The following is a 53,226-nucleotide window of genomic DNA, read 5'->3' as shown; positions in this document are numbered from 1 at the left end:
CATCAAGTGGTTCGACGTCGCCAAGGGATACGGCTTCATCGTCCCCGACAACGGAATGCCCGACGTTCTGCTGCACGCCACCTGCCTGCGCCGGGACGGGTTCCAGGTCGCCTATGAGGGCGCGCGGGTGGTGTGCGAGGCCCAGCGCCGCCAGCGCGGCTACCAGGCCTTCCGCATCCTGTCGATGGACACGTCCGCGGCCCCGCACCCCTCGCAGCTGCCGCCCGCCCGGACCCATGTCAGCGTCACCCCGACCAGCGGGCTGGAGCCCGTGGTGGTGAAATGGTTCAACCGCCTGCGCGGCTTCGGCTTCGTCTCCCGTGGCGACGGCACGCCGGACATCTTCGTCCATATGGAGACGCTGCGGCGCTACGGCATCACCGAACTCAAGCCCGGCGAAACCGTGATGGTGCGGTTCGGCGACGGCCCGAAGGGGCTGATGGCCGCCGAGGTGCGGCTCCTGGCCGTCAACGCACAGGCCCCGTCCTCGCACTGACCCTGGGACGGCTCGCGGCGCAGCCGGACAGCGCAGGCGCGCGGCCCGCGCGGACAGCTCGAACGGATTGACCGACAGCGACGGAGCGGGGCAGTGTCCCGCGTCGTCCAGAGGTCCCTCCATGCCGGTTTCGTATCTCCCCCGCATCCTGTCCGTCGCCGCGCTCTTCTGCCTCGCCTTCTGCGCCCTGGCGCCGCGGCCTGCGCAGGCCGAGCCCGCGCTCGAAAAGCTGGTGATCCTCACCAAGCAGGGCCCCCGCACCTTCGAAGTCGAGGTCATGCGCACCGACGAGGAGCGCGCGAAAGGCCTGATGTTTCGCCGCTACCTGCCGGTGGACCGTGGAATGCTGTTCGACTTCAAGGAGACGCAGCCCGTGATGATGTGGATGAAGGACACATTCATCCCGCTCGACATGGTGTTCATCCGCAAGGACGGCGTGATCGCGCGCATCGCGGCCGACACCGAACCGCACTCGACCCGGACCATCTCGTCCGGCGAACCGGTCTTCGGCGTGCTGGAGATCAACGCCGGCGTCGCCGCAAAGCTGGGCCTCCAGCCGGGCGACAAGGTGCAGCACGCCCTCTTCGGCGCGAAGCCCTGAACATCGGGCAAGTCTCTGAAAATTCATGAAAAAGGCCCCGCGGGAGCTGAACGCCGCGGGGCCTTGTCGCTCGAAATCGGAGGGGGGCAATCCCGATTTGCGAGATGAGAACGCTCGGGCGCGCCATCCGTTCCCGGCCTCCCGCACGTCGCCGCCCGCATGGATCCGTCCACAATCTGACTCAGGTTGATTCAACCTTCGATTGAAAATTCCTGTGAATAGCCGAACATTCCGTTACTGCCCTCATAATCACGAAGTAAACTGAAGTATTCTCTCGTTGATTTAGGTCGTTCGTTGGCTGATCATTCCTACCTGTGCTTGGTAGGAACGCGCAAATGTTCAGGCGAATTTTACGCGTACTTGGTGAAAATGCGTCACGGTGGGCAGCAGGCGATGACGCGGCGATAGCGCCCCTGTTCGCCGTGGCGTTGTTGCCTTTGCTGGTGTCCATCGGGGCCATGGTGGACCTTCAGGCCAAGGCCGTGTCGCAGACGCAGCTGGACGGCCTGGCCGACTCCTCGGCGCTGGCCGCGGCGGGCTACACGGCCGGCGCGGCCGCCGACGCCGAGCAGGTCGGCGTCAACGTCTTCCGGTCGGGCCTGAGCACGCTCAAGCGCGTCACCCTGAACGACCTCTCCGTCAAGGTGACCGATTCCGGCCTGTCGCGCACCGCGGTGGTGACCTATTCGGGCAAGTCGGCGACGTCGCTGCCCCAGATCGTGGGCGTGAAGAGCCTGCCCGTCGGCGGCTCGGCCACGGCCACTCTCGGCCGGGCGCCCTATATCGATTTCTACCTCCTGCTGGACAACACGCCCTCCATGGGGGTGGGCGCCACCACCGCCGACATCGCCACCATGGTGAACAACACCTCCGACAAGTGCGCCTTCGCCTGCCACGACCTGTCGAACTCCAAGAGCTACTACGACCTGGCCAAGAAGCTGGGCGTGACGATGCGCATCGACGTGCTGCGCATGGCCACCCAGCAGCTTATGGACACGATGAGGACCACCGCCACGGTGATCAACCAGTTCCGGGTCGGCATCTACACCTTCGGCGCCTCGGCCACGGCCGCCGGCCTGACCTCGGTGGCGCCGCTCAGCAGCGACATCGCGGCGGTCAAGACCGCGGCCGGCGCGATCGACCTGATGACTGTGCCCAACAACAGCTACAACAACGACATGGACACCAACTTCACCGGCGTCCTGACCTCCCTCAACGCCGCGGTGCCCAGCCCCGGCGACGGCACGTCCGAGACGTCCCGGCAGAAGGTCGTCTTCTTCGTGTCGGACGGCGTCGCCGACGAGAACAACACGACCTCGTGCTCGCGCCCCCTGACCGGCACGCGCTGCCAGTCGCCGATCAACCTGTCGCTGTGCTCCGCGCTCAAGAACCGGGGCGTCAAGGTGGCGGTGCTCTACACCACCTACCTGCCGCTGCCGACCAACAGCTGGTACAACACCTGGATCGCGCCCTTCGCGAGTTCGATCAGCCAGAAGATGGCGAGCTGCGCCTCGCCCGGGCTGTTCTTCGAGGTCAGCCCGTCCCAGGGCGTGTCGGAGGCCATGACGGCCCTGTTCCGGCAGTCCATCAACTCCGTGCGGCTGACCAACTGAGGCCCGCCCTCGCGGGCGCCCGCGAATGCCCCTTGCGGGCGCGGGGCGAAAACCGTAGACGGGGCGACGTGGTCGCACCATCGGGGTATAGCGCAGCCAGGTAGCGCGGAAGTTTTGGGTACTTCAGGTCGCAGGTTCGAATCCTGCTGCCCCGACCACGCGAGCCTCCCGTCGTCCCGAGACCACGTCGACAGTCGAGCCTTCCAGCAGCGAGCGCACCATGGCCGCCAGGATCTACCGCCCCGCCAAGAACGCCATGCAGTCCGGCACTGCGAAATATACGCGCTGGCTCCTGGAGTTCGAGCGCGAGGCGAAGGACATCGATCCGCTGATGGGCTGGACCAGCTCGGGCGATACGCGCCAGCAGGTGAAGCTGTGGTTCGACACCAAGGAAGAGGCGGTCGCCTACGCCGAGCGCAACGGCATCGCCGCCACCGTCGAGGAGCCGAACGAGCCGAAGCGGCGCCAGATCGCCTATTCGGACAATTTCCGCTTCAATCGCGTCGGCCAGTGGACCCACTGACCCGCCCGCGCTCCGGCACGGCCCCGTAGCTCAGATGGATAGAGCAAGGACCTTCTAAGTCCGAGGTCGCAGGTTCGAATCCTGCCGGGGTCGCCATTCCTCAGCGCTGCCGATCTCGCATCGCCGCCGGCGCTGGCGCGCTCCGGAAGCGTTCGCATGCGCCGTCACGCCAGGCGATCCGAAGACGGTGCGCGCGCCCGGCTGCGTCAAGCTCAGTCCAGTCGTGCAGTCCTGATGGATTAGAGCTCAGATGAGGGGCTCCAGATTGGCTAAAGGTAATGTGTTCGCGGCCATGTTGGAGCGCATGATCGTCCTCTCGCCAAACAGGGGACACCATCATGCGTAGCGACGCCGCCGCATCGACTTCCCTCTTCGCGCCAGCTGCCGTCGAAGCTCCCGTCGCGACCGGGTTCTTCCCCATCCTGCTCTTCACCACGGCGGGGCTGGCCTTGAGCGTGCTTCTGCTCTTCAGCGGCCTGCTCGCGGTTCCGCTCGAAAGCTGGTGACGCCAGGCGCGGCGCGCCCGCAGGGCGGCGCCCTCGCCGGATGGAACGGAGCGGGTCAGACGCCGCGCGTGGCCATGCGGTCCACCTCCAGGCAGAGGGCCACGGCGCGCCGCGCCTCGGCCAGGGTGATCGTGGCCGGCGCGCCCCGAAAGGCCGCGAAGGCGCGGCCGAGATGCTCCTGGAGTTCGTAGACCTCGCCGGAGAGCGGGATGGCGATCCGTTCCGGCGGATCGGCTCCCCGCCGGACGGCCAGCTCGTATTGCGCCTGCGTCGCCCGGTCCTCCCGGCCCGTCCACCATGTCCGGACCGCGCCGTCCGTGCAGGCGACCTCCAGCAGCGTGTGGTGTTCGAAGCCGGCCAGGCATTGGGTGACGACGGCCGTGGCGCCGTCCGGCCATTCCAGCCAGGCGGTGACGACGTCGGCCGTCGCCCCTCGTCCCTGGGCCGTCGCGGCGGCCACGCGCGGCTCGCCGCTCTCCTGGCCGTACCAGGCGAGGAGGTCCAGGAAATGCACCAGCTCCTCGAGGGACCAGGATCCCACGCGGTCGCCCTCCATGCGCCACCCGCCGGAGCCCGGCCGGAAACCGCGCCTGAAGAGCGAGAAATGCTGGTGGCGGACCCGGCCGAGCGCGCCGGACGCGATGAGGCCGCGCACCGCGCCCCATTGGTGCGAGACGCGCAGCTCGTGGTTGACGACCACCATGCGGTCGGCGCGCCGCGCGGCGTCGATCACGGCGTCGCATTCGGCGAGCGTGAGGCCCAGCGGCTTCTCCAGCACCACATGCGCGCCCGCCTCCAGCGCCGCGACCGAGAAGGCGGCGTGAAGGTCGTTCGGCACCGCCACGATGACGGCGTCGAAGCCGCCCGCCGCCAGCATCGCCTCGTAGGACGCGTGGCGCGGGACATGGGGGATCTCCGCCTTGGCGGCCGCCGCGGAGGACTCGCCATGGCAGAACACCGCCACGAGCGCCGCCTCCGGCAGGGCCGCGAGCGCGCGGGCGTGCATGCGGCCCCATGCGCCGAACCCGGCCAGCGCCACGCGGATCGGCTCAGCCATGGGCCCGCCCCACGGCGCGCCCGGTCTTCACGTCGAACAGGTGGGCGCGGTCCATGTTCAGCCGCAGCATGAGGTCGTCGCCGGGGCTCGGCCTGATCTCCGGCCGGACGCGGACCGTCATCGGATGCCCGGCCGCCTGCGTGAAGACGAGCGTGTCCGCCCCGAGCGGCTCGACGACCTCGACGACCGAGGCGATGTCGAAGCGGCCCGGCTCGGCGTCCCCGAGGGCGACCTGGACGTCCTCCGGCCGAACCCCGAGCATGAGGTCGTCGCGGTCCGCGCCGGGGACGGGGTAGGGGAGCACGGGCCCTCCGTCGCGGAGCATGACGCCGCCCTGGCGCCGATGCGCCGGAATGAGGTTCATCGTGGGAGCGCCGATGAAGCTCGCCACGAAGAGGCTCGCCGGGGCGTGGTAGACCTCGTCCGGCGTCCCGATCTGCTCGATATGGCCGGCGTTCATGACCACGACCCTGTCGGCCAGCGTCATCGCCTCGATCTGGTCGTGCGTGACATAGACCGTCGTGACGCCCAGCCGCTGGTGCAGCTTCTTCATCTCCAGGCGCATGCTCCCGCGCAGCTTGGCGTCGAGGTTCGACAGCGGCTCGTCGAACAGGAAGACGCGCGGCTTGCGCACGATGGCGCGTCCCATGGCCACGCGCTGCCTCTGGCCGCCGGAGAGCTGCCGCGGCCGGCGCTGCAGATAGGGGGTGAGGCCCAGCACCTCCGCGGCCTCGCGGACGCGCCGGTCGATCTCCTTGCGCGGGACGTCGCGGTAGCGCAGCGAGAAGGCCATGTTCTCGAACACGGTCATGTGCGGATAGAGGGCGTAGTCCTGGAAGACCATGGCGATGTCGCGGTCGCGCGGCTCGACCTCGTTCACGACCCTGCCGTCGATGCGGATCTCGCCGTCGGAGATGTCCTCGAGCCCGGCCAACATCCTGAGCGTGGTGGACTTGCCGCAGCCCGACGGCCCGACAAGCACGATGAACTCGCCCTCGGCGATCGACAGGTCGATGGCGTGGACCACCTCCAGCGCGCCGTAGCGCTTGACGAGCTTGACGAAGTCGACGGTCGCCATGGCGGCCCCTCAGTTCTGCGCCGCCGTTCGGACGCGGGCCGCGGCGGCCTGGAAACGGGCCGCCGCGGCGTCGGCGTTCCGGAACAGGAGCGCGCAGTCATTCGCCACCGAGACGAAGTCGAAGCCGCTCTGGATGTGGCGTTCCGAGATCTCGTCGTTGGGCGCCAGGACGCCGACATACGCGCCGGCCGCCCGGCAGCGCGCGAGGCCCGCCTCGATCGCCTGGGTCACCTCCGGGCGCCCGGCCTGCCCGGGATAGCCCATGCTGGCGGCGAGGTCGCCGGGGCCGAAGAAGACGGCGTCGACGCCGTCGACCGCCGCGATCTCCTCGCACCGCTCCAGGGCCGCTGCGGTCTCGATCTGGACGATGAGGAACAGTTCGTCGTTGGCGCGGGTCACATAGTCCTGGAAGCGGGCGTAGCGGCTCGCCCGGTGCATGGCGGCGACGCCGCGCGAGCCCTGCGGCGGGTAGCGCATGGCGTCCACCGCCGCGCGCGCCTCGTCGGCGGATTGCACATAGGGCAGCATGATCGTCGCGAAGCCGGCGTCCAGGTGCTGCTTGATCAGGATCCGGTCGTTCCAGGCGAGCCGCAGGATCGGGATCGTGGGCGTCGCCGCGATGGCCCTGGCGTGCGCCATGGCGTCGTGCAGCGAAACCGGCGCGTGCTCGCCATCGATCAGCAGCCAGTCGAAGCCGGACCAGCCGAGCGCCTCCGTGGCGTTGACCGAGTTCAGCATCGACCACACGCCGAGCAGGGGGCGGCGCGCCTGGAGGGCGGCCCGGAAGGCGTTGGCGGGCAGCGTGTGCGCGGGCGTCTGGGACACGGGGCGTCCTCCTGTCAGGTGGTGCCGCGAACGGCCAGTTCGAAACCGAGGTCGTGACTGCCGCCGACCGCCTCCGCGCCGGCGATGCGCGCGCGCAGCAGTTCGGCGATCTTGGCCCCGATCTGCTGGCGCGGCGGCCGCACGGTCGTCAGCGGCGGCTCGCAGGCCGAGGCGAAATCGAGGTCGCCGAAGCCGCAAAGCTTGATGCGCTGCGGCGTGGTGAGCCCGCGCCGTTGCGCTTCGAAGAGGCCTCCCAGCGCCAGCGCGTCGTTCGTGAAGAAGACGGCGTCGACCTCGGGAGCGCCGTCGAGCAGCCGCCCGAACGCGGCCGCCCCGGCGCTGGCGCTGGCCGGGCCGTCGATCCGGGCCTCGGCCGGCGGGGCGAACCCGGCCTGGACGGCCGCCTCGACGAAACCGGTCCGGCGATCCGCGGCGCGGTAGTCGAGGTCCATCATGGCGCCGACGAAGCCGAGCCGCCGCGCGCCGCGCTCGGCGAAGTGGCGCACCACGGCGGCCCCGATCGCGCTCTGCGAGAAGCCGATGATCTCGTCGATCGGATGGTCGGACAGCTCCCACATCTCGAAGACCGGGAGCGCCGAATCCAGCAGCGCCTTGACGGTGCGCTTCGTGTGGCGGCGTCCGGTCAGCACGATCGCGGCCGGGGACCAGGCCAGGAAGGAGAGGACGAGCTGCTCCTCCGTCTCGGGCGAGTAGCGGCTGTTGCCGATCATCAGCTGCAGGCCGCTCCCCCGCAGGCCCTCCTCGAGCGCGTCCACGGTGGCGGCGAAGAAGGAGTTGATCATCGAGGGGATGATCACCGCCACGGTGGCGCTGCGGGCGCTCGCCAGCGCCCCCGCCATGAGGTTGGGACGGTAGGAGAGCCTCTCGATGGCCTCGGCGATGCGCGCGCGCACGCTGGCCGACACCATCTGGGGCTGGCGCAGGGCCCTGGAGACCGTCGCCGGCGAGACGTCGGCGAGGCGCGCCACGTCGCTCATGCGCGAGCGGGACGGCGCCGCCCGCCGCGGCGACGGCTCCTGGCCGGTCATGGGGCGGCCTCGGCGCGGCGGCGCATCAATAGATCTCCGGCTCGGGCGTGCGGGCGCCGGATTCGAGGATGTCGAAGTCGCAGCCCTGGTTCGCCTGCGTCACGTGGTTCTGGAAGATGGCGCCGTAGCCCCGGGCGAAATGCGCCGGCGGGGCGGTCCATGCGGCGCGCCGGCGCGCCAACTCGGCGTCGTCGACCAGCATGTCGAGCCGGCGCGCCGGCACGTCCAGGACGACCTCGTCCCCCGTCCGAAGCAGGCAGAGCGGGCCTCCGACATGCGACTCGGGGGCGATGTGCAGCACGCAGGTCCCGTAATGGGTGCCGCTCATCCGCGCGTCCGACATGCGCACCATGTCGCGCACGCCGGCCGCCAGCAGCTTGCGGGGGATCGGCAGGGCTCCCCATTCGGGCATGCCGGGCGCCCCGACGGGCCCGGCGCCGCGCAGCACCAGCACGCTGTCCGCGTCGACGTCGAGGTCGGGATCGTCGATCCTGGCCGTCAGTTCCGCATGCCCGTCGAACACCACCGCCCGGCCGCGATGCGTGAGCAGGCCCGGCGTGGCGGCGGACGGCTTGATCACCGCCCCGTCCGGGGCGAGGTTGCCGCGCAGCACCGCCAGGCCCGGCTGGTCCGTCACCGGCCGGTCGATGGAGCGGATGACGTCGTCGTCGTCGACCCGCGCCCGGGCGAGGGCGTCGCCGACGGTTCCGCCCGAGACCGTGCGGGCGTGAAGGTCCAGCCGGTCGGCGATGCGGGTCATCAGGCCCAGGAGGCCGCCGGCGAAGTAGAAGTCCTCCATCAGGTTCGCGCCGGCGGGGAAGAGGTTCGCCAGCACCGGCGTCCGGCGGGCCGCGTCGTCGAACGCGTCGAGGTCGATCGAGAGCCCGGCGCGGCGGGCCAGGGCCACCATGTGGATGACGGCGTTGGTGGAGCCGCCCAGGGCGGCGTTGACGTGAAGCGCGTTGCGCAGGGAGCCCTGGCTCAGCACGCTGGACGGCTTCAGGTCCTCCCAGACCATCTCGACGATCCGCTCGCCGCAGGCCGACGCCATGCGGGCGTGGGCCGAATCCATGGCCGGGATGCTGGAGGCGCCCGGCAGCGTCAGGCCCAGGGCGTCGACCAGCGACGTCATCGTCGTCGCCGTCCCCATGGTGTTGCAGGTCCCGGGAGACCGCGTCGAAACGCCCTCGAACTCGGTCATGTCCCCTTCGCCGAGCGCGCCGGCGCGGTAGTCGTCCCAGTATTTGCGGGTATGGGTGCCGGCGCCGACGGTCTGCCCGCGCCAGCGGCCGTTCAGCATGGGGCCGGCCGGGCAGAAGATCGCCGGAACGTCCACGCTGACGGCGCCCATCAGCAGGCCCGGCGTGGTCTTGTCGCAGCCGCCCAGCAGGACGGCGCCGTCGATCGGGTTCTGGCGCAGGAGCTCCTCGGCCTCCATGGCCAGGAAGTTGCGGTAGAGCATGGTGGTCGGCTTGACCATGACCTCGCCCAGCGACATCGCCGGCAATTCGATCGGGCATCCGCCGGCCCGCACCACGCCCCGCTTCACCGCCTCGGCGCGCTCGCGCAGATGAGCGTGGCAGGGGCTCATCTCGCTCCAGGTGTTGACCACGGCGATGACGGGGCGGCCCACGAACTCGCTGGGCCGCCAGCCGGCCTGCTGCATGCGCTGGCGATGCGCGAAGGCCCGCATCGTGGTGTCGGCGAACCAGCGTGCGCTGCGCAGATCCGACGCGTGGCGGCGAGGCAAGGCCCGGCTCCCCTGTGTGCTCAGGGGCAGATGACAGCGCTTTCATGCGCCTGTCAACGCGGTCCGCCCGGCGCGCTGCGGGCCGATCGGGACCCGTCCGGAGACGCTTGACCGACCTTTTGCAACCGCTATCATCCCGCCCCAGAGCTGCTGACGAGCCTCAACAGGCCGTTCGCTCCCGCAGGCCGCGCGTCGCACCCGGGGTCTCCGGCGAAGCATGCTCAGGGAGGATTGGATGGACCGCAGGACCGTTCTCAAGGCCGGCCTCGTCGCCGCCGGCGCACTGGCGTCCCCCGCCTATCTGCGGGCCCAGTCCAACAAGAAGCTCAGCATCCTGACCTGGAACATCTCCGACCAGGAGGCGCTGTTCCGGGAGGAGTTCGCCGACTTCCAGAAGGCGAATCCGGGCGTCGAGATCGAGTGGCTGGACAAGAAGGGCCCCGAGCTTCCCGCCTTCTACCAGACCCAGCTGGTCGCCGGCACCGCGCCGGACGTGGTCGACCTGCAGGGCGCCATCTGGGTGGAGTGGGCCGCCAACGGCGCGCTGCTCGACCTGACGCCCTACATGCAGGACGCCGCCAAGCTCTACAACAAGGACTACCTGTCCAGCTTCTCCTACGAGAACAAGACCTACGTCGTTCCGTTCTACATCGCCAAAACGCTCCTGTTCTACAACAAGACGATGTTCAAGGAGGCCGGTCTCAAGGAGCCGCCCAAGAGCTTCGACGAACTCATGAGCTCGGCGCAGGCCATGGCCAAGGGCGAGAAGACCGGGTTCATCACGCTGAATTTCGACTGGCTGTATTGGCCGCTGATGAAGATGAACGGGGTCGAGCTGCTCACCCCGGACCTCAAGAAGCCGGCCTTCAACACCCCTCAGACCGTCGCGACGCTCGAGAAGCTGGCCAAGGCGACGGAGAGCGGCGCCATCAACAAGATCGCCTGGACGGGCCGCTGGGTGGAGCCGAACGGCGCCTTCGCGTCCGGCAATGTCGGCATGCTGCACGCCCACTCGGCGTCCTACTTCTTCGTCAAGGGGCAGGGGCCCTGGGTCAACGCCGACACGCTGGGCGCCGTGCAGGCGCCGGGGAACTGGTCGACGCCGACCAATCACGGCCTCGCCGTGTCGAAGAGCTCGAAGAACCCGGACCTGGCCTTCGCGCTGGTCAAGCACATGACGGGCAACAAGTGGGCGACGGAGTTCTCGACCCGCCGCCGCATCCTGACCGGAAACGTCGAGGCGGACCGCATCGGGCTGGAGAAGGTGAAGGCGAGCGATCCCCTGGCCTTCGAGGTCCTGCAGACGCAGCTGGAGCACACCGACCGGATGACCGGAAACTGGCCCCTGCCGAACGACGCGCAGATCAAGGACGCGTTCTGGCCGGAGATCCAGAACGCGGTGCTCGGCCGCAAGGACGCCAAGACGGCCCTGGCCGACGCGGAGCGCGCCGTGACGCGCGTGCTGCGCCGCTCGTGATCCCGGGGGCTTAGGCCGGCCACATCAGACGGAGGGACGCGTTTGGCGACGGTCGCGACCGAGAGGCTGGCGCGTCGGCGGTCGACCTGGTTCGCCAAGCGCAAGACCCGCCAGGCCGCGCTCGTCTGGTGCTTCCTGGCGCCGTCGCTGCTGATCTTCCTGCTCTACCGCATCCTGCCCCTCGCCTGGAACGTCATCCTGTCGTTCCAGGCCTGGTCGCCGCTGAAGCCCGCCGTGTTCATCGGGCTCGACAATTACGAGGAGATGTTCTTCGACGACGAGGTGTTCTGGCAGGCCCTGCAGAACACTCTCCTGGTGATCGCCTCGGCCCCGATCGGCATCGCCATGGCGCTGGGGCTCGCCCTGCTGGTCAACTCCGACATCCGCGGGCGCGACGTCTACCGGACCCTGATCTTCCTGTCCTACCCGCTGATGACCGTCGCGGTCGCCATCATCTGGCGATGGATGTTCGACGAGAGGGTCGGGCTCATCAACTATGTCGCGCGCGTGCTCGATCTGACCGACAAGCCCATTCCGTTCCTGAACTCCTTCGCCTGGGCGCTCCCGTCGGTCATCGCCGCCAATATCTGGCAGATGCTCGGCTTCTACATGATCATCCTGCTGACGGGCCTGCAGAACATTCCGGGAAACCTTTACGAGGCGGCTGAGATCGACGGGGCGAACGCGTTCCGCCGCTTTCTGCGCATCACCTTGCCGCTGCTGAAGCCCTCCATCTTCCTGTGCTTCGTCATCGGCATGCTGAACTCGGTGACGAGCTTCGATCTCGTCTACGTCATGACGGGCGGAGGTCCCGGCCGGGCGACCGAGCTCCTCGTCACCTACATCTACAAGCTGGGCTTCAGCCAGACGCGGTTCGACTACGCGGCGGCCGTGACGGTGGTGTTCTTCGCGCTGCTGATCGTGGTGACCTGGGCGGCCAACCGGCTGTCGGGCGGCAACGCCGGCGCGGTGGAGCAGGAGGACTGATGCGCCGCTATCCGCGCTGGCCCATCCATCTCGCCCTGCTGGCCACCAGCGTCGTCATGCTGACGCCGTTCTACTGGGTGCTGAAGACGTCGGTGTCGGGCGAGAACATCTTCAACTATCCGCCCAACCTGATCCCGCGCGACCCGCACCCGTTCTTCTATGTCGACGTATGGTACGCGATCCCCTTCGCGCGGTATTTCCTGAACAGCGTCATCGTCTCGGCCATGACGATCGCCGCCAATGTGGTGTTCAACGCCATGGCGGGCTACGCGCTCACGCGCGGCTTTACGGGCAAGTCGCTCGTCCTCGTGCTGTTCCTGAGCTGCATGATGGTGCCGTTCCAGGCCACCATCATCCCGGCCTATCTGATCACCGGCAAGCTCGGCCTCCTGGATTCCTATCTGGGTCTGGCGCTGCCGCAGTTCTCGACCATCATCTGCATCTTCGTCTTCAAGGCGAGCTTCGACGCCGTGCCCCGGTCCCTGATCGACGCGGCCAAGATGGACGGCCTGTCGGAGTGGCGCATCATCTGGAAGGTGATGATCCCGCTGGCCAAGTCGGCGATGGCGACCAACGTCATCCTCTCCTTCATCTGGTCGTGGAACAACTTCATGTGGCCGCTGATCATGACCCGATCGGCCGACATGCAGACGCTGCCGCTCGGGCTGGCGCGCTTCCTGTCCTACCAGGAGGACACGACCGGGGCTCTCTACGCCTTCTGCATCATGGTGCTCGCGCCAGGCATCCTGCTCTTCCTGCTGGCCCAGAAGGAGTTCATCCAGGGCCTCACCTCCGGCGCCACGAAAGGCTAGCCGATGGCGGACGACGACGCTCCACGTCCCCTCTGGCGCAGGCTGCTGCTCAACCGGTTCGTCCTGACGCCGGCGATCCTGGCGCTCACGGCGGGCGCGTGGAACCTCTACGTCGTCACGCACAATCACGGCGTCGTCGCGGGCCGCGTCGTCGACGCGGCCGGGCGTCCCGTCGAAGGCGCCGAGGTGGTGCTCTGGACCTTCAACTTCACGACCTTCGCCGAGAAGGGGCACGCCGTGACGGGGCCGGACGGGGGCTTCCGCTTCGCCGACAACGCCTCGCACAACATCCAGCTGAGCGCCGCCAAGCCTGGCGTCGGGCGTTCCGAGCGCATGCCCATCCGGCTCTATTTCCGGGGCCAGGACGTCACCCTGGCGAAGCCCCTGCGGCTGCAGGCGGGCGCATGAGCACGCCGGCGCCCGCGCGATCCGGTCAGCCCGCGAAGGCGGGCTCCGGCAGTCCTTTTGCGCCCAGGCCGTGGATGGCGAAGAGAGCGCCGGCCAGGGCCGCGCCGGGCGGCGCCATCATGGCCGAGGACGTCACGTAGAGGACGTCGAGCGCCGGGCCCCCGAAGGCGCACATGGTCGGATGGCGGACCGGGAGTTCGATCAGGCGGTCGATCCGGCCGGTCGGATCGATCCGGGCGATGCGGCCGCCATGGACCAGCGCGCACCAGTAGAAGCCGTCGCTGTCCACGGTCGCGCCGTCGCAGCGGCCTTCGATGTCCCGGGTCGAAAAGAACGTCCGCCGGTTCGAGATGCGGCCTTCGCCGAGGTCGAAGTCGTAGGCGAAAACCGTCTCGGCGCGGCTGTCGGCGAAATAGAGGGTGCGGTCGTCAGGGGAGAAGGCGAGGCCGTTCGACACGATGAAGCCCGTGTCCATGCGGCTCGCCGAGCCGTCCGGATCCAGCCGGTAGAGCGATCCGGTCGGCGCCGTCAGGGTCGCGTCGCGCGATCCGCACCAGAAGCGGCCGGCGCGATCGCATTTGCCGTCGTTCAGGACGTTGTCCGGCCGGTGCGGCTCCGGGTCGACGAGCGTCCTGGCCGTCCCGGCCTCGAGGTCGAGGAGCGCGAAGCCGTCCTGCAGGGCGGCGACGAGGCCGCCCGACCGGCGGAACCCGAAGGAGCCGATCACCCGGGGCATCGGCCAGCTCGTGACCCGCCCGTCCGGCCCGAGGCGGCGAACGGCCGGAGCGAAGGCGTCGATCCAGTAGAGCGCCTGCTCCTGCGGGCGCCAGCAGGGACATTCCCCCAGGATGTCGGGCTCGGCGCGGACCACCTCGATGTCGACCGTCATCGCCTCACCAGGGCAGCGGCTGGTCGTGATAGGTGACGAAGCTGCCCGTGTGGTGCGGGCCGGCTCTGTGCATGACGCCGCGCATGCCGGCCACGCTCTCCTCGACGGGCACCCGGCCGCCGGGCTCGGTGGCCGCCCAGCCGGGATGCAGCGCGATGGCGCAGACGCGGCGCGGGGCCAGGTCGATCGCCAGGGAGCGCACCATCATGTTCAGCCCCGCCTTGCTGGTCCGGTAGGCATAGGTCCCGCCGGTCAGGTTGGAGGCGATCGAGCCCATGCGGCTGGACACGAACGCCATGAGGCGCAGATCGCTGCGGGCCACATGCTCGACGAAGCACTCGGCGAGCTTCATCGGCCCGATCAGGTTGGTCTCCAGGATGCGCCGCCAATGCGGATAATCGGTCTCGCCGAAGCCCTTGTGGGGGTGGCCGATGCCGGCGTTGCTGACCAGAATGTCGATCGACTCGCCCGAGAGGCGCCGCGCCAGGGCCTCGATGGCGGCGTGGTCGGTGACGTCCAGGGCGAGCGTCTCCACGTCGCCGCGCAGGTCGGCGGCGCTGCGGGCCGTCGCCGGGTTCAGGCAGGTCGCGAACACGCGGCAGCCCTCGGCCGCATATTGCCGCGCGAATTCGAGGCCGAGCCCGGTGTCGCAGCCGGTGATCAGGATGGTCGGCATCCGGTCATGTCTCCAGGAGGGGGAGGGGGGTCTGGGCGCCGTGCCGGGCGCTGCTGTCCAGGCAGGCCTGGACGAAGGCGAGGCCGGCGACGCCGTCCCCGATCGTCGGGGTGAGCCGCGCCGTGGCCGGGGCGGGGCGCCCCTGGCGCTCCAGGATCAGGTCGGCGAAGCCCGCATAGAGATTGGCGATGGCCTCGTGCAGTCCCTCCGGATGGCCGAGACGCTGGAGATGGGTGGAGGCGAGCGCCAGCGGCCCCAGAGTCGCCTGGCCGCTTCCGGTGATGCGCACGTCGCCGTCCAGCGACGCGAAGGCCAGGCGGCCATGCTCCCGGTGACTCCATTCCAGGTGCCCGGTCTCGCCGAAAACGCGGATGATGAGCTGGTTGGACATGCCGGCCGCCGCGTTGCACACGTCGATGCGCCCGCGGGCGCCGCCGCGCATGCGCATGCGCACCTGGGCGACGTCATGGACGATGCGCCCCGGCACGAGCGCCCCGACGTCGGCCGAGACGCTCTCCACCTCCAGGCCGGTGACGAAGCCGGCGAGGTGGTGGGCGTGGGTGCCGATGTCGCCCAGCACCAAGGACGGGCCGCTGATCTCCGGCCGCAGCCGCCATCGCTTGTCCGCGTCGGGACCGTCCTCGACCCGGGTGGCGAGGCCGCCGGCCAGGTAGTCGACCTGGATCAGCCGGATCTCGCCGAGGTCGCCCGCCAGGATGCGCGAACGCATCTCGCGCAGCATCGGGTAGCCCGAATAGGTGTGCGTCAGGGCGACCACGCGGCCGCTCTCGCGCGCCAGCGCGGCGAGGCCGCGCGCCTCGTCGAGATCGTTGCAGAGCGGCTTCTCGACCATGAGGTCCAGCCCCGCGGCGAGGCCGGCGCGGACATACCGGGCGTGGCTGTCGTTGGGCGTGATGATCGACAGGGCCTCGACGCCGTCCGGCCGTCGCGCCTCCGCGGCGATCATCTCCTCCACGGAGCCGTAGCACCGGTCCGCGGGCAGTCCGATGGCCACGCCTTCGGCGCGCGAGCGCTCGGGCCGGGACGACAGCACGCCCGCCACGATGTCGAAGCGACGGTCCATCGCCGCCGCGATCCGGTGCGCCGGTCCGATCACGGAGGGCGGCGCGCCTCCCGCGATCCCGAGTCGGAGCGGGCGGCCGAGCGCGGCGAGAACTGGGTTTGGGCTGGTCATCGTCTGATCCCGAGCGTTTCGTCGATCGCCTCGTCGGCGAGCGTTCCCCGCAATCCCTGGTCGAAGGCGCGCTCGGTGACCCGGATGATGTGCCCGGCGATGAAGCGCGATCCCTCGGCGGCGCCGTCTTCGGCGTTCTTCAGGCAGCACTCCCATTCCAGGGTCGCCCAGCCGTCATAGCCATGCTGCGCCAGGCGATCGAAGACGCCGCGAAAATCCACCTGTCCGTCGCCGACGCTGCGGAAGCGGCCCGGCCGGTCGAGCCAGCCCTGGTGCCCCCCATAGACGCCGCTCGACGCGCTGGGCCGAAACTCGGCGTCCTTGACGTGGAAGGCGGCGATCCTGGCGTGGTGGCGGTCGATGAAGCCGAGATAGTCCATGTGCTGGAGCAGCATGTGGCTGGGATCGTAGAGGATGCGCGCCCTCGGCGCCGCCTCGACGAGCGCCAGGAAGCGCTCGAAGGTCACGCCGTCGTGGAGGTCCTGCCCCGGGTGGAGCTCGAAGCACAGGTCGACGCCGGCGGCGTCGGCCGCCTCCAGCAGGGGCCTCCATCGGCGGGCGAGCTCGTCGAAGGCGCGCTCGACCATCCGCTCCGGGATGGGCGGATAGGGATAGATGTATGGCCAGAGAAAGCCGCCCGAGAAGACGGCGACGCGCCCGGCGCCGAGCGCCGCCGCGATCCTGATCGCGCGCGCGACGTCCCCGGCGGCGGCCTCCGGGCCGGCCCTGGCGCGCTCCATTCCGGGCAGCGTCTCATAGGCCGGGTGGACGGCCATGGCCTGGCCGGCGCGATGCGCGGCGATCTCGCTGATCTCGAGGCCGCTGTCCCGGCTCACTTTCTCGAGTCGCCGGATGGCGTCCGCCTCGGACAGGTCCTTGAGGTCCTGCAGCCTCGGGTCGAGGGCGGGGACCTGAAGGGCCTTGAAGCCCAGGCCCGCCGCCCAGTCGGCCAGACCCGCCGCCGTGGCGCGGGGGCCGGACGCCTCGATGAACTGGGCGATGAAGAGCGATGGGCCGCGAAGGGTCTTGAGCATGCTGCGCGCCAGCCTCTGGAGGGTCGAGCCTAGGCGTTCGGCGCCGAGGCCACAATCGGTCCGACGCGGGTCAGCCGTCCGCGCCCGCCCCGCCCACTCCCGCCAGGCTCGCCCTGCGGACGAAGCCCTGCCGGGAGCAGCGCTCCAGCACGGCCCTGTCCGGCTCGGGGCCGAAGCCGGGCCCGTCCTCGATCAGGATCGAGCCCTCCGCCAGGGGCTGCGGGCCGCCCCGCACCTCGTCGAAGAGCGGGCTCTCGCGCACCTGCCGCTCCAGGATGAGGAAGGAGGGCAGCGCCGCGGCGACCTGGATGCTGATGCGGTCGAGCGCGGGGCCGACCGGGTTGTGCAGGCTCACCCCGACGCCCGACGCGGCGGTCAGTTCGAGGATGGCCATGCCGCTGCGGATCCCCGTCCAGCGCAAGTCCGGCAGGATCACGTCGCACGCCCCGCGCGCCAGGAAGTCCCGCGCGCCCTCCATGCTGGACAGGTGCTCTCCCCCGGCGATCCGGACGCCCTGGTCGTTGGCGAAACTCCGCAGCGCCCGCAACGCATGCGCGTCGAAGGCGTCTTCGGCCAGCGCTTCCTCGAGCCAGTAGAGGCCGTCGCGTCCCGTCTCGCGGAGCACGGTCCTCGCCATCACGGGCGACAGGCGCGAGTGGCAGTCCACCAGCAAGGCGACGTCCGGGCCGATGGCGTCGCGGACCGCCTTGATCCTGTCGATCCCCGCGCCGAGCAGGCGCGTGGCTTCGGCGTGGCTGGCGCGGGCCCAGTTCAGGCCGTCGAAGGGCGCGATCTTCAGCGCCCGGTAGCCTTCCTGCTCCGCCACCTCGGCGGCGCGCGCGGCGAAGCCCGCGGGGCTTCGATCCTCCATGCCGCGGTTGATGTTGGCGTAGACCGGGATCTCGCGGCGCTCCGGCCCTCCGAGCAGCGCCGCGAGCGAGAGGCCCGCGCGGCGCGCCATGGCGTCGAGGAAGGCCTGCTCGACCGCCCGCAGGACGGTGATGCGGGCCTGCGACGCATGCGCCATGCGCAGGCTCCCGACCGCCTCGGCCGGACCGGAGAAGGTCCGCCCGCCCAGGATGGCCTGCGCGTGTCCGATCTCGGCCAGGACGGCTTCCTCCGCCCCCGACAGCGTGGCCTCGCCCCACCCGGAGGCCGCCCCCGCGAAGACGAGTTCGAGCAGGATCCAGACCGTCTTGTCGGACACGGGCACGGTGTGGGCCCGCACCGCGTCGAGGGTGAGCGAGAGACGTTCGACAGGCACTTCCGCCCTCCCGGGACTCGGAACGGCCCATCATGGGATGGCGGCGGGCGCTGTCAAACCGCACGCCGACGGCGAGCGAAACGGTCGATTTTCGAGCCGGCGGGCCTCCTTGCGGCATTTGGCGCGGAAGATTGCCGAATTTGCATAGTGGGGAGGGGCCAGTCCTGACGAACCTTCGCGACCGACGGTCCGGCGGACCGGCGCAGATCCCGTCCACAGCACAAAGGTGCATCCATGACGAAACTCGCCTTCGCGGTCGCACTCCTCACGGCCTGGTCCGTCTCCGGCGCCAACGCCCAGGTCGAACTCAAGTCCTATGCGGACCAGAACGGCTACATCAACGTCCAGACCCTGACCTGCGCCCAGCTGGCGGGGACCTTCCAGGAGGACGCCGACATGCTGACCACCTGGTACAGCGGGTGGTACAACGGCCTCGCCAAGAAGCATTTCATCAATGTGGGTCGCTCGAAGGAGGCCGAGCACGAGGTCATCGTCTATTGCAAGGCCAATCCCGGCGTGAAGGTCATCAAGGCGATCGGGACCGTGATCGACGCGATGCGCAAGGAGAAGGGCATCGTCATCTCCAAGTAGGTCGGCGCCAGGGCGGGATCGTCCCGGCCAGGGCGATCTCGCGTCCGCCAGAGCAGGTTGGCGTGGCGCGCCCATGTCGCCGCCTGGGTCACGCCGGCGGCGCCCATTCGTCGGGGCGGAGCCGAGGCGGTCGCGGAGCCCTTCTGCGGTCACCGGGTCCGGCTCGCCGCGCCGGCTGGCGCGACGCCCTCCGCGGGGCGGAACGGCGGCGGCGGCTGCAGACTGGCGCTGAACGCCTCGGCGACGCCGCTGGCCTGCCGGTTGCGCTGGCGGAACATGTAGATCGGCACCGCCAGCCGCGGCGCGAAGGGGCGGAACTCCACGCCCGAGCCGGCCCGCAGGCGCGCAGTCTCTGAATCCACCACGCCGACGCCCAGCCCGTGCTCCACCATGGCGCAGACCGTGAGGCCCAGGCTCACGTCGATCACCGAGCTGTACTGCGCGCCGGCGGCCTCCATGGCGGCGGCCAGCCGACGGCGGAACTCGTCGGCCGGCCCCAGCGAGATGATCGGCTCCCCGGCGAAGTCGGCGGGGCTGACCTGCGCCTTCGCGGCGAGGCGGTGGCCGGCCGGCAGCGCCGCGAGGCCCTCCAGGTCGAAGAGCTTGCGGCGGGCGAGGTTGGTCTCCTCGCTGCGGATCTGCGCGATGCCGATGTCGATCTCGCCCGAGCCCACCAGCCGCACCGCGTCGGCGGAGTTGTCCGAGTAAAGCGACAGCGTCACGCCCGGATGCGTCCTGGCGAAGCGGGCCGCCATCAGCGGCAGCCAGGCGACGCTGAGCGTCGGGATCACGGTGACGACCACGCGCCCCTGCTTGCGGTCGCGCAGGCCGCCGGCGAAGCGCTTCAGGTTCTGCATGCCGAAATAGGTGCGCTCCACCTCGGCGTAGAGCGCGCGCGCCTCGTCGGTGGCGGCGATGCCCTTGGTGGTGCGAAGGAAAAGCTGAAGCCCCAGGTCGAACTCCAGCAGCCGCAGCGCCTTGGTGACGGCCGGCTGCGAGATGCGCAGGATCGCGGCGGCGCCCGTCACGGAGCCGCTGTCCATGATGGCCTTGAACACCTCGACCTGCCGGTAGTTCATGCCGTCCCGCCATAACCGCAGGTCATGAAGATCGGCGAATTAGTGATTTGAGGCAATGGCGCCTTTCGTATCTCCTGATGAGGCCGCTGGAAGCCTGCTCCCGATCGATCGGCAGGACGCCAGCGCCCATTCAGGCTGAGAACCGCGCCGCCGGGGCATTCACCGGGGTTCGCGCAGTGCTGATCCCCCGCGGACAATCGAAACCGACAGGCATTGGGGAACCACGGCTATGGAGAAGCTGCGTCTTGTTCGATACGCCGCCGTCGTGGCGGGCGTTCTTGGCTCCACGGTCGCCATGGCGGCGCCGGAGGGAGTGCTGCGGGTGGCCGTCGGCGTCGATCCCGCCACCTTCGATCCGGCCTTCAACGACCTGCCGGTCGCCAACGCGGTGGATCTCGCCGTGTTGGAGGGCCTCTTCCGCCTCGACCCGAAAAACAACATCCAGAAGAACCTCGCGACCGATTACGGCTTCTCGGCCGACGGCAAGGTCTTCACGGTCAAGATCAAGACGGGCAAGAAATTCAGCAATGGCGACCCGCTCAACGCCGAGGCGGTGGCGGCCAGCTTCAACCGGCTGCTCGACGAGAAGGTCGGCTCCATCTATCGCGGCCTCTACGCCTCGCTGGGCTCCGCCAAGGCTGTCGGCGAGGACACGGTGGAGTTCCACCTCGCCGAGCCCAACGGCCACGTGCTGATGCTGCTGGCCAACACTGCCGCGAGCATCGTCAACGTCAAGGCGGTGCAGCAGATGGGCGCCGAATACGGCCGCAAGCCCGTCGGCAGCGGCCCCTACATGGTGGAGAAGTTCATCGGCGGCGAGAGCTTCCGCCTCGTCCCCAACCCCGCCTATTCGGGCGACTACCCCGCCACCCTCAAGGCCATCGACTTCACGGTCGCGCCGGAGGACGGCGCCCGCATGGCGCTCCTGGAAACGGGCGGCGTCGACGTGGTGGAGCGCGTGCCGCCGGAATCCATGCCGGCCATCAACGCGCTGAAGACCGCCAAGGTCATCAACCCGCCGAGCATGTTCTCCATCAACATGGAGCTTGTGCTGCGCGGCCCGCTCAAGGACGCCAAGGTCCGCAAGGCGCTCAACATGGCCATCGACCGCCAGGGCATGGCGGAGGGCATCCTGGGCGGCCTCGGCACGCCGTCGGTCGGCATGGTCGGCCCGGGCACGCAGGACGAGCTGCGCCGCACCTTCCCGCCGATCAAGTTCGATCCCGAAGGCGCCAAGAAGCTGCTCGCGGAGGCCGGCTACAAGCCGGGGACGCTGCAGCTCACCATGACGTGCCCCAACGGGCGCTACATCAAGGACGCGCAGGTCTGCCAGGCCATCGCGGGCTCCTTCGAGAACATCGGCGTCAAGGCGACCGCCAACGTGGTGGACCGCGGCACCTGGAGCAAGGTGATCGGGCTCGATCCCGCCGCCCGCACGGACAACATGGGCATGGTCGGCCGCGCCACCGCGGGCATGGACTACACGCTGTTCCGGCTGTTCAAGACCGGCGTCGGCGCCAACCGCACCGGCTACAGCAACCCCAAGGTGGACGACCTCCTGGCCGAGGGCCGTCGCGTGACCGACCCGGCGAAGCAGAAGGAGATCTATGGCGAGGTCCAGGAGATCGTCTGGAACGAGCAGCCCTTCATCTTCCTCTGGTACCAGACCCAGGCTCTGGGCGTGTCGAACAAGGTGCAGGGACTGGAAGTCCAGCCCAACGAGACGCTGGTGTTCGACAAGGTCACCCTGAAGTAGCGCTCCCGCAACGGAGACGGCCATGTTCATCCCCCGACGCCTGGCCCAGGCCCTTCCGACCCTCTTCGTCGTGTCCCTGCTGGTCTTCTTCTTCATGGACATGATCCCCGGCGACCCGGCCCAGATGCTGGCCGGGCCGGCGGCGACCGACGAGGAGGTGCAGAGCATCCGCGAGTTCCTGGGGCTCAACCAGCCCCTGCTCGCGCGGTATGGGCTGTTCCTGAAAGGGCTCTGGGACCCGTCGGTGGCGACCTCCTTCCGCACGCACCGCCCGGTCGCGGTGGAGCTCGCCGAGCGGCTGCCGAACACGCTGATCGTCGCCATCGGCGGCCTGGCGCTCGGGCTGGTGGTCGGCACGGTGTCGGGCGTGGTCTGCGCGCTGCGCCAGGGCGGCTTCGCGGAGGCGATCATCACCGTCTTGACGCTCACCGGCATCTCGATGCCGATCTACTGGCTCGGGCTGCTCTGCATCTGGTTCTTCGCCGTGTATCTCGGCTGGGTGCCGGCCGCCGGGGCCTCGACGCCCATGCACTTCGTGCTGCCCATCCTGGTGGTCGCAACGCGTCCCACCGCCATGTTCAGCCGCCTCATCACGGCCAGCCTGCTGGAGGCGATGAGCAAGGACTATCTCGACACGGCCCGCGCCAAGGGTCTCAGCGAAACCCGCGTCATCGTCTCGCATGCGCTGCGCAACTCGCTCGTCGCCGCCGTCAGCGTCGCGGGCGTGCAGTTCGGCGGCATGCTGGGCGGCTCGGTCGTCACCGAGACGGTGTTCGGCATCCCGGGCGTCGGCCGCCTCCTCGTCGACGCCGTGTCGCGCGCCGACTATCCGGTGGTGCAGTACACGATCCTGATGTTCGCGATCTTCTTCGTGCTCATCAACCTCGCCACCGACCTCCTGACCCAGTGGCTCGATCCCCGCACCCGCGAGGAAAGGAGGGCCGCATGACGGCCGCGATGGATTCCATGGCGCTGGGGGCGACGCCCGCGCGGGCCGAGGCCCGGGCCCCTCGGTCGCGCTGGACGACGTTGCGCCGCATCGTCTCGCAGCCCAAGGGCGCGATCGGCCTCACGCTGGTGCTCGTCTACCTGCTGCTCGCCGTCTTCGGCCCCATGCTGGCCCCGCTCGACCCGTTCAAGCAGAACTTCGCCCAGACGCTGAAGCCGCCATCTGCCCTGCACTGGTTCGGCACGGACCAGCTCGGCCGTGACGTCTTCAGCCGCATCCTGCTGGGCGCCCGCGCGACGCTGGGGGTCGGGGTCGGAGGCGTCGCCTTCGCGTTCCTGGTCGGCGTGCCGCTCGGCGTGCTCGCGGCCTGGCGGCGCGGCTGGTTCGACGCGCTGGTCATGCGCGCGATCGACGTGATGCTGAGCTTCCCCGACATCGTCTTCGCGCTCGCGATCGTCGCCATCCTGGGCGCCAACACGCAAAACGTCATCATCGCGGTCGGCGTGGTGTCGATCCCGATCTTCGCCCGCACGGCCCGGGCCGTGACGCTGAGCATCCTGGCCGAGCCCTATGTGGAGGGGCTGTCCTCGCTCGGCGCGCGTCCGTCGCGGATCATCCTGCGCCACGTGCTGCCCAACATCTCGGGCACGCTGCTCACCCTCTCGACGCTGCTCTTCGCCTCCACGCTGCTCTCGGCGTCAGGCCTCGGCTTCTTGGGCCTCGGCACCCAGCCGCCATTCCCTGAGTGGGGCACGATGCTGGGCGAGGCGCGGTCCTATATTCGCAGCCACCCGCATCTGGCGACTTTCCCGGGCCTGTTCCTCGCCGGCTCGGCGCTCGCCTTCAACCTGCTCGGCGACGCGTTGCGGACCGTTTACGACCCGACCAGCCGGGGCGTCGCGCCGCGCCGGTCCTGGCTCGACCGGCTGCGCCGCTCCAGGATGGCGCCGGTCGCGGGGGTCGTGGCCGGCGAGGGCGACGCCGTCCCGGCGCTCTCGGTGCGCGGGTTGCGCCTCGCCTTTCGCACCCCGGCCGGCTTGCTGGAGGTGGTGCGCGGGGTCGATCTCACGCTCCAGGCCGGGCGCACGCTCGCGGTGGTGGGCGAGTCCGGCTCGGGCAAGACCTCGCTGCTGCGCGCCATCGCGACCCTCGCCAACCCCGCCCAGGTGGCGGTCGTGGAAGGCTCGATCGCGGTCGGCGGCGCGTCGGCGGTCGGGCTCTCGCCCGCCGCCCTGATGGAGCTCCGCCGCCGCAAGATCGGCGTCGTGTTCCAGGACGCCGCGAGCGCGCTCAACCCCGTGCTGACCGTCGGCTCCCAGCTGGCCGAGGCCGTCCGGATCGGGACGGATCTCGACGCCGCGGCCGTCCACGCGCGCTGTGTCGCGCTTCTGGAGGATGTCGGCATCTCCGATCCCGAACGGCGGCTGGCCATGTACCCGCACCAGTTCTCGGGCGGCATGAAGCAGCGCATCGTCATCGCGATCGCGCTGGCGCAGGATCCGCAGCTGCTCCTGGCCGACGAGCCCACCAGCGCGCTCGACGTCACCATCCAGCAGCAGATCCTGGCTTTGCTGCGCGACATCCAACGCCGCCGGGGCATGGCGATCCTGATCGTCACCCACGATCTCAACCTCGTGGCCCGCTTCGCCGACGACGTCGCGGTGATGTATGCGGGCTCGCTCGTGGAGGCCGGGGAGGCCGCGGCCGTCCTGAAAAGCCCGCTCCATCCCTACGCCCAGGCGCTGCGTTCATCCGTTCCCGGCGGCTCACGCCGTGGTTCGCCGCTGCCGGCCATCGCGGGCGAGCCCCCCATGGTGGGTTCGCTGCCCGGCGGCTGCGCCTTCCGCCCCCGTTGCGAGCGCACGCATGGCCGTCCGGAATGCGCCGCCCGGGAACCCGCCCCGCGGCCGGTCGACGGGCGCCAAGTCGCGTGCCATTTCGCCGAGGAGGGCCGGGCATGAGGGCCGCCTTCTTGATCGATGCGCCCGTCCAGGACGACGCCGTCGCGGTTGCGGATGTGTCGCGCCACTTCGTCGGACGTCGCCCTCTGTTCGGCGGCGCCTCCGCGCCGGTCGCCCGCGCCGTGGACGGCGTCTCGTTCCGCGCCCCGCGGGGCAGCTGCTTTGCGATCGTGGGCGAGTCCGGGTCGGGCAAGAGCTCGCTCGCCCGACTGCTGGTCGGCCTGCTGCAGCCGACCTCGGGCGAGGTGAGGGTGGACGGCGCCTCCGTCGCCGGGCTCGACGGCCCCGCCCTGCGCGGCCTGCGTCGCAAGATCCAGCTCGTGCTGCAGGATCCTCGCGCGTCGCTCGATCCGCGCATGACGGTGTTCGACACGCTCGAGGAGGCGCTTCAGGTGCACGGCCTCCATCCGGGCCGCCAGGCGCGGGAGGCCCGCGTCGCCGACGTCATGGCGCTGGTGGGCCTCAACGCCGCCCATCTGGATCGCTATCCGCACGAATTGTCAGGCGGCCAGCGCCAGCGCGCCGCCATCGCGCGGGCCATCATCTGCGAACCCGAGATCCTGGTGCTGGACGAGCCCGTGAGCGCGCTCGACGTGTCCGTGCAGGCCCAGATCATCAACCTTCTGATGGAGCTGAAGCAGCGCCTTTCGCTGACCTTCATCATCATCACGCATGATCTCGGGCTCGTGGAGCACATGGCCGACTCCGTCGGGGTCATGTATCTCGGCCGCTTCGTCGAGCAGGGCGCGGTGGAGGATGTCTGCGGCGCGCCGCGCCATCCCTATACGCAGAGCCTCATGGCGGCGTCCTCCCACCACGGGGCCGCGGCCGGCGCGGTGCTGGAGGGCTCCATCCCGAGCCCGCTCGCGGTGCCGACCGGGTGCAGCTTCCATACCCGCTGCCCGGCCGCGCGCCTCCTTGCGGCGCGCTCGCCCGGCGCCGCCGTCGACACCCCGCATGGCCGCCTGCCGCGGCGCTGCGTGGAAGACGCGCCGTCCCCCATGCCGGCGCCGGGCGGCGCCAGCGTCGCAACCTGCCACTTCGCCGACGCGCTTCCGGCCCGTCCGGCGCCCCGTTCAGCATAAAGGGTCTAGATCGATGTCCAGCACAAACCAGGCTTCCGAGATCGTCATCGTCGGCGGCGGCATCTACGGAACGAGCCTCGCCTACCAGCTCGCCAAGGCCGGCAAGAGCGTCACGCTGCTCGAGGCCGGCGAGATCGCGGGCGGCGCCTCGGGCGGTCCCGGCGAGCGCGGCGTGCGGGCCAACGGCCGCGACTTCCGGGAGCTGCCCGTCTGCGCGCTCTCGCTCGACCTCTGGGCCCACTACCAGCAGGCCTTCGAGGGCGGCGTCGGCTACCGCCGGATCGGCGGCATCAAGGTGTTCGACATCCCCTACGGTCATCGCGAACACGAGGTGATGGGCCGCATGCACGCCATGGCGGCCGCCCAGTCCGGCTTGGGCGCCCCCTCCGAGGTCTGGTCGCGCGACGAGACGCTGGCGCGCGAGCCCGAGCTCGCCGCCGGGATCATCGGCGCGGTGTACTGCCCCAATGACGGCGTCGGCGACCACACTTTCGCGACCCAGCAATTCGCCAAGGAAGCCGCCAAGGCCGGCGCGACGATCCGCACCCAGGCCAAGGTGGAGGAGATCATCCATGCGCGCGGCGTCGCCACGGGCGTGCGGCTGGCGGGCGGCGAAGTCGTGCCTGTCGGCGAGCGCCTCGTGATCGTCGCCAATGCGGGCGCGCAGTCGCTGCTCCAGCCGATCTTCAAGCCGCATGAGTTCAGCCCCGTCTGGAACCTCATGCCGCAGATGCACTACGTGTCGAACCCGCTCAACAAGAAGGTCAACCACCTGATCTCGCACGCGCACCGTCGTCTCGCCGTGAAGCAGATCCCGGACGGCACGCTGATGCTGTCGGGCGGCGCCCACGTGGCGCATACGCCCGAGGGGCTGTGGAAGGGCTCGCTCAGCTCCATGACGCAGAACGTCACGGATGCGATCATGACCTTCCCGTTCATCGATCACTCGACCTTCATGAAGGCCGACGCGTCGCGGGTCGAGACCGTGGCGGCGGACCAGATCCCGCTGATCGGGCAGACGGAGGCGCTGGCCAACACGCTTTATGGCTACGCGTGGTCCGGCCACGGCTTCGCGATCTCGCTCGGCTTCACCAAGTTGATGACGGACTGGATCGTGTCGGGCGCCAAGCCCGAGGCGCTGGACGCTTTCTCGCCGACGCGCTTCCACAAGCCTGCCGCGCTGCTGCGGTCCGCCGAGGTCAGCCGCGCCGCCTGAGCGGCGCTTTCATCCGCCCTGAAGACCGACCCCGCGGCGCGCACGGCGTCGCGGGCTGGTGAATCGCGACCAGAAAGGCATCCCATGCTCGCCGAATTCGACCCCGCCCGCCCCGGAAAGGCGTTCTACGACCTCGGCCCGCTCGTGGGCCCGCTGGACGGCGTCTCGGGCGACGTCCTGTGCTGCATCAACAACGGGCAGGGGCCGTCGGTGCTGCTGTTCGGCGGCGTCCATGGCGACGAATACGAGGCGCAGATCGTGCTGCGGCGCCTGGCGGACGCGATCCGGCCCGAGGACGTGACCGGCCGCATCATCATCGCGCCATCGATCAACTTCCCGGCCTCTGAAACCGGCAAGCGGCTGTCGCCCTTCGACGGCCAGAACATGAACCGGGTGTTTCCCGGCGACCCGCAGGGCACACCCACCGAGAAGCTCGCGGCTTTCGCGACCGGCTCGCTGTTTCCGGCAGTGGACCTGCTGATCGACGTCCATGCCGGCGGCCGCGACGTCTCGGTGGTCCCGATGGTGTTCGGCTTCACGACGCCGACCAGCAAGGTCGGCGAGGCCGCGCTCACCGCCCTCATGGAGGCCTGGGGCTACCGCTTCGTGCAGCATCTGAAGGGCATCCGCGAGACGGCGTGCGGGGCCGCCGAGGCGGCCGACCTCGCCTCCATCGAGGTGGAGGGCGGCGGCGGCCGCCTGAAGTCCTCCGAGCTGCGCATCATGGAGGAGGGGCTCCTGCGCGCCCTGTCGGCCTATGGGGTCCTGAAGCCGGCGCTGGAGCCGGCGCGCTTTCGCGGCGTCCACGTCGCCGCCGGTCCGGAGGGCCAGTACCTCGCGCCCCGCGCCGGGCTCGTCGAGCACCTGGTGGGGCTCGGCGACGAGGTCGACGCCCAGACGGTCGTCGCCCTGCTTCATCCCACGGCCGGCGCCGACCCCACGCCCGAGGCCATCCGCAGCCCTATGCCGGGCTATGTGCTGCGGCAGACCGAGCATGTCCATGTGACGCCCGGGCAGCTCATCGGCAATGTCGGGACGCCCAGGACGGCCTCCGCCTAGGGCCGCCGGCGAGCAGCGGCCCGACCGGCTCAGGGCGCGCGCAGGTCGATCCAGGTGGGAGCGTGGTCGCTGGCCTTCTCCCATCCGCGCACTTCCCGGTCCACGCCGGCGGCGGCCAGCTCCGGCTTCAGCGCCGGGCTGAGCAGCAGGTGGTCGATCCGCAGGCCGGCGTCGCGGCCATAGGCGTTCCGGAAATAGTCCCAGAAGGTGTAGATCCGCTCGTCGGGATGCAGGGCGCGCAGGGCGTCGGTCCAGCCCTGGCCGACGAGCTGGTGGAACGCGGCGCGCACCTCCGGCCGGAAGAGGGCGTCCTTGGTCCATCGCTCCGGCTTGTAGACGTCGAGGTCGGTGGGCATGACGTTGAAGTCGCCCGCCAGCACGGCGGGGACGCCGAGCTCCAGCATCCCGGCCGCGTGCGCCGTCAGGCTTTCGAACCAGCGCAGCTTGTAGTCGAATTTGGGCCCCGGCGCGGGATTGCCGTTGGGGAGGTAGAGGCAGCCGACCACGAGGCCGGAGATCGCGGCCTCGATGTAGCGGCTCTGGCCGTCCTCGTCCTGCCCGGCGAGGCCGCGCCGCGTCTCGATCGGGTCCTCGCCGCGCGCCAGGATGGCGACGCCGTTCCAGCTCTTCTGGCCGTGCCAGATGGCCCCGTAGCCGGCGTCCCGCAGCGCCCGCGCGGGGAATTTCTCCTGCGGCGCCTTGAGCTCCTGCAGGCAGGCCACGTCCGGCTGCGTCTCGGCGAGCCAGCGCAGGAGCACGGGAAGCCGGCCATTGACGCCGTTCACGTTGAATGTCGCGATCCTCATGCGGGGTCGAACGCGCCATGAGGGCGGCGGGATCCCGGTCGGTCAGCCCGCTCGCGCCGCGGGGCAGGGCGGTTGACGGCGGGCCCGCCAGCGTCGACCCTGTCCGGGCGAGGAGACGCCAGCCATGTGCGAGGGGTGCGAAGGCGCCGACGATCCGGACGAGGGGGGCCCGCCCAGCCCCGAGCTCGTGGCCTTCGCGCGCGATCTCGAGCGCCGCCTCGAAGGCGAGCCGGCGTCGGAGCGGGCGTGGGCGATCTTCCTGGGGCGCGAGGGCGGCGCGTTGGCCTGGGCCCCGTTCGTCCGGATGTCGGGCTGCATGGACGAAGCCGCCCGGCATTGGAGCTTCGCGCATCTCAAGCCAAGGACCGTCGCGCGTTGCACCCTGCGGGCGGACGCCCCGTCCTGAGGCTCACACATGCACCGTGCCGTCCTCGCTCCGGGTGGAGGGAGAGGACAGGGCCGACCACGCCAGCCAGAGATAGAACAGGACCACGAGCGCGATCACCAGCCATCCGGGCAGCGGGCCCAGCGAGGCGTTGCGCACGACCGCGTCCAGCGACTGGAGGACGTCCGTCCGGTCCGCGTCCTGGAGCTTGGTGGAGGTGATCTTCAGCACCCAGGCGAGAAGCAGGATGAGGAACATCCAGAGGTAGTTCCGGCGCAAGCGGCGGGACATGGCCGCCCGCCGCCCGATCAGGAAGCGGGGCGTCCTCAGGTCTTCGCCCAGCACGCGCGCCCAATCCGGATCGTCGTCCGGCCTGGGATCGAAGAACGCCGCGAAGTAATGCCGCTCCATGCGCCGCACCCGGGCGCGGTAGACGTCGAAGAAGCGGTAGCGCCGCGCCTCGATCCAGAGCAGCAGCCAGATGAGCAGCATGGCGAAGAGCAGCACGCCATGATGCGCCGTGGGCGTGGACAGCGACACGGAGAGCATCGCCGCCACCACCGTGATGGCCCAGTTCGTCGTGCGGTCGATCCGGTCCCGCCAGCCCGCCATCCGGGCGATCTCGGCCCGGTGGTAATGAGCCAGCGTGTTGACGAACTCCGTGCCGGCGCTGGGGAGCGGCGGCCGGATCGGGCCGGGGGATACGCTGTCGTCCATGATGCGGTCCTCCGCATCCGCATGCCCCCGCCCCGCAGGCGAACCGGTCGGGGCTCAGCCCTTCAGGTCGTCGGGCACCTTGCCGCCATTCTGCGCCAGCTTGATCATGACCTGCTTGTGCAGCCAGATGTTCATGCCGGCGGAATCGTTCACGTCGCCGCTGTAGTGCAGCTCCTGCGCAAGCTCCTTGCGGGCGGAGAGGCTGCTGTCCAGGCCGAGCGCCTTCATCAGGTCGACGATCGAGTGACGCCAGTCGAGCTGCTGCCCCGATTTCGCCACGTGGTCGTTCAGGATGGCGGCGATGTCCACGGGGGCGCCGGACGGCGCAGCCGCGGCGGAGCCGGCCGTCGGCGCGGCGGCGGCGGCGGACGGGGCGGGGGCCGTCGCGGCGGTCCCGGCGGCGGCCGGCGTCTGCGCGTGGGCCGCGCCGCCGAAAATCTTGGACATGATGTTCCCGAACACGCTCATGGCTTCCTCCTCGATCCAGTTGGGCCCCGCAGCAGGACTCCGCGGCGGGGGCGGCTCGCTCGCGGGCGATCAGGCCGGTCGAGCTCCTTGGTGCTGCAACGTCCAGCCCAAGGTCCGGTTCCAGGATCGCGCACCCGCGCCGACGGCGCAAGGCGCGCATGAGCAAGGTCAAGACCTTGGGCCAAGTCCATCATCCCCACCCGCGGCGCGGAAGGAGGAGGCGTCCGTCCGGCCTGCAGCCCGGCGTGGACCGAATCGCCGCGGCGCGCCATCCCGGAGAGCGGGGCCCGGCGGGTTCACAGGAGAGGCAGGCATGACCAAGTGGGGCGCGGCGTTGGTCGCGATCGCGGCGGCGGCGGTGGTCCCGGCGGCGGCGCAGGATCCGTCGCTGACGATCGAACGTCTTCTGGAGGATGGCTGGAAGGTGGCGGGCTACACCGGGCAGGGCACGACCTTCCTGCTGCTGCGGCACGACGCCCGCAACTACCTGATCCAGTGCTCCATCCTGTACGACACGACCCGGGGATCCAGGATGGTCGAGCGGGTCAGGACGAACTGCTACGAGCTGCGCTGACGCGGGCCGACGCCGGAGCCCGCGCTAGGTAGATCCCGGTAGGGCAAGCTCCGGACTGGCGGGGCGCGCGGGCGGATGCAAACTGGACGGCGTTCATCCCCCGAGGTGCGTCATGTCCATCGTCTCTCCCTGCATCAAGGTCTGCAGCATCGATCCCGCCACGGGCTACTGCGTCGGGTGCGGCCGGTCGCGGCCGGAGATCGCCGGATGGAGCCGCATGTCGGACGCCGAGCGCGACGGCGTGCTGGCGGCGCTCGACGACCGGCCGAGGATGGCCCGGTTCGCGGTGGCGATGGACTGCGCCACCTGCGGCGCCTGCGCGGGACGGACGCCGCAGGCCTGACGCCCCGCCGGGATCTCAGGGCCTGAGCCGCGGCCCGGTGAACACCCGCCAATAGCTGAGCGCGAAGACCAGGAAGCCGGCGGCCCAGGCCAGGGCGGCCGCGTGCAGCAGGCCGAAGGCCGCCGCCGGATGGATCGCCGCGCAGATGCGGGCGAGGGCGGCGGCGCCGAGCAGGCCGTAGGCGATCTGCACCGGACGGCTGGCGACCAGCGCCCGTCCGGTGTGCCCGAGGCTGGCGCGGGACATGATGGCGAGCGTCATCAGGCCGACCGCCCCGACGGTCCAGGCGTGGATTCCCGCCGACGCCGGAACGACGCCGAAGGCGGCGAGCGCGCCCAGGACGAAGCCGATCGGCACGAAGGCGTAGGCGACGTGCAGGACGAGGACCAGGCGGTCGCGCCAGGTCCGCTCGCCGGCCCAGCGCGCCAGCCGCACGGCCTGCAGCGCTCCGGCGACGAGCATCGTCGCCCCGGCGGCCAGGGCCTCGGGCGCGGCGGCCCAGGCCGCCAGCGCCAGCGCGGACGCCAGGATGGCGGCGGCGTCGAGCCGGCCGAACGGGGCCGGCAGCCGGCCCGGATTTTCCCGCGCGAGCCAGTTGCGCGTGAAGCTCGGGACGACCCGCCCGCCGACCAGCGTGAGCAGGAGCACGGCTGCGGCGATCCCGAGGCGCACGCCGAAATCGGCGCCGCCGCGCCAATGCGCCTCGGCGTGGAACACGGCGTTCCCGGCGAAGAGCAGGCCGACGATGACGATCACGCGCAGGTTGCGCCAGTTCTTCCCGGCGATCACCTCGCGCGTCGCGGCCGCGGCCACCAGGGCCAGGAACGCCAGGTCCGTCGCGGCTGCGACCTGCCAGGACGTCCAGGCTGAGGTCGACACCGCGACGCGGCCCGCGAGCCAGACCAAGACCAGCACCAGCAGGGCGCGGCCCTGCAGGGGCAGACGTCCGGTCCAGTTCGGGATCGCGGTCAGCAGGAATCCCGTGACCACGGCCGGCAGGAAGCCGTAGATCATCTCATGCGCATGCCAGTCGCGCGCCGCGAAGGCGGTCGGGATCGCGATCTCGCCGAAATAGGCCGGCAGCCAGGCCAGGATCGCCGCTCCGGCGAAGAGGGAGCCGAGCAGGAAGAAGGGCCGGAACCCGTAGGACAGGATGTCCGGGCCCGTGTCGTCGCGCAGGCGGGGGATGGGGGACATGGGGGCGTTCTCCAGGCGCAAGGGGGCCGCGACGGCGGCCCCGCCGAAAGGTCAGTCGGCCGCCGTCTTCGACGAGGCGAGCTTGTCGAACAGGGCCGCGAAGGTGGATTTCGCCTTGCCGGGGTGAGACACGGCCTTGGCCTGGTCGATGTTGGCCGGCGTTCCGACCACCACCATGGCGACCATGCCCATCCCGTAATGGGGCTTGCAGCGCACGCCGTAGACGCCCGGCCGGTCGAAGGTCACGGCGGCGTCCTCGCCCAACTTGCCCGCGATGGGGGCGGCGCCGTCGGGCAGCATGCCGTCGATCGACTCGGCGTTGTGGCCCTTGTCGGTCGCGACGAATTTGACGCTGTCGCCGGGCTGGACGCGCACATAAGCCGGTTCGAAGACCATGACGCCCGCGGCGCCCTTGTTGAGCATCTTGACTTCGACCTCGGCGGCGGACGCCGCGCCGCAAAGGGCGGCCAGCATGATGGATCCGAGAACGGCGGCGTGGCGCATCGTGATCTCCTGTGAATGGACGCTCGAGGCCCCGCGGGGCCGCCATCGTGATAGGCCCGGCCCGCGAAACCGTGTTTGTCGGAGCGCAAACTGAGGGGAGATGCCCGCCCGCGGTCCGTAGCCATCCGAATGGCGGGGCGGGCGGCGGCGTAGGATGGTCGCATCGGCGGCGACGCGGCGGCCCGCAGGCGCCGGCCCGGCCGCATGCGCCCCCGACCCGATGGAGCTCCCCCGATGGCCGCCCTTGACCGCTCGCTCGTCCTCGGGATGCCCATCTTCGCCGGGATCGGCCCGGAGCAGCTCGACGAGGTTCTGGCCCAGGCCCGTTCGGTGCGGCTGCCCAAGGGCGGCGCGGCCTTCGAGCAGGATCGCGAGGCCGACTCGTTCTTCGTGCTGCTGCACGGCAACCTTCAGGTGGTGAAGCTGACCCCGGCGGGCCAGCAGGTGGTGATCCGCTACGTGGCGCCGGGCGAGATGTTCGGCATCGCCGTCCAGATGGGACGGCCGACCTACCCGGCCACCGCGACGGCGGTGGTGGACAGCGTCATGCTGGTCTGGCCCTCGACGGCCTGGCCCGGGCTCGTCGCCCGCTGTCCCTCGCTCGCCGCCAGCGCCCTGCAGACGGTCGGGTCGAGGCTCAACGACGCGCATGTGCGCGTGGTCGAGATGTCGACGGAAGACGTGGAGCGCCGGGTCGCGCATGCGCTGCTGCGCCTCGTCCAGCAAGCCGGCCGCAAGCTGGAGCGCGGCGTCGAGATCGACTTCCCGATCACGCGCCAGGACGTGGCCGAGATGACGGGCACGACGCTGCACACCGTCAGCCGCATCCTCAGCGCCTGGGAGGACCAGGGCCTCGTCGAAGGCGGACGCCAGCGCATCGTCGTGCTGGATCCCCACCGCCTGTTCGGCCTCGCCGAGCGCAAGGGGGCCTCCGCCCGCTAGACGGGCGCGTCCGCCAGGGCCGGCGCCTCGCCGAGGGCGGCGTTCAGGGCGGCCAGGAAGGCGGCGAGATCCGTCCGGTGTTCCCGGCAGGCGTCCGCGACCGTGTGGAAGCATCCGATCGGACATCCCACGCACAGGAACCTGGCGTCCAGGAAGGCGCGGATCGTGCCGGGCCATCGGCGCATGACGTCGTCGACCAGCATGTCGGACGTGATCGTGTCCATGGAGGACCTCCTTCTGAGCGACCATCCTAGCCGGCCGGGCAGGGGGGTCTTTGCTCCCCGACAAGCACCTCGCCGATGGCGGGCCGAACCCGGCGCTCCGACGGCGGACCTTGACCCCAGACAAAGACGCCCGCGCCGCAGGCGGGCGAAGAGCATTCCATGACGCAGTTCCTCGCGGCGCTCGGCGCCTTCCTGCTGGCCCATCTGGTTCCGTCGGCCCCGGGAGTCCGGCCCTGGCTGATCGCCCGGGTGGGACGACCCGCCTATCTGGCCGGCTACTCCGTCCTGTCGCTGGCGCTGCTGGCGTGGGTGGTCCGGGCGGGGCTCGCCGCCGAGCCGGTCGTGCTGTGGGAGCCGGCGGCCTGGCAGTGGCTGGTGCCGTTCGTCGCGACGCCGTTCTCGCTGGTCCTGATCCTGGCGGGGCTGATGGCCCCCAACCCGCTCTCGATCAGCCTGCGGGCGGGCGGCGAGGCGCCGGCCATCGTCAGCGTCACGCGCCATCCCGTGCTGTGGGGCTTGCTGCTCTGGGCCGCCGCGCACATCCCGCCGAACGGGAGGCTCGTCCCGGTCGTCGCCTTCGGGGCGATGGCGGCGCTCTCGGCCGCCGGCTTCGCGCTGCTCGACCGCAAGTCGCGGCTGCGCCTCGGAGAGGCCCGCTGGACCGAGCTGGCGGGCCGCACCTCGATCCTGCCCTTCGCGGCGCTGCTGGGCGGCAGGGCCCCTGCCGCGCGCTGGGGCGAATTGGGCCCGCCGGCCGCGGCCGCGCTCCTGTTCTATGCGTGGTTCGTGGGCCAGGGCCACGCTTTGCTGATCGGCCGCGACCCGCTGGCGGGGCTCCTGGCCTGGTTCTGAACGGGCGCGGCGCTCCGGCGAAACACGCATCGGGTCATTGACGTATTCAGCGCGGGCTCCCGGCCGTCTACATCTTGGATTGGCCGGCGCGAACCCGCGCCTTCGCCGTGGGGACGACGCCATGAAGATCCGCCTGAGCATGCCCGCCGCGCAGTTCTCCGCGCTGGAGCTCCTCGTCGCGCTGCCGCCGGAGACGCTTGGCTTCCATGCCGGCGACCACCGCCCCGCGGCCCGGATGCGCGCCATCGCCGACGCAGGCTGGGCCCATGCGCGGGACGGGCAGGTCCGCGCCGACCTGCCGCTCGCCGACGTCCAGTTCGCGATCAACTGCGCCGCGCGCGCCGCCCGCGCCGTTCCGCTGAACCGGGACTCGCTGGCCCGCACCCTGCACGACAGGCTCGCCGACGTGCTCGAGCGCCTGGAGGAGGCGGTGTTCTCCTCCCCGGCGCTGGCGGCCTGAGGCGCCGGGCCGGCGCCGCCGCGACAAGATCTCGCGAACTTTGTCGCGCAGCAAAGAAGACAGGCCGGCCGCGGCGCATGGTCTCATCCGTGGAACAAAGAAATCAACCCACGGAGACTTCCATGTTCACCCGCCGCGCCATGATGGCAGCCGCCGCCTTCGCCTCCCTCGTCGCCGCCGTCCCGGCGCTCGCCGACGACGTCGCGAAGCTCCCCCGCGAGCAGGTCGAGCTCGTCCCGCCGCCCTTCATCCACGCCCATGAGCAGGCCACGAAGTCCGGCCCCAAGGTCGTCCAGTTCAAGATGACCATCCAGGAGATGGAGCTCGTCATCGACAACGAGGGGACGAAGATCCACGCGATGACGTTCAACGGGTCGGTGCCCGGCCCGCTGATGGTCGTCCACCAGGGCGACTATGTCGAGCTGACGCTGGTCAACCCCGACACCAACCAGATGGCCCACAACATCGACTTCCACTCCGCCACGGGCGGGCTGGGCGGCGGCGAGCTCACCATGGTGAACCCCGGCGAACAGACCGTGCTGCGCTGGAAGGCGGACCGGGCCGGCGTCTTCGTCTATCACTGCGCGCCGGGCGGGGCGATGATCCCCTGGCACGTCACCTCCGGCATGAACGGCGCCGTGATGGTGCTGCCGCGCGACGGCCTCAAGGACGAGAACGGCAAGACGCTGCGCTACGACAAGGCCTATTACATCGGCGAGCAGGACTTCTACGTTCCGCGCGACGAGAAGGGCAAGTTCAAGTCCTATGAGAGCGCCGGCGAGGCCTATCCCGAGCAGGTCGAGGTGATGCGCAAGCTGATCCCCACCCATGAGGTGTTCAACGGCAAGGTCGGCGCCCTGACGGGAAAGAACGCGCTCACCGCCAAGGTCGGCGAGCAGGTGCTGCTGGTCCACAGCCAGGCGAACCGGGACACCCGTCCGCACCTGATCGGCGGGCATGGCGACTATGTGTGGGAGAGCGGCAAATTCGCCAACCGGCCCGAGAAGGACCTGGAGACCTGGTTCATCCGCGGCGGATCGGCCGGCGCGGCGCTCTACGCCTTCAAGCAGCCGGGCATCTACGCCTATGTGAACCACAACCTCATCGAGGCCGTGGAGCTGGGCGCGACCGCGCACTTCAAGGTCGAGGGCAAGTGGAACGACGACCTGATGAAGCAGGTCACGCCTCCCGGCCCGATCGGCGCCGGCGAGAAGACCGGGGCGCTCGACATGGCTCCGGCGGCCCACAAGCACTGACGGCCCGGGGCGGCCCGTCCGAGGCGGGCCGCTCCTCCCTTGCTCGCGGAGGCTCACGCCATGCTTGCGATCGTCAAGACCAAGCTCGTCCTCAAGGTCGCCCTCCTGGCCGCCGCGCCGCTGGCGGGCGCGACCGGCCTGGCCCATCTCCCGACGGAGCCGTCCGAACGCCCCGCGGTGGTGACGGTGGCGCCGGGCGCCTTCCAGTATCGGGTCGCGGGCGACTTCGCCCAGGCCGGGCGCACCGTCAACGCGCCGCTGCGGACCTACGCCTTCAGCACGCCGCTGATCGTCATGCAGCGCCAGGTCAGCGCCGCCGAATTCGACCGCTGCGTCGCGGCCGGCGCCTGCGACCGCCGGAGCGGCGGCGAGGGCGGCCGGCCCGACCTGCCCGCCACCGGCGTGAGCTGGCAGGACGCGACCGCCTATGCGGCCTGGTTCTCGCGCCAGACGGGCGAGGCCTGGCGCCTGCCCACCGACGCCGAATGGGCCTATGCGGCGCAGGAACGCTTCCATGACGACGCCGTCCTGGGCGACGACGGAACGGAGTCCTTCAGCCAGCGCTGGCTGGCCAAATACGAGCAGGAATCGGCCCGCCCGGCGTTCGCCGAGAAGGCGCCGCGCCCCATCGGGGGCTTCGGGGTGAACCGGCGAGGCCTCGCCGACCTCGCCGGGAATGTCTGGGAGTGGACCGACACCTGCTTCCTGCGCCAGGGCCTCGACGCCTCCGGCGAGCCGACCGGCCCACGCACGGTCAATTGCGGCGTGCGCGTCGTGGAAGGGCAGCACCGCGCCTATGTGACCGATTTCGTGCGCGACGCCCGCGCGGGCGGCTGCTCGGTCGGCGCCCCGCCCACCAATCTGGGCTTCCGCCTGGTCCGGGACGACGCCGGCCTGGTCCCGGCGCTGGCGTCCCGCATCCGGTCCTGGCTGTCGCCGCGCGCCTGACGGGCCCGGCGCGGCGACCGCTCCGGTCTTTGCTCCCCGACAAACAGCCGCGCCGCGGTTCGGACTACGGGTGGGGGACGTCGTTCCCCCGGAGCTCCCATGGTCGCCCTCGACATCTCCCACGCCCGCCGCCGGCCCCTCCCGCAAGCCGATGCGCCTGTCCGCGCGCCGGCGGCGCCGAGCGCTCCCCGCCGCAAGGCCGACGCGCCCAGGCGCGGCGGGCCGGTCACGCCGCAATCGGTGAAGGGCCGTTTCCGGCGGATCAAATGGACCACCCTGGCGCTCTGCCTCGCCGTCTACGGGCTGCTGCCCTTCCTGCGATGGGACCGCGGGCCGGACGCGCCCGGCCAGGCCGTGCTCTTCGACTTCGTCAAGGGCCGGCTCTACCTGTTCTTCATCGAGATCTGGCCGCAGGAGCTCTACTACCTCACCGGACTGCTCATCCTCGCCTCGCTCGTCCTGATCCTCCTGAACGCCGTGGCGGGCCGGGTCTGGTGCGGCTTCCTCTGCCCGCAGACCGTCTGGACGGATCTGTTCCTCGCCGTGGAGCGCGCCATCGAGGGGGACAGGCGCGAAAGGCTGCGCAAGCGCGAGGCCGGGCTCGGCCCGAGGCGGATCGCCGAGCTCGCCGCCAAGCACGCCGCCTGGCTCGCCATCGCGACCTGGACCGGCGCCGGCCTCGTCCTCTATTTCGGCGACGCGCCCCAGACCCTGCGCGACCTCCTGGCCGGGGAGGCCTCTGCGCTGGCCTATGCGTGGGTCGCCATCATCGCGGGCCTCACCTACCTGCTGGCGGGCTTCGCCCGCGAGCAGGTGTGCACCTTCATGTGCCCGTGGCCGCGGCTGCAGGGCGCGATCTGGGATCCCGAGGCGCTGACCGTCAACTACCGCGACTATCGCGGCGAGCCGCGAGGCTCGGCCAAGAAGGCCGAGCAGCTGCGCGCCGCCGGCGAGCCCGCCGGGGACTGCGTCGACTGCCTGCAATGCGTCACGGTCTGCCCCGTCGGCATCGACATCCGCGAGGGGCCGAACTTCGCCTGCATCAATTGCGGGCTCTGCGTCGACGCCTGCGACGGCGTCATGACGAAGCTGAACCGGCCGACCGGCCTGATCGCCTATGAGAGCTGGACCAATATCGAGCGCGGCCGCCGCCGCGAGCCGCAGAGCCGGCGCGTGATCCGGCCCAAGACCCTGGGCCTCGCCGCAGCGGCGCTGGCGCTGGCAGGCGGCATGGGCGTCGCGCTGGCGCAGCGCGCGGCCGGGTCGCTCACCGTCCTGCATGACCGCAACCCGACGGCCGTCCGCCTCTCCGACGGCAGGGTCCGCAACGGATACACCCTGCGCCTGGTCAACAAGGACCGGCGCGCCAGGACCTTCGCGATCGCCGTGAAGGGCGGCGCAGACGTCGCTCTGGCGCTGATCGGGAGCCAGACCGTGGAGGCGGAGGGGGACGCCACGGTCGAGGTCCGGGCGACGCTGACCGGCGCCGGCGCGGCGTCCGGCCCGGTCGTCTTCGAGGCGCGGGAGATGTCGGGGGCCGCCCGTTTCCAGGCGGCGGACACGTTCATGGCCGCGCCCTAGCCGCAGCCTCAGGCGGGCGCGGCGGGCTCCAGCCCCGCCGCCTCGAAGCGGCGCCACGGGCCGGAAAGCTCCGGCAGTCCCGCGATCGGGCGGACCGCGTCGTGGCGCAGGCCCCAGCGCCGCCCGGAGCCGCAGACCTCGCAGCCGCAGAAGGGCGGGCTGTTGCGCGGCCGGACATGAACGGGCGCCGCCCGGATCGGCTGAGGGGGAGGGGCGGGGGCCTGGCTGACCTGGACCGGCCTGAGGACGACCCGGCCGCCCGGTCCCATCATCCACACCACGTCCTCGGCGCCGATCGTGCCGAGGTCCGCCTGCTCGCGGATGTGGCGCGCCGCCGTCACGACCGCCGCCGCGTCATCGAAGGACCGCACGTCGCCGAGCGACACCACCGAGCCGTCTGTCTTGGCGTAGAGCGGGTAGATCCTGAGTTCGGGCATCGTCCAGCAACAACTCCGTGGGCGCCGGCTTGCGACGCAGCCGGCGACGGGTAGTTTCATGTATGCTGTATGGCCCTAGTGGGGCGCCAAAATGGCCGGGGCGCAGCGAGCGTTCCGCCGCCGCCGCCCATGTTCACTCGCGCACGAACCTTCAATTGAAGGGCGGTGGGTCCCGGTTCAGCCGTTCTGCGAGCCGCGCGCCGCGGCCTCGCTGACGCGTTCCTCCGTCAGGCGGCGACGAAAATCGGCCAACTGGCGGACGGCCTCCGCCGTGAGCACCCTGGCGGTCCGCAGCTCCTCCCGCAGCGTCCTGGCGTGGGCGAGCTCGATGCTGGATTGGCGGAGAAGTTCGTCCGCGCGTTGGATTAGGGCGTCGGGCATCGGGGGTCCCTTAAGTGGCGCCGGAGCGTGCTTCATGGCAAATGCCCCCGCAACATTTGGTGCGCTAACAGGCGAAGCTCACGCCGCTCGCCGGGGGCGAAGCGGGAGGCGCCCCTTGCGCTGGCCATGGATGACGGCCATTGCTGCGCGTGATGTCCGAATTGCGACACTTTCCGCCGCCGTGGTCGGTCTCGCGCGAGACCGGGGGCTACGCCGTCGCCGATGCGACTGGCCTGCGCCTCGCCTTCGTGGACGCGGGCGAACTCTCGATCGACGACGGCGACCCTAAGGACCGGCTGCTCCTCGACGACGCGCTGTGGACTGCGGGAGCGATCGCCCAGATCCCGGTCCTGATGGGCGCGATCGACCCGCCGGAAACCGCCTGGGCGCCCGTCAACTTCCAGAGGCTGCCCTTGCCGTGGCAGCTGCTCGAAGGCGCGGGATTCTTCCTGATCCGCGCCGTCAACATGACGTCGGTGTGCTGGATCCACTACGGCCCGGAGCGCGGCCTGGACCGCGAGGAGGCCGGCCGGGTGGCCAATGGCGTCCTCAGCCTGCCGGAGATGCTGGCCGGCCTCGCCGCCGGCCAGACGCTGCGGGCCAAGGGCTGATCAGGCCTCGGCCGCCGTGAGGCCGTCGGCGCGCGGACGGGACCGCGGCTGCGCCGCCTGGCGCTCGTAATAGGCCAGCATGTCGGCCGGCCGGATCGGCGCCTCGCTGCGCCTGCCCATGAAATAGACGCCGCAGGCCGCGTCCGCGTTGTTGCGGCGCCGGGCGACGCGATCGAGGAAGCGCAGCGCGAAGAAGGGCAGGGTGAGCGCCGTCGCGGCCTTGTCCGGCGCGCCGAGCGCCCGGAGCAGGTAGCGGATCGACCAGATCGTCGCCGTGCCGGCGCCGCCGACCGGGCCCGAGTCCACCTCCTCGAAGCTCCGGAAGAGCCAGCGATGCCCGCTCAGGGTGAAGCGGGTGAAGTCATAGGCGCCCTCATGGACCTGCTGCATGAAGGGCGTGTCGGCGTAGACCAGTCCGCCGGGGCGGAGCACCCGGTGGATCTCCGCCACCACGATGGCCGGATCGAGCACGTGCTCCAGCACCGCCTGGATCCAGATGGCGTCGAACGCGCCCGTGGCGAAGGGGAGCTTGTGGGCGTCCGCCACGTAATGGGTGTGGCGGGACGCGTAGACGTCCGTGCAGACGAGATCGATGTCGTCCCTTTCGTACAGCTCCGAGGCGCCCGAGCCGACCGCGCCGCCGCCGATGACGAGGATGGCCGGCCTCGGCCGCTCGCGCTTGGCCTCCCGGACGAGGCGCGCGCACATGGCGGCGGCGACCGGATTGCTGCCGATCACGAGCTCCCTCAGGCGGGTCTTCAGCGACCTTCCGGTGTCGTCGCGGGGGCGAACCGATCCCCGGCCGTCCTGGAACGCGCCTTCGGTGAAGATGCTGGCTTCGAAATCGACGAGAACGGGCTGCCCGCTGACGCTCATGAAGCTGCGCTTCGACAGCCCGCATTCTGCGTTCTGGCAAGCGAAGCGCTCGCCGAGAGGCGCGATGGCGCCCAGACAGCGAGGGCACCGGGCGACGTCGATCAGCCTCATCCTGCGACTCCTTAACGATTCGTTAACACGAACGTCAGGATCCGGGACAAGTCACGCATGACTTCGCGCGATGGTTAACGAGATTTGACGATTGGCAAAAGCGCCCGGCGGGCGCGGCGTCAGCCGGCCCGGGAGCCCGCGAGCGCGATCCGATCGGGCGCGGGGCGAAGCGGTTCGGGCGGCGGGCGGACGGCCAGGCGCAGCTTGGCGTCGAGCAGGGCGTCGAAGATCTGGTCGGAGATCTCCTCCAGCACGGCGCTGCGCGGCGCGTCGGGAGGGATGCGTCCCAGGATGTAGGCCGCCCGTTCCCGGCACTGCAGCGCAAGCCGCTCCAGTTCCCGGACCGCGTCTCCCGGATGGGTCAGGGCGAAGGCGGTGGTCAGGTCGGTGAGAGCGCTGCGCAGCAGGGAGTTGGCGACCTGCAGTTCGGCGAAGCTTTCGTTCCGGCGCATCATCATGGTCTTTGCGGATCTCCGCCCCACGCCTGAATGCTCCCACGAACCCGTGATCGGTTCGTCGCCGAAATGCGTCCAATTCGACGCAAGCCGGGGCCGTTTCCGCCTGCGCATAGAAAAGGCCCCGCCGGAGCGGGGCCGAAGTCAGGGAGGAAGTTGCAATGTCTGGATACTACTCTGATTCCGATCATTCGACCGTCACAGAAAGGACACAGCCGGTCGGGAACTGGACTTCGCCGCTCGGAACCTACAAAGCAGGCCCGCCAACACGGCCGAGCCGGCTCGATTACGAGGCGACAGGAGCGTCGGAAGCGCGTTCGACGAGGTTGAAACAGTCCTGACCGGCGTCGTCCGGCTCGAAACTGCTTTCCGCGGAGGCGAAAGCGGCTTCCATCATCCGCGAATAGTCGTCTTGCGCGAATTCCAGGCCGAGTTCGTCGGTCAGATTGAGATGGTGGCCCCAGCCGGCCCGCAGCATGGCGGGCGACGGCGCGGCCAGCGTCAGCCGAACGGCCCTGACCAGAGCCTGGAGCTCCTGGTCGCTCAGCGCCGACCGACGCCCGATGGCGCGAAGCTGACGGGCGAACTCATGGGTCAAGGCGGATACTTTCGACACGTGCCAACCCCATGTTCAGCCCAGGCGACGCCCAGGGCCCAGTCTTGGTTCTTTTCACCTGAATGATGTGCGGCAGCGCACATCGCCGTCTTGACCGCATCGGGCATGAGGTGCACCCGGCGCGACAGCCTCGCCCCGGCCCCCGCCGGCCCCCGATCGCCTCCCGCGACTCGAGCGGGTTGGAAATTCCCGCGAAAGCCCTTATGCCTCCCGCCGGGCCGCCTCGGCTCGGGAGGGCCGCCTCTCACACGCGAGGCTCTGCCGGGGTCGTCCATGTCCTCTCCGCCGCTCTTCGAGCGCCTTTTCGGTTTCGTCGAGGCCAGCCACGCGCGGGCCGCCGCGATGCTGGTGGTGATCTGCCTGGCCCTGTTCGCGCCGGGCCTGCGCGGCATGCCGCCCATGGATCGGGACGAGCCGCGATTCGCCCAGGCGTCGAAGCAGATGCTGGAGACCGGCGACCCCGTCGACATCCGCTTCCAGGGCGAGGCGCGCCACAAGAAGCCCGTCGGGATCTACTGGATGCAGGCCGCGGCGGTGTCCGCCGGCGAGGCGCTGGGGCTTCCCGCCGCCCGCACCACGATCTGGCTCTACCGCTTGCCCTCGCTGCTGGGCGCGATCCTGACGGTGCTGTTCACCTATGCGGCCGCCGTGGCGCTCTCCACGCGCAGGGCGGCCTTCGTCGCCGCGCTCCTCACGGCCTCGGTGATCCTGCTCGGGGTCGAGGCGCGCCTGGCCAAGACCGACGCCGTGGTCGCCGCCACGGTGGCGATCGCCATGGCCGCGCTGGCCCGCGTCTACATGAACCAGGACGACCGGGGCTGGCGCCTCTCCTGGGGCTGGGCGGCGGCGTTCTGGGCCGCCATCGGCGTGGGCGTCCTGGTGAAGGGGCCGATCACGCCGGCGGTGGTCGGGCTCGCCGCGCTGACGCTCGCCGTCGCGGACCGCCGCGCCGCCTGGCTGAAGCGGCTGCGGCCGCTGCCCGGCCTCGCGCTCGTCGTCCTCATCGTCGCCCCCTGGGTGGTGGCGATCACGCTGAAGAGCGGCGGCGCCTTCTTCCAGGAGGCGGTGGGACAGGACATGCTGGCCAAGGTGGGCTCCGGCAAGGAATCCCACGGCGCCCCTCCGGGGTCCTATCTGGCGGCCTTCTTCGCCACCGCCTGGCCGCTCGCGCCCTTCTTCCTGCTGGCTCTGCCCTTCGTGTGGCGGGCGCGGCGCTCGCCGACCGTGCTCTTCGCGCTGGCCTGGGCGATCCCGATGTGGATCGTCTTCGAGCTGGTGCCTACGAAGCTGCCGCATTACGTGCTGCCCCTCTACCCGGCGCTGGCCATCCTCACCGGCATCGCGGCCGAGCAGGGCGCTCTCGCCCTGCGCGGCTGGGGCCCCAAGGTCGTAGCCGCGCTGCTGCCCTTGGTGGCGGTCGCGCTTTTGGGCGCCGTGGCCGTCGGGTTCTTCCACTATGAGCGCACGCTGCCCGTCGCGGCGCTCGCCATCCTGGCGGGCGCGGTCGCGCTCTCGGCGCTGGCCTGGCGCGCCATCGTGGACGGCCTGTTCGGCACCTCCGCGATCTACGCGGCCCTGACCGCGCTCGCGGTGTGCTGGGGCGTCTACGCCTTCGCGCTGCCCGCGTTCCGGACGACCGCTCTCAGCCCGAGGCTCATGGCCGCGGCCCGGACGGCCGGGCAAGGCGCGGGCTGCGCCGCGCCGGCGCTGGCGACCGCCGGATACCGCGAGCCCAGCCTCGTCTTCCTGGGAGGCACCGACCTCGCCATGACGGACGGCGAGGGGGCCGCCCGCTTCCTGGCGCAGTCGCCATGCCGCATCGCCTTCGTGGTGCGGTCGATGGAGCCGCAATTCATCGAGGCCGCCCGCAACGAGGGGCTCACCCCGCGCCTGACGGAGCGGGTGCAGGGCCTCAACCTCAATGGCGGGCGCCGGCTCGACATCGGCGTCTATCTGCGCGACGCCTCCGCGCCTGCTCCGGCGGCGCCCGCTCCGGCCCCTCCGGCCGAGGCTGCGAAGCCCGACGCGCCGGCGGCCGACGCCCCCAAGGCCGAATCCCCGCCCAACGCGTCCACGTCCGAGCCCACGCCGCCGCCGGCCGCCCCCGAGGCCCCGAAGCCGGCCGAGCCCGCGCCGGCCGAACCCGCGCCGGACGCGGCCGCGCCGAAGGCCAGCCCTCCATGAGCGTCACGCCCGAGGCTGGCCCGGAGGCCGCCGCGCCGCCGCGCATCAGCGTGGTCGTCCCGGTGCGCAACGAGCAGGACAATGTCGGCCCGCTGGTCGCCGAGATCGAGGCCGCGTGCGCGCCGCACGGTCCGTTCGAGGTCGTCTATGTCGACGACGGCTCGAGCGACGGCACGCCGGCCGTCCTGCGCGAACTTGCGGCTGCGCGCCCGTGGCTGCGCTGCATCCGCCACGCCCAGAGCTGCGGCCAGAGCGCCGCGGTGCGGACCGGAGCGCGGGCCGCCCGCGCCCCCATCGTGGTCACCATCGACGGCGACGGCCAGAACGACCCGGCCTACATCCCCCGGCTCGTCGCCGCGCTAGAGGCGGCGGGGCCGCGGGCCGGGCTGGCCGCCGGCCAGCGCCTCGGCCGCAAGGACACGGGCTTCAAGAAACTGCAGTCGCGCGTCGCCAACGGCGTTCGCTCGCGCGTCCTCAAGGACGGCACCCGCGACACCGGCTGCGGCCTCAAGGCCGTGCGCCGCGAGGCCTATCTGGCGCTGCCCTATTTCGACGCGCTCCACCGCTTCATGCCGGCCCTGGTCCGCCGCGAGGGCTACGAGGTCGTGCTGGTCGACGTCATCGACCGCCCGCGCCTGACGGGGGTGTCGAATTACGGCTTCTTCGACCGTCTCTGGGTGGGCATCCTCGACCTCGCCGGCGTGTGGTGGCTCATCCGCCGCCGCCGGCGCGTCCCGCAGGCCGTCGAGATCCAGCCGTCCGGGGCCCCGCGGGAGAACGCCTGATGCTCGTCGCCTTCTCGCACGGCCTCGCCGACTACCTCTGGGACGTCTTCATCGCCCGCTTCGACTTCTGGCTGGCCTTCGGCATCGGCGCCCAGTTGCTGTTCACGGCGCGCTTCCTGGTGCAGTGGATCGCGAGCGAGCGGGCGGGGCGCAGCGTCATGCCCATGGCCTTCTGGTTCTTCTCGCTGCTCGGCGGCCTGATGACGCTGGTCTACGGCATCGTCCGGCGAGAACCGGTCATCATCCTGGGCCAGGCGCTGTCGGTGTTCATCTATGTGCGCAACGTCATGCTGATCCTGAAGGAGCGCGGCTAGGCGGTCGGCAGCATGGCGAAGCCGGCGGCGACGGGTTCGGCGTGGTCGACCGCCGTCACCTGGGCCACCTCGGACATCCGGGGCCCGTGGCGGCAGGCCAGCAGCATGTCGTCGACGGCCTGCGGCTCGCCGCAGAACACCGCCTCCACCGAGCCGTCGGCCCTGTTGCGCACCCAGCCGGACAGGCCCCTGCGGACGGCGTGGCGCTCGGTCCAGGCGCGGTAGCCGACCCCCTGCACGCGGCCGGTGATGACGACTCGGACATTGCGGGTCATGCTGCGCTCCTGGGGCTGGGCCGGACGCGTGCTGGCGCGTGTCGGGCCGCATCGCCCGGCCCTGTGTGCTTTTTGTGACATCGGCCGCGGATCGGGCCGCTTTCCGGGACGTCGCGGAACGCTTGGCAGGCGTCCGCATTCGGGTTTAATGGCCCAGGTTGGGCTGTAACAATGGGGTTTTCAATGCGCATCGGAATGATCGTCCTGGTCGCGGCGGGCGTCGCGGGTTGCATGCCCTCGACCACGAGGGTCTCCGCTCCGTCGTCGCCTTCGGCCGTCCAGCCGGTCAGTCCGGGCGCGAAGCGGATCAGCTATGACGGCTCGGGCGGCTACATCCTGCCGGACGGCGCGGTCGTGGCGGCCGATCCCTCCGGCGGCTTCACGCTGCCGAACGGCGCGCGGGTGAACCCGGACGGACGCGGCGGCGTCGTCCTGCCCAACGGGGCGCGCTGCGCTCCGGACGGCGCGCGCGGCTATATCTGCCCGTAACGAGGTCGCCGCGGCCCAGAGGCCCTGGCGGGCCCGGGCCGCGACGGACCCTGCGCTAGACGCCGCCCATCGGGGCGAACAGGCAGACCTTGTCGCCCGCCGGCTGGATCACCCTCTCCCGAGCCCAGGCGTGCCTGCACCAGTGGAAATCGCGATCCGGCGACATCCGGACGTCGCGGAACGCGATGGTTTCGCCATTGGGCAGGAAATAGCCGTTCGGCATGATGCGGACGCTGTCGGGAGGCAGCGCCTCGCAGTCCTTGTCGGAGCAGCACTCCCAGGGATACCAGGAGTGGGACATGGCCGGTGACGCAGCCAGAACCATCGACGCCAACGCAAGCGCGCGCATGAGGCCCTCCACAGTGGGGCCGCGCCGGACCGACAGCATCGACGGACGAGCCGGTCGGACGCGGGTTTCGGACACAGGGCGTCGTGCAAGCCCGGGGCCAATCGGAGGCCCGCGGCAAACTCTCCGCCGTTGCGCGAGTTGTCGTCACGTGGTTGCAACACTTTCGCGTGCAGCGGCCCGGGGGCGGCGAGGCCTCAGGCCGGCGCGAGCCGGCCGGCGCCGAGGCCGCATGGGACCTGCGCTCGGACGCGCCGCATCAGGAGGCAAGCCATGAACGACCCGGGCGCCGTGGAGACCGCATCCGAACGCCGCGCCGTGGCGCATCCCGCCGGCCCCTGCACGCTGGTGATCTTCGGCGCGACCGGCGACCTGACGCACCGTCTGCTCACCCCGGCGCTCTACAACCTGTCGCGCTGGGGGCTCCTGCCGGAGGACTTCGCCGTGATCGGCGTCGGCCGGACCGAGCAGGACGAGGGCGCGCTGAAGGCCGACCTCACCGCCGCCCTGAAGCGCTTCACGGCGTCGCGGCCCGGCCAGGAGGCCGGCTCGGCGGTCGACGGCCCGGCCTGGGAGCGGGTCGTGGCCAGGATGGAGTATCTCGCCGGCGACCTCGAAGACGCCTCGACCTTCCAACGCCTGGGCGAGCGGATCGCCGCCAGCCGGGGCGGGCGGGGGGCTCGGGGCGGGGTGCTCTACTATCTGGCGGTGGCGCCGGCCCTGTTCGGGCCGGTGATCCGGCGCCTGGGAGAGGCCGGCCTCGCCCGGCAGGAGGGCGAGGCCTGGCGCCGCGTCATCATCGAGAAGCCGTTCGGCCACGACCTCGCCAGCGCCAAGGCGCTGAACGCCGAGATCCGAACCGTGCTGGACGAGGACCAGATCTACCGCATCGATCATTTCCTCGGGAAGGAGACGGTGCAGAACATCATGGCGTTCCGGTTCGGCAACGGCTTCTTCGAGCCGATCTGGAACCGCGACCATATCGATCACGTCCAGATCACCGTCGCCGAGACCGTCGGGGTGGAGAAGCGGGGCCGCTTCTACGAGACCACCGGGGCGCTGCGCGACATGGTGCCGAACCACCTCTTCCAGCTCTACACCCTGACCGCGATGGAGCCGCCGGCCTCGTTCGAGGCCGATGCGGTGCGCAGCCGCAAGCAGGACGTGCTGACCGCGACCCAGACCCTGTCGCCCGAGGACGCGGCGACGCGCGTCGTCCGCGGCCAGTACGGCGCCGGGACCGTGAAGGGCGAAGCGCGGCGGGCCTACCGCCAGGAGCCGGACGTCTCGCCCCAGAGCGAGACGGAGACCTATGTGGCCATGAAGCTGATGATCGACAATTGGCGCTGGGCCGGCGTTCCGTTCTACCTGCGGACGGGCAAGTCGCTCACCGTGCGCGACACCGAGATCGCCATCCAGTTCAAGCACGCGCCGCTGGCCTTGTTTCGCGGCACGGGCGTGGAGCGCTGCCCCGGCAACTGGCTGATCATCCAGATCCAGCCGGACGAGGGCATCTCGCTGCAGTTCGGGGCCAAGCGTCCCGGGCCGGAGGTGAGGCTGGAGCGGGTCCAGATGAGCTTCTCCTACGCCGACCATTTCCAGATGCAGCCCAGCACCGGCTACGAGACGCTGATCTACGACGCCATGATCGGCGACCAGACGCTCTACCAGCGGGCCGACAACATCGAGGCGGGCTGGCGCGTCGTGCAGCCCATCCTGGACGCCTGGAAGAAGGGCGGCGTTCCCCTTGCGTCCTACCCGGCCGGAAGCGCCGGGCCGGCCGAGGCGGACGAACTGCTGGCCCGCGACGGACGCCGCTGGCGGCCCCTGTGATGCGCGACGCGACGGCGCTGGAGACGCAGCGGCTCAGCCTCGCGCCCCTGGAGGGGGCCGACGCGGGCGGGCTCTTCGACGCCTTCTCGGACGACGAGGCCATGCGCTTCTGGGACAGCCCGGCGCATCGCTATCCCGACGAGACCCGCGAGGTCGTCGAGGCGCTGCGCCGGTCGGCCCATGGCGCCTGGACGCTGCGGCTGAAGGCCCGGCGCGCGCCGGCCGGGCTCGTCTATCTGCTCGACGCCCCGACGGGAGAGCCGGGCCTCGGCTACATCCTGCGGCGGGACCTGTGGGGCCGCGGGCTCGCCACGGAGGGCTGCCATGCGGCTCTCGGATTCGCATTCGACGCCCTCGGGCTCGAGCGCCTGGAGACCTGGGTCGACGCCCGCAACGCCGCCTCGCTCGCCGTCGCGCGGCGCCTCGGCTTCGTCGAGGCGCGGCGTTTCGCCGACCGGTTCCCGCACGAGGCCGCGGCGCACGAGACCGTCGTGTCGCGCCTCGACGCGGAGCGCTTCCGCGCGGCTGCGCCCAGCCTGGGGCGGGCCGCCCTGTGCTGACGCTCTACCGCGACGAAGACGGGGCCGTGCGCGCCAGCACCGGCCTGGACCTGCCGCCCGGCGTGATCTGGATCGACCTGCTCGATCCCACCGACGAGGAGCGCGCCTTCGTGGAGAGCCGCGCCCGCCTGCGGACGCCGTCCCGCGCCCAGTTGAGCGAGATCGAGGCGTCGAGCCGGCTGATCGTCGAGGGCGACGTGCTCTATCTCAGCACCCCGGTGGTGGGGCGCGGCCCTGACGACGAGCACCATGTCTCGCCGGCGGGCTTCGTGCTGTCGCCCAGGCTGCTGGTGACGATCCGCTACGACGAGCTCGCCGCGTTCGACGCCGTGACCGAGCAGATCCGCAAGGACGAGACGCTCGCCAGCGGCGTCGGCGTGTTCGTGGCGCTTCTGGAGGCCATCGTCGACCGCGGCGCGGACGTGCTGGAGCACCTCGGCGCGCAGCTGGAGAAGACCTCGCGGTCGGTGTTTCGCGGCGATCCCTCCAACCCCCGTCACGCGGTCCGCTCCACCCTGCGGCTGCGGGTCACGCTCAGCCATCTCGGCGGGATCGGGGAGCGGGTGTCGCAGGCGCGCGACGTCCTGCTCGGCGTCGGCCGCATCGCCTCCTTCGCCAGCGACGTCGGGAACGCCTGGATCGGGCCCGAGATCCGCGTGCGCCTCGCGGCGGTGACCAAGGACATCGCCTCCTTGAACGACTATGAGGGCCACCTCGCCAACAAGGTGCAGTTCCTGCTCGACGCCGTGCTGGGCTTCATCACCATCGAGCAGAACGACGTCTTCAAGGTGCTGACCATCGCGTCGGTGGCGGGCATTCCGCCGACGGTCTTCGCCGGGATCTGGGGCATGAACTTCAAGGCCATGCCGGAGCTGGACTGGCGGTACGGCTACCCGCTCGCCGTCCTGGCGATCGTGCTCAGCGCGGTGCTGCCGCTCGTCTGGTTCAAGGTGCGGGGCTGGTTCTGATCACTGCAGGGCGGCGGTGAGCCTGGCGATGTTCTCGACCAGGCGCTTGCGGACGGGGCGGCGACGCCAGTCCTCCAGGGTCAGGCGGCTGGCGTTGGCGACGTAGCCGCCGATCACCTCGCGAAGCCGGACCACGAAGGCGCGGTCATAGACCACGAGCGTAACCTCCATGTTCAGGGTGAAGGACCGGATGTCGAGATTGCTGCTGCCGATGGTGGCGATCTTGTCGTCCACCACGACCGACTTGGCGTGCAGCAGCACGGGCGCCCGGTACAGCCGGATCTCGACCCCGGCGCGCAGGAGCTCCTCGTAGAAGGAGCGCTGGGCGGCCACCACCACGGCCTGGTCGACCGCTTCGGAGTTGACCAGCGTCACGGTCACGCCCCGGCGGGCGGCGCTGGTGATGGCCAGCATCAGCGCTTCGTCCGGCACGAAATAGGGCGTTACGATCGTCAGGCTGCGCCGGGCGGCGTGCGCCAGCGCGGTGAAGAGGCGAAGATTGTTCTCGTCGTCGAAGCCCGAGCCGCTGGGCAGCACCTGGGCCACGGCCCCGGCCGAACCGGCGTCCGCGGGGGGCGCCGCCGCGGCGATCCCGCCCGGCTTGCCGAAGCTCTCCGACAGCCAGTCCACCGCGAAGACCGCGTCGAACTCGAGCACGGCCGGCCCCTCGATGCGCACGCACAGCTCCTCGTAGGTGAGGCCGTCCGTGCGGTGGTAGCCCCGTTCGATGAGGTTCATGGAGCCCGTGAAAGCCACCGCGGCGTCGATGACCAGAAGCTTGCGGTGGTTGCGCAGGTCGAAGCGCAGCCACTCCCGCACGCTAAGGATCGGCAGCATGGCACGCCACTCGACGCCGGCCCGGGTCAGCCGCTCCCGCATCTCCCGCTTGCGCGGGAACTTGCGCGAGCCGATCTGGTCGAAGAGCAGCCGCACCCTCACGCCCCGGCCGACGGCCCGCTCCAGCGCGGCGAACAGGGGCTCGGTGGTCTCGTCGAGGGCGACGATGTAGAACTCCACATGCACATAGCGGGTGGCGGCGTCGATCGCCTCGACCATCCGGGCCAGGATGCCGTCATAGCCCCACAGCAGGTCGAGCCTGTTCCCGCCGGTCGCCGGCATGCCGCCCAGGCTCCGGGCCAGCTCCACATGCCGCCGGTCCCGGGCGGGCACCTGCGGGTCGAACAGCGCGAGGCGCTCGGGCGGCAGGGCGGCGAGCGAAGCCGCGATCGCCTCGCCCATCCGGGCCTGCAGCTCGCGCCGCCGGCGGGGCAGGCGCGGGTCGCCGATCATCAGGAACAGGGCCAGCCCGAGGAAGGGCGCGCCGGTGATCAGCAGCAGCCACGCCGTCGCCGAGGACGGCTTGCGGTCGCCCGGCACGACCACGAGCGCCGCGATCACGATCACCCCATGCGCCAGCGCCGCCGCGACGCCCAGCCAGGATCCGCCCATCGCTCCCTCTACCGGACGCATCCCGAACGGCGCCCCCCGGAAAGGAAGCACGGCGGCCGCGAAACGCAAAGAATGCGGGCCAGACGCCCTGGCCCGGCGCTGCTCAGGCGCGATTGGCCGCACGGCGAGCGGTTGACGCGCGGGCCGGCCGGAGCGAGCCTGAGGCCAGGGCGGGAGGGTCTCATGCATCCTACAGGTTCAAGGGTCTGGCGGGCCGGCTTGGCCGCGCTCTGCGTTGCGGCCGGCGCCCTCTGCGCCGGGGCGCCGGCGTCGGCGGCGACGTTCAGCGTGCTCGAGCCCGGCAGGCGCGGTCCGCTGGCCGTCGTCATCCAGGGCAAGATCGACACCGGCGACAGCCTGCGCTTCGCCGAGCTGCTGATCCGGCTCGACGAGTCCCGTCGGCGGGTCGGCCTGGTGGCGCTGGACTCGCCGGGCGGGTTCCTGGGCGAGAGCCTCGCGATCGCCGAGACGGTGCGCCGGCGCGGGCTGCCCACCTATGTGGTCGACACCTGCGCCAGCGGCTGCTTCATGATCTTCGCGGCCGGGTCGCGCCGGCTGGCCTCGCGCACGGCCCGCATCGGGGTGCACACCGCCTTCACAAGCCGCGGCTCGAGCGACAAAGGCACGGCCATCATGGCGTCCTACGCGGTCAAATATGGCGTGCCGGTCGGGGTCGTGGCCAAGATGATGGGCACCGCGGCGCCGGAGATCGCCTGGCTGAACCGCAGCGACATCAAGGCCATGCATGTCACGGCGACGCGATGAGGGCGGCCCTCAGCGGCTGAGCAGATAGGCGGCGATCTCGCGGGCCTCGGCCTCCGAGACGCCCGTGTTCGGCATCGCGCTGCGGGGCGAGACGCCGCGGGGATCGTAGATCCAGCGCACGAGGTTGTCCGGCGTGTTGGGCAGCACGCCCGCCAGATAGACGCGCGAGCCGACGCCGTCGAGCGGCGGGCCGACCCGTCCGTTCGCCTGCGGGACGGGCCGCAGCAGGTGGCAGCCGCCGCAGCCATAGCGGCGGAAGAGCTCGGGCCCGCGGGTCGGGTCCGCTCCCGCCAGCGCGATCGCCTGCTCGCGCTTGCGCCAGGCCGAGTCGGACCAGAACCACCCGGCCGCGGCGATCGCCGCCAGAACGAGCGCGGCGACGAGCAGCCCGACGCGTCCGCCGGCGGAGGCGGACGTCGCCGCGACGATGTCGGCGGGGTCGTGCAGCTCGGCCTCCGCTTCGGCCTGGGCCTGAACCTGCGCCTCCGTCTCCGGGTCCGCGGCGGGGGGGGGGGGGGGGGGGGGGGGGGGGGGGGGGGGGGGGGGGGGGGGGGGGGGGGGGGGGGGGGGGGCGGGGG

Annotated in this window: 60 protein-coding genes and 2 tRNA genes (1 of these 62 cut by a window edge); 36 read left to right on the top strand and 26 right to left on the bottom strand. The window is 70.9% G+C overall.

Annotated elements, in window-relative coordinates; all coding sequences use genetic code 11:
* The 7 genes from ACYVO7_RS11925 to ACYVO7_RS11895 form a co-directional block, all read left to right on the top strand.
* Nucleotides 1–496, top strand: partial view of a cold-shock protein gene (locus tag ACYVO7_RS11925; protein ID WP_460450045.1) — the 3' portion only. It extends 104 nt beyond the left edge of the window; 496 of the gene's 600 nt are visible here — the last part of the coding sequence; the start codon falls outside the window, past its left edge; the stop codon is at nt 494–496.
* Between the two features lie 121 nt (nt 497–617).
* Nucleotides 618–1,097 carry a DUF192 domain-containing protein gene (locus ACYVO7_RS11920; RefSeq protein WP_460450044.1) on the top strand — a complete coding sequence of 160 codons (480 nt, stop codon included), beginning with the start codon at nt 618–620 and terminating at the stop codon, nt 1,095–1,097.
* A 335-nt stretch (nt 1,098–1,432) separates the two neighbouring features.
* Nucleotides 1,433–2,710 carry a pilus assembly protein TadG-related protein gene (locus tag ACYVO7_RS11915; RefSeq protein WP_460450043.1) on the top strand — a complete coding sequence of 426 codons (1,278 nt, stop codon included), beginning with the start codon at nt 1,433–1,435 and terminating at the stop codon, nt 2,708–2,710.
* Between the two features lie 81 nt (nt 2,711–2,791).
* Nucleotides 2,792–2,868: transfer RNA gene (locus tag ACYVO7_RS11910), tRNA-Pro, on the top strand.
* A 62-nt stretch (nt 2,869–2,930) separates the two neighbouring features.
* Complete coding sequence (locus tag ACYVO7_RS11905) at nt 2,931–3,233, top strand: ETC complex I subunit (protein ID WP_460450042.1); 303 nt, start codon at nt 2,931–2,933, stop codon at nt 3,231–3,233.
* Between the two features lie 19 nt (nt 3,234–3,252).
* Nucleotides 3,253–3,329, top strand: a tRNA-Arg gene (locus ACYVO7_RS11900).
* A 242-nt stretch (nt 3,330–3,571) separates the two neighbouring features.
* Entirely contained in the window at nt 3,572–3,739 is a 168-nt protein-coding gene (locus ACYVO7_RS11895) for a hypothetical protein (RefSeq protein ID WP_460450041.1), read from the top strand.
* 55 nt (nt 3,740–3,794) lie between these two features.
* Here the strand turns inward: ACYVO7_RS11895 and ACYVO7_RS11890 are convergent, their stop codons facing one another.
* The 5 genes from ACYVO7_RS11890 to araD are packed head-to-tail and all read right to left on the bottom strand — an operon-like array spanning nt 3,795 to nt 9,498.
* Nucleotides 3,795–4,796 (bottom strand): Gfo/Idh/MocA family protein, encoded by a 1,002-nt coding sequence (locus tag ACYVO7_RS11890; protein WP_460450040.1) that lies wholly within the window; start codon nt 4,794–4,796, stop codon nt 3,795–3,797.
* Nucleotides 4,789–5,874 (bottom strand): ABC transporter ATP-binding protein, encoded by a 1,086-nt coding sequence (locus ACYVO7_RS11885; RefSeq protein ID WP_460450039.1) that lies wholly within the window; start codon nt 5,872–5,874, stop codon nt 4,789–4,791. Before ACYVO7_RS11885 ends, ACYVO7_RS11890 begins: the two co-directional genes overlap by 8 nt.
* Nucleotides 5,875–5,883: 9 nt before the next feature.
* Nucleotides 5,884–6,699, bottom strand: coding sequence for an HpcH/HpaI aldolase family protein (locus tag ACYVO7_RS11880; protein WP_460450038.1), 816 nt, complete (start codon nt 6,697–6,699; stop codon nt 5,884–5,886).
* A 14-nt stretch (nt 6,700–6,713) separates the two neighbouring features.
* Complete coding sequence (locus tag ACYVO7_RS11875; protein WP_460450037.1) at nt 6,714–7,748, bottom strand: LacI family DNA-binding transcriptional regulator; 1,035 nt, start codon at nt 7,746–7,748, stop codon at nt 6,714–6,716.
* Nucleotides 7,749–7,773: 25 nt separating this feature from the next.
* Nucleotides 7,774–9,498 (bottom strand): L-arabinonate dehydratase, encoded by a 1,725-nt coding sequence (araD, locus tag ACYVO7_RS11870; protein WP_460450036.1) that lies wholly within the window; start codon nt 9,496–9,498, stop codon nt 7,774–7,776.
* A gap of 235 nt (nt 9,499–9,733) precedes the next feature.
* Here araD and ACYVO7_RS11865 point away from each other — a divergent pair, with 235 nt between their 5' ends.
* From ACYVO7_RS11865 to ACYVO7_RS11850, 4 genes are read left to right on the top strand one after another with little or no spacing between them, the layout of a single operon-like run.
* Nucleotides 9,734–10,975 (top strand): ABC transporter substrate-binding protein, encoded by a 1,242-nt coding sequence (locus tag ACYVO7_RS11865; protein ID WP_460450035.1) that lies wholly within the window; start codon nt 9,734–9,736, stop codon nt 10,973–10,975.
* A gap of 42 nt (nt 10,976–11,017) precedes the next feature.
* Complete coding sequence (locus ACYVO7_RS11860; RefSeq protein WP_406858456.1) at nt 11,018–11,962, top strand: carbohydrate ABC transporter permease; 945 nt, start codon at nt 11,018–11,020, stop codon at nt 11,960–11,962.
* Nucleotides 11,962–12,774: a carbohydrate ABC transporter permease gene (locus ACYVO7_RS11855; protein WP_460450034.1), complete on the top strand. Its 813-nt coding sequence runs from the start codon at nt 11,962–11,964 to the stop codon at nt 12,772–12,774. Before ACYVO7_RS11860 ends, ACYVO7_RS11855 begins: the two co-directional genes overlap by 1 nt.
* A gap of 3 nt (nt 12,775–12,777) precedes the next feature.
* A complete protein-coding gene (locus ACYVO7_RS11850) occupies nt 12,778–13,182 on the top strand; it encodes a carboxypeptidase-like regulatory domain-containing protein (RefSeq protein ID WP_460450033.1) in 405 nt (134 codons plus the stop codon).
* 25 nt (nt 13,183–13,207) lie between these two features.
* On the opposite strand, the gene ACYVO7_RS11845 is transcribed toward ACYVO7_RS11850, so the two are convergent.
* The 5 genes from ACYVO7_RS11845 to ACYVO7_RS11825 all read right to left on the bottom strand — a co-directional run bounded on the left by ACYVO7_RS11845 (nt 13,208) and on the right by ACYVO7_RS11825 (nt 18,240).
* Entirely contained in the window at nt 13,208–14,071 is an 864-nt protein-coding gene (locus ACYVO7_RS11845) for an SMP-30/gluconolactonase/LRE family protein (protein ID WP_460450032.1), read from the bottom strand.
* A gap of 4 nt (nt 14,072–14,075) precedes the next feature.
* Nucleotides 14,076–14,747, bottom strand: a complete 672-nt coding sequence (locus ACYVO7_RS11840; protein ID WP_460450031.1) for an SDR family oxidoreductase — start codon at nt 14,745–14,747, stop codon at nt 14,076–14,078.
* 4 nt (nt 14,748–14,751) lie between these two features.
* Entirely contained in the window at nt 14,752–15,942 is a 1,191-nt protein-coding gene (locus tag ACYVO7_RS11835) for a Gfo/Idh/MocA family protein (RefSeq protein WP_460450030.1), read from the bottom strand.
* Complete coding sequence (locus tag ACYVO7_RS11830) at nt 15,939–16,976, bottom strand: sugar phosphate isomerase/epimerase family protein (protein ID WP_460450029.1); 1,038 nt, start codon at nt 16,974–16,976, stop codon at nt 15,939–15,941. Before ACYVO7_RS11830 ends, ACYVO7_RS11835 begins: the two co-directional genes overlap by 4 nt.
* Nucleotides 16,977–17,046: 70 nt before the next feature.
* Entirely contained in the window at nt 17,047–18,240 is a 1,194-nt protein-coding gene (locus tag ACYVO7_RS11825) for a mandelate racemase/muconate lactonizing enzyme family protein (protein ID WP_460450028.1), read from the bottom strand.
* 234 nt (nt 18,241–18,474) lie between these two features.
* Here ACYVO7_RS11825 and ACYVO7_RS11820 point away from each other — a divergent pair, with 234 nt between their 5' ends.
* Complete coding sequence (locus ACYVO7_RS11820; RefSeq protein ID WP_460450027.1) at nt 18,475–18,831, top strand: HdeA/HdeB family chaperone; 357 nt, start codon at nt 18,475–18,477, stop codon at nt 18,829–18,831.
* 149 nt (nt 18,832–18,980) lie between these two features.
* Here ACYVO7_RS11820 and ACYVO7_RS11815 read toward each other — a convergent pair whose 3' ends face one another.
* Nucleotides 18,981–19,910 (bottom strand): LysR substrate-binding domain-containing protein, encoded by a 930-nt coding sequence (locus ACYVO7_RS11815; RefSeq protein ID WP_460450026.1) that lies wholly within the window; start codon nt 19,908–19,910, stop codon nt 18,981–18,983.
* A gap of 229 nt (nt 19,911–20,139) precedes the next feature.
* On the opposite strand from ACYVO7_RS11815, the gene ACYVO7_RS11810 reads away from it, so the two are divergent.
* The 6 genes from ACYVO7_RS11810 (at nt 20,140) to ACYVO7_RS11785 (ending at nt 27,936) form a co-directional block, all read left to right on the top strand.
* Complete coding sequence (locus ACYVO7_RS11810; protein WP_460450025.1) at nt 20,140–21,666, top strand: ABC transporter substrate-binding protein; 1,527 nt, start codon at nt 20,140–20,142, stop codon at nt 21,664–21,666.
* A 22-nt stretch (nt 21,667–21,688) separates the two neighbouring features.
* Nucleotides 21,689–22,615, top strand: coding sequence for an ABC transporter permease (locus ACYVO7_RS11805; RefSeq protein ID WP_460450024.1), 927 nt, complete (start codon nt 21,689–21,691; stop codon nt 22,613–22,615).
* Entirely contained in the window at nt 22,612–24,576 is a 1,965-nt protein-coding gene (locus ACYVO7_RS11800) for a dipeptide/oligopeptide/nickel ABC transporter permease/ATP-binding protein (RefSeq protein WP_460450023.1), read from the top strand. Before ACYVO7_RS11805 ends, ACYVO7_RS11800 begins: the two co-directional genes overlap by 4 nt.
* The gene (locus ACYVO7_RS11795) at nt 24,573–25,661 is read left to right on the top strand and encodes an ABC transporter ATP-binding protein (protein ID WP_460450022.1); all 1,089 of its coding nucleotides are present in this window, start codon (nt 24,573–24,575) and stop codon (nt 25,659–25,661) included. Before ACYVO7_RS11800 ends, ACYVO7_RS11795 begins: the two co-directional genes overlap by 4 nt.
* A gap of 13 nt (nt 25,662–25,674) precedes the next feature.
* Nucleotides 25,675–26,877: an NAD(P)/FAD-dependent oxidoreductase gene (locus ACYVO7_RS11790; protein ID WP_460450021.1), complete on the top strand. Its 1,203-nt coding sequence runs from the start codon at nt 25,675–25,677 to the stop codon at nt 26,875–26,877.
* Nucleotides 26,878–26,961: 84 nt separating this feature from the next.
* The gene (locus ACYVO7_RS11785; protein ID WP_460450020.1) at nt 26,962–27,936 is read left to right on the top strand and encodes a M14 family metallopeptidase; all 975 of its coding nucleotides are present in this window, start codon (nt 26,962–26,964) and stop codon (nt 27,934–27,936) included.
* 29 nt (nt 27,937–27,965) lie between these two features.
* Here ACYVO7_RS11785 and xth read toward each other — a convergent pair whose 3' ends face one another.
* Nucleotides 27,966–28,742 carry an exodeoxyribonuclease III gene (gene xth / locus ACYVO7_RS11780; protein ID WP_460450019.1) on the bottom strand — a complete coding sequence of 259 codons (777 nt, stop codon included), beginning with the start codon at nt 28,740–28,742 and terminating at the stop codon, nt 27,966–27,968.
* Nucleotides 28,743–28,866: 124 nt separating this feature from the next.
* Here xth and ACYVO7_RS11775 point away from each other — a divergent pair, with 124 nt between their 5' ends.
* Nucleotides 28,867–29,148, top strand: coding sequence for a hypothetical protein (locus ACYVO7_RS11775; RefSeq protein ID WP_460450018.1), 282 nt, complete (start codon nt 28,867–28,869; stop codon nt 29,146–29,148).
* A gap of 3 nt (nt 29,149–29,151) precedes the next feature.
* Here the strand turns inward: ACYVO7_RS11775 and ACYVO7_RS11770 are convergent, their stop codons facing one another.
* A complete protein-coding gene (locus ACYVO7_RS11770; protein WP_460450017.1) occupies nt 29,152–29,844 on the bottom strand; it encodes a DUF2270 domain-containing protein in 693 nt (230 codons plus the stop codon).
* 54 nt (nt 29,845–29,898) lie between these two features.
* Nucleotides 29,899–30,312 carry a DUF3597 domain-containing protein gene (locus ACYVO7_RS11765; protein WP_460450016.1) on the bottom strand — a complete coding sequence of 138 codons (414 nt, stop codon included), beginning with the start codon at nt 30,310–30,312 and terminating at the stop codon, nt 29,899–29,901.
* A gap of 313 nt (nt 30,313–30,625) precedes the next feature.
* Between ACYVO7_RS11765 and ACYVO7_RS11760 the strand changes: the two genes are divergently transcribed.
* A complete protein-coding gene (locus ACYVO7_RS11760) occupies nt 30,626–30,886 on the top strand; it encodes a hypothetical protein (protein WP_460450015.1) in 261 nt (86 codons plus the stop codon).
* A 112-nt stretch (nt 30,887–30,998) separates the two neighbouring features.
* On the top strand, nt 30,999–31,229 hold the full coding sequence (locus tag ACYVO7_RS11755; RefSeq protein ID WP_460450014.1) for a DUF1289 domain-containing protein: 231 nt from the start codon (nt 30,999–31,001) through the stop codon (nt 31,227–31,229).
* A 15-nt stretch (nt 31,230–31,244) separates the two neighbouring features.
* Here ACYVO7_RS11755 and ACYVO7_RS11750 read toward each other — a convergent pair whose 3' ends face one another.
* Both ACYVO7_RS11750 and ACYVO7_RS11745 read right to left on the bottom strand, forming a co-directional pair.
* Complete coding sequence (locus tag ACYVO7_RS11750) at nt 31,245–32,426, bottom strand: NnrS family protein (RefSeq protein ID WP_460450013.1); 1,182 nt, start codon at nt 32,424–32,426, stop codon at nt 31,245–31,247.
* A 51-nt stretch (nt 32,427–32,477) separates the two neighbouring features.
* Nucleotides 32,478–32,930, bottom strand: a complete 453-nt coding sequence (locus tag ACYVO7_RS11745) for a pseudoazurin (protein ID WP_460450012.1) — start codon at nt 32,928–32,930, stop codon at nt 32,478–32,480.
* A 234-nt stretch (nt 32,931–33,164) separates the two neighbouring features.
* Here ACYVO7_RS11745 and ACYVO7_RS11740 point away from each other — a divergent pair, with 234 nt between their 5' ends.
* The gene (locus ACYVO7_RS11740; RefSeq protein WP_460450011.1) at nt 33,165–33,872 is read left to right on the top strand and encodes a Crp/Fnr family transcriptional regulator; all 708 of its coding nucleotides are present in this window, start codon (nt 33,165–33,167) and stop codon (nt 33,870–33,872) included.
* Here ACYVO7_RS11740 and ACYVO7_RS11735 read toward each other — a convergent pair.
* A complete protein-coding gene (locus ACYVO7_RS11735) occupies nt 33,869–34,096 on the bottom strand; it encodes a DUF1858 domain-containing protein (RefSeq protein ID WP_460450010.1) in 228 nt (75 codons plus the stop codon). The genes ACYVO7_RS11740 and ACYVO7_RS11735 overlap by 4 nt on opposite strands.
* Nucleotides 34,097–34,255: 159 nt before the next feature.
* Here ACYVO7_RS11735 and ACYVO7_RS11730 point away from each other — a divergent pair, with 159 nt between their 5' ends.
* The 5 genes from ACYVO7_RS11730 (at nt 34,256) to ccoG (ending at nt 39,193) form a co-directional block, all read left to right on the top strand.
* Entirely contained in the window at nt 34,256–34,948 is a 693-nt protein-coding gene (locus ACYVO7_RS11730) for an NnrU family protein (RefSeq protein WP_460450009.1), read from the top strand.
* A 121-nt stretch (nt 34,949–35,069) separates the two neighbouring features.
* Nucleotides 35,070–35,408, top strand: coding sequence for a hypothetical protein (locus ACYVO7_RS11725; RefSeq protein WP_460450008.1), 339 nt, complete (start codon nt 35,070–35,072; stop codon nt 35,406–35,408).
* Nucleotides 35,409–35,530: 122 nt separating this feature from the next.
* Nucleotides 35,531–36,664, top strand: a complete 1,134-nt coding sequence (gene nirK, locus ACYVO7_RS11720; protein ID WP_460450007.1) for a copper-containing nitrite reductase — start codon at nt 35,531–35,533, stop codon at nt 36,662–36,664.
* Between the two features lie 60 nt (nt 36,665–36,724).
* A complete protein-coding gene (locus ACYVO7_RS11715) occupies nt 36,725–37,612 on the top strand; it encodes an SUMF1/EgtB/PvdO family nonheme iron enzyme (protein WP_460450006.1) in 888 nt (295 codons plus the stop codon).
* Nucleotides 37,613–37,711: 99 nt separating this feature from the next.
* On the top strand, nt 37,712–39,193 hold the full coding sequence (gene ccoG, locus ACYVO7_RS11710) for a cytochrome c oxidase accessory protein CcoG (RefSeq protein ID WP_460450005.1): 1,482 nt from the start codon (nt 37,712–37,714) through the stop codon (nt 39,191–39,193).
* Between the two features lie 8 nt (nt 39,194–39,201).
* Here ccoG and ACYVO7_RS11705 read toward each other — a convergent pair whose 3' ends face one another.
* A complete protein-coding gene (locus tag ACYVO7_RS11705; RefSeq protein ID WP_460450004.1) occupies nt 39,202–39,630 on the bottom strand; it encodes a hypothetical protein in 429 nt (142 codons plus the stop codon).
* Nucleotides 39,631–39,807: 177 nt separating this feature from the next.
* Nucleotides 39,808–40,011 carry a hypothetical protein gene (locus tag ACYVO7_RS11700; protein WP_460450003.1) on the bottom strand — a complete coding sequence of 68 codons (204 nt, stop codon included), beginning with the start codon at nt 40,009–40,011 and terminating at the stop codon, nt 39,808–39,810.
* 152 nt (nt 40,012–40,163) lie between these two features.
* Here ACYVO7_RS11700 and ACYVO7_RS11695 point away from each other — a divergent pair, with 152 nt between their 5' ends.
* Nucleotides 40,164–40,622, top strand: coding sequence for a hypothetical protein (locus tag ACYVO7_RS11695; protein ID WP_460450002.1), 459 nt, complete (start codon nt 40,164–40,166; stop codon nt 40,620–40,622).
* Here ACYVO7_RS11695 and ACYVO7_RS11690 read toward each other — a convergent pair whose 3' ends face one another.
* From ACYVO7_RS11690 to ACYVO7_RS11680, 3 genes are all read right to left on the bottom strand, one after another.
* Nucleotides 40,623–41,609, bottom strand: a complete 987-nt coding sequence (locus ACYVO7_RS11690) for a class I SAM-dependent methyltransferase (protein WP_460450001.1) — start codon at nt 41,607–41,609, stop codon at nt 40,623–40,625.
* Nucleotides 41,610–41,728: 119 nt separating this feature from the next.
* Entirely contained in the window at nt 41,729–42,067 is a 339-nt protein-coding gene (locus ACYVO7_RS11685) for a hypothetical protein (RefSeq protein ID WP_460450000.1), read from the bottom strand.
* A gap of 283 nt (nt 42,068–42,350) precedes the next feature.
* A complete protein-coding gene (locus tag ACYVO7_RS11680; RefSeq protein WP_460449999.1) occupies nt 42,351–42,680 on the bottom strand; it encodes a hypothetical protein in 330 nt (109 codons plus the stop codon).
* Nucleotides 42,681–42,953: 273 nt separating this feature from the next.
* Here ACYVO7_RS11680 and ACYVO7_RS11675 point away from each other — a divergent pair, with 273 nt between their 5' ends.
* The 3 genes from ACYVO7_RS11675 to ACYVO7_RS11665 are packed head-to-tail and all read left to right on the top strand — an operon-like array spanning nt 42,954 to nt 45,963.
* A complete protein-coding gene (locus ACYVO7_RS11675; RefSeq protein WP_460449998.1) occupies nt 42,954–44,864 on the top strand; it encodes an ArnT family glycosyltransferase in 1,911 nt (636 codons plus the stop codon).
* Nucleotides 44,861–45,649, top strand: a complete 789-nt coding sequence (locus tag ACYVO7_RS11670; RefSeq protein WP_460449997.1) for a glycosyltransferase family 2 protein — start codon at nt 44,861–44,863, stop codon at nt 45,647–45,649. The genes ACYVO7_RS11675 and ACYVO7_RS11670 overlap by 4 nt, the downstream gene beginning before the upstream one ends.
* Nucleotides 45,649–45,963 carry a lipid-A-disaccharide synthase N-terminal domain-containing protein gene (locus tag ACYVO7_RS11665; RefSeq protein WP_406858417.1) on the top strand — a complete coding sequence of 105 codons (315 nt, stop codon included), beginning with the start codon at nt 45,649–45,651 and terminating at the stop codon, nt 45,961–45,963. Before ACYVO7_RS11670 ends, ACYVO7_RS11665 begins: the two co-directional genes overlap by 1 nt.
* Here ACYVO7_RS11665 and ACYVO7_RS11660 read toward each other — a convergent pair.
* The gene (locus ACYVO7_RS11660) at nt 45,960–46,238 is read right to left on the bottom strand and encodes an acylphosphatase (protein WP_460449996.1); all 279 of its coding nucleotides are present in this window, start codon (nt 46,236–46,238) and stop codon (nt 45,960–45,962) included. The two genes, ACYVO7_RS11665 and ACYVO7_RS11660, sit on opposite strands and share 4 nt — an antisense overlap.
* Nucleotides 46,239–46,421: 183 nt before the next feature.
* Here ACYVO7_RS11660 and ACYVO7_RS11655 point away from each other — a divergent pair, with 183 nt between their 5' ends.
* On the top strand, nt 46,422–46,727 hold the full coding sequence (locus tag ACYVO7_RS11655; RefSeq protein WP_460449995.1) for a hypothetical protein: 306 nt from the start codon (nt 46,422–46,424) through the stop codon (nt 46,725–46,727).
* 55 nt (nt 46,728–46,782) lie between these two features.
* Here ACYVO7_RS11655 and ACYVO7_RS11650 read toward each other — a convergent pair whose 3' ends face one another.
* On the bottom strand, nt 46,783–47,076 hold the full coding sequence (locus ACYVO7_RS11650; RefSeq protein WP_460449994.1) for a hypothetical protein: 294 nt from the start codon (nt 47,074–47,076) through the stop codon (nt 46,783–46,785).
* A gap of 270 nt (nt 47,077–47,346) precedes the next feature.
* Here ACYVO7_RS11650 and zwf point away from each other — a divergent pair, with 270 nt between their 5' ends.
* From zwf to ACYVO7_RS11635, 3 genes are read left to right on the top strand one after another with little or no spacing between them, the layout of a single operon-like run.
* Nucleotides 47,347–48,906: a glucose-6-phosphate dehydrogenase gene (gene zwf, locus ACYVO7_RS11645; protein WP_460449993.1), complete on the top strand. Its 1,560-nt coding sequence runs from the start codon at nt 47,347–47,349 to the stop codon at nt 48,904–48,906.
* A complete protein-coding gene (locus ACYVO7_RS11640; protein ID WP_460449992.1) occupies nt 48,906–49,466 on the top strand; it encodes a GNAT family N-acetyltransferase in 561 nt (186 codons plus the stop codon). The genes zwf and ACYVO7_RS11640 overlap by 1 nt, the downstream gene beginning before the upstream one ends.
* A gap of 26 nt (nt 49,467–49,492) precedes the next feature.
* Entirely contained in the window at nt 49,493–50,434 is a 942-nt protein-coding gene (locus ACYVO7_RS11635) for a magnesium transporter CorA family protein (RefSeq protein WP_460449991.1), read from the top strand.
* Here ACYVO7_RS11635 and cls read toward each other — a convergent pair whose 3' ends face one another.
* Nucleotides 50,435–51,883, bottom strand: coding sequence for a cardiolipin synthase (gene cls / locus ACYVO7_RS11630; protein ID WP_460449990.1), 1,449 nt, complete (start codon nt 51,881–51,883; stop codon nt 50,435–50,437). It lies immediately after the preceding gene.
* Nucleotides 51,884–52,066: 183 nt separating this feature from the next.
* Between cls and ACYVO7_RS11625 the strand changes: the two genes are divergently transcribed.
* Nucleotides 52,067–52,648, top strand: coding sequence for a COG3904 family protein (locus tag ACYVO7_RS11625; RefSeq protein WP_460449989.1), 582 nt, complete (start codon nt 52,067–52,069; stop codon nt 52,646–52,648).
* A gap of 9 nt (nt 52,649–52,657) precedes the next feature.
* Here ACYVO7_RS11625 and ACYVO7_RS11620 read toward each other — a convergent pair.
* Nucleotides 52,658–53,226, bottom strand: a 569-nt coding sequence (locus tag ACYVO7_RS11620) for a c-type cytochrome (protein ID WP_460449988.1), incomplete at its 5' end; no start/stop codon positions are given.

The sequence above is a fragment of the Alsobacter sp. SYSU BS001988 genome, from assembly GCF_054796215.1.
The sequence above is the reverse complement of the archived record's forward strand: the minus strand, read 5'-3'. Positions and strand labels throughout refer to the sequence as shown.

Coding starts and splice junctions, on each gene's coding strand:
- ACYVO7_RS11715 (WP_460450006.1), top strand. CDS start 36,725: ATGCTTGCGATCGTCAAGACCAAGCTCGTCCTCAAGGTCGCCCTCCTG.
- ACYVO7_RS11855 (WP_460450034.1), top strand. CDS start 11,962: ATGCGCCGCTATCCGCGCTGGCCCATCCATCTCGCCCTGCTGGCCACC.
- ACYVO7_RS11650 (WP_460449994.1), bottom strand. CDS start 47,076: ATGCGCGCGCTTGCGTTGGCGTCGATGGTTCTGGCTGCGTCACCGGCC.
- ACYVO7_RS11840 (WP_460450031.1), bottom strand. CDS start 14,747: ATGCCGACCATCCTGATCACCGGCTGCGACACCGGGCTCGGCCTCGAA.
- ACYVO7_RS11700 (WP_460450003.1), bottom strand. CDS start 40,011: ATGCCCGACGCCCTAATCCAACGCGCGGACGAACTTCTCCGCCAATCC.
- ACYVO7_RS11625 (WP_460449989.1), top strand. CDS start 52,067: ATGCATCCTACAGGTTCAAGGGTCTGGCGGGCCGGCTTGGCCGCGCTC.
- ACYVO7_RS11805 (WP_460450024.1), top strand. CDS start 21,689: ATGTTCATCCCCCGACGCCTGGCCCAGGCCCTTCCGACCCTCTTCGTC.
- ACYVO7_RS11735 (WP_460450010.1), bottom strand. CDS start 34,096: ATGGACACGATCACGTCCGACATGCTGGTCGACGACGTCATGCGCCGA.
- ACYVO7_RS11795 (WP_460450022.1), top strand. CDS start 24,573: ATGAGGGCCGCCTTCTTGATCGATGCGCCCGTCCAGGACGACGCCGTC.
- ACYVO7_RS11775 (WP_460450018.1), top strand. CDS start 28,867: ATGTGCGAGGGGTGCGAAGGCGCCGACGATCCGGACGAGGGGGGCCCG.
- ACYVO7_RS11815 (WP_460450026.1), bottom strand. CDS start 19,910: ATGAACTACCGGCAGGTCGAGGTGTTCAAGGCCATCATGGACAGCGGC.
- ACYVO7_RS11755 (WP_460450014.1), top strand. CDS start 30,999: ATGTCCATCGTCTCTCCCTGCATCAAGGTCTGCAGCATCGATCCCGCC.
- ACYVO7_RS11920 (WP_460450044.1), top strand. CDS start 618: ATGCCGGTTTCGTATCTCCCCCGCATCCTGTCCGTCGCCGCGCTCTTC.
- ACYVO7_RS11810 (WP_460450025.1), top strand. CDS start 20,140: ATGGAGAAGCTGCGTCTTGTTCGATACGCCGCCGTCGTGGCGGGCGTT.
- ccoG (WP_460450005.1), top strand. CDS start 37,712: ATGGTCGCCCTCGACATCTCCCACGCCCGCCGCCGGCCCCTCCCGCAA.
- ACYVO7_RS11725 (WP_460450008.1), top strand. CDS start 35,070: ATGAAGATCCGCCTGAGCATGCCCGCCGCGCAGTTCTCCGCGCTGGAG.
- ACYVO7_RS11790 (WP_460450021.1), top strand. CDS start 25,675: ATGTCCAGCACAAACCAGGCTTCCGAGATCGTCATCGTCGGCGGCGGC.
- ACYVO7_RS11640 (WP_460449992.1), top strand. CDS start 48,906: ATGCGCGACGCGACGGCGCTGGAGACGCAGCGGCTCAGCCTCGCGCCC.
- cls (WP_460449990.1), bottom strand. CDS start 51,883: ATGGGCGGATCCTGGCTGGGCGTCGCGGCGGCGCTGGCGCATGGGGTG.
- ACYVO7_RS11895 (WP_460450041.1), top strand. CDS start 3,572: ATGCGTAGCGACGCCGCCGCATCGACTTCCCTCTTCGCGCCAGCTGCC.
- ACYVO7_RS11655 (WP_460449995.1), top strand. CDS start 46,422: ATGCGCATCGGAATGATCGTCCTGGTCGCGGCGGGCGTCGCGGGTTGC.
- ACYVO7_RS11865 (WP_460450035.1), top strand. CDS start 9,734: ATGGACCGCAGGACCGTTCTCAAGGCCGGCCTCGTCGCCGCCGGCGCA.
- zwf (WP_460449993.1), top strand. CDS start 47,347: ATGAACGACCCGGGCGCCGTGGAGACCGCATCCGAACGCCGCGCCGTG.
- ACYVO7_RS11800 (WP_460450023.1), top strand. CDS start 22,612: ATGACGGCCGCGATGGATTCCATGGCGCTGGGGGCGACGCCCGCGCGG.
- ACYVO7_RS11670 (WP_460449997.1), top strand. CDS start 44,861: ATGAGCGTCACGCCCGAGGCTGGCCCGGAGGCCGCCGCGCCGCCGCGC.
- ACYVO7_RS11660 (WP_460449996.1), bottom strand. CDS start 46,238: ATGACCCGCAATGTCCGAGTCGTCATCACCGGCCGCGTGCAGGGGGTC.
- ACYVO7_RS11740 (WP_460450011.1), top strand. CDS start 33,165: ATGGCCGCCCTTGACCGCTCGCTCGTCCTCGGGATGCCCATCTTCGCC.
- ACYVO7_RS11770 (WP_460450017.1), bottom strand. CDS start 29,844: ATGGACGACAGCGTATCCCCCGGCCCGATCCGGCCGCCGCTCCCCAGC.
- ACYVO7_RS11885 (WP_460450039.1), bottom strand. CDS start 5,874: ATGGCGACCGTCGACTTCGTCAAGCTCGTCAAGCGCTACGGCGCGCTG.
- ACYVO7_RS11685 (WP_460450000.1), bottom strand. CDS start 42,067: ATGATGATGCGCCGGAACGAAAGCTTCGCCGAACTGCAGGTCGCCAAC.
- ACYVO7_RS11760 (WP_460450015.1), top strand. CDS start 30,626: ATGACCAAGTGGGGCGCGGCGTTGGTCGCGATCGCGGCGGCGGCGGTG.
- ACYVO7_RS11675 (WP_460449998.1), top strand. CDS start 42,954: ATGTCCTCTCCGCCGCTCTTCGAGCGCCTTTTCGGTTTCGTCGAGGCC.
- ACYVO7_RS11890 (WP_460450040.1), bottom strand. CDS start 4,796: ATGGCTGAGCCGATCCGCGTGGCGCTGGCCGGGTTCGGCGCATGGGGC.
- nirK (WP_460450007.1), top strand. CDS start 35,531: ATGTTCACCCGCCGCGCCATGATGGCAGCCGCCGCCTTCGCCTCCCTC.
- ACYVO7_RS11905 (WP_460450042.1), top strand. CDS start 2,931: ATGGCCGCCAGGATCTACCGCCCCGCCAAGAACGCCATGCAGTCCGGC.
- ACYVO7_RS11665 (WP_406858417.1), top strand. CDS start 45,649: ATGCTCGTCGCCTTCTCGCACGGCCTCGCCGACTACCTCTGGGACGTC.
- ACYVO7_RS11820 (WP_460450027.1), top strand. CDS start 18,475: ATGACGAAACTCGCCTTCGCGGTCGCACTCCTCACGGCCTGGTCCGTC.
- ACYVO7_RS11845 (WP_460450032.1), bottom strand. CDS start 14,071: ATGACGGTCGACATCGAGGTGGTCCGCGCCGAGCCCGACATCCTGGGG.
- ACYVO7_RS11785 (WP_460450020.1), top strand. CDS start 26,962: ATGCTCGCCGAATTCGACCCCGCCCGCCCCGGAAAGGCGTTCTACGAC.
- ACYVO7_RS11745 (WP_460450012.1), bottom strand. CDS start 32,930: ATGCGCCACGCCGCCGTTCTCGGATCCATCATGCTGGCCGCCCTTTGC.
- ACYVO7_RS11850 (WP_460450033.1), top strand. CDS start 12,778: ATGGCGGACGACGACGCTCCACGTCCCCTCTGGCGCAGGCTGCTGCTC.
- ACYVO7_RS11690 (WP_460450001.1), bottom strand. CDS start 41,609: ATGAGGCTGATCGACGTCGCCCGGTGCCCTCGCTGTCTGGGCGCCATC.
- xth (WP_460450019.1), bottom strand. CDS start 28,742: ATGAGGATCGCGACATTCAACGTGAACGGCGTCAATGGCCGGCTTCCC.
- ACYVO7_RS11750 (WP_460450013.1), bottom strand. CDS start 32,426: ATGTCCCCCATCCCCCGCCTGCGCGACGACACGGGCCCGGACATCCTG.
- ACYVO7_RS11705 (WP_460450004.1), bottom strand. CDS start 39,630: ATGCCCGAACTCAGGATCTACCCGCTCTACGCCAAGACAGACGGCTCG.
- ACYVO7_RS11765 (WP_460450016.1), bottom strand. CDS start 30,312: ATGAGCGTGTTCGGGAACATCATGTCCAAGATTTTCGGCGGCGCGGCC.
- ACYVO7_RS11730 (WP_460450009.1), top strand. CDS start 34,256: ATGACGCAGTTCCTCGCGGCGCTCGGCGCCTTCCTGCTGGCCCATCTG.
- ACYVO7_RS11830 (WP_460450029.1), bottom strand. CDS start 16,976: ATGCTCAAGACCCTTCGCGGCCCATCGCTCTTCATCGCCCAGTTCATC.
- ACYVO7_RS11875 (WP_460450037.1), bottom strand. CDS start 7,748: ATGACCGGCCAGGAGCCGTCGCCGCGGCGGGCGGCGCCGTCCCGCTCG.
- ACYVO7_RS11835 (WP_460450030.1), bottom strand. CDS start 15,942: ATGACCAGCCCAAACCCAGTTCTCGCCGCGCTCGGCCGCCCGCTCCGA.
- ACYVO7_RS11915 (WP_460450043.1), top strand. CDS start 1,433: ATGTTCAGGCGAATTTTACGCGTACTTGGTGAAAATGCGTCACGGTGG.
- ACYVO7_RS11695 (WP_460450002.1), top strand. CDS start 40,164: ATGTCCGAATTGCGACACTTTCCGCCGCCGTGGTCGGTCTCGCGCGAG.